Origin of the sequence: Helicobacter sp. 11S02596-1, assembly GCF_002272825.1 — a bacterium.
In the GTDB taxonomy this organism is placed as follows: domain Bacteria; phylum Campylobacterota; class Campylobacteria; order Campylobacterales; family Helicobacteraceae; genus Helicobacter_J.
On record NZ_MLAM01000005.1, the window covers coordinates 1 to 57,671 of the forward strand.

Annotated in this window: 51 protein-coding genes; 18 read left to right on the forward strand and 33 right to left on the reverse strand. The window is 42.4% G+C overall.

The genetic code is table 11. The features are described 5' to 3' along the window. On the reverse strand, window positions 1-1,441 hold a 1,441-nt coding region (locus tag BJI48_RS03900), incomplete at its 3' end, for a hypothetical protein (RefSeq protein WP_143428766.1). Between the two features lie 619 nt (window positions 1,442-2,060). Here BJI48_RS03900 and BJI48_RS03905 point away from each other — a divergent pair. Further along, a complete protein-coding gene (locus BJI48_RS03905) occupies window positions 2,061-3,110 on the forward strand; it encodes a glycosyltransferase family 9 protein (protein ID WP_095332130.1) in 1,050 nt (349 codons plus the stop codon). A gap of 1,376 nt (window positions 3,111-4,486) precedes the next feature. On the opposite strand, the gene BJI48_RS03915 is transcribed toward BJI48_RS03905, so the two are convergent. Further along, window positions 4,487-5,266, reverse strand: coding sequence for a glycosyltransferase family 2 protein (locus BJI48_RS03915; RefSeq protein WP_257874376.1), 780 nt, complete (start codon window positions 5,264-5,266; stop codon window positions 4,487-4,489). 134 nt (window positions 5,267-5,400) lie between these two features. Between BJI48_RS03915 and BJI48_RS03920 the strand changes: the two genes are divergently transcribed. Next, window positions 5,401-6,390 (forward strand): glycosyl transferase family 90, encoded by a 990-nt coding sequence (locus BJI48_RS03920; protein WP_095332134.1) that lies wholly within the window; start codon window positions 5,401-5,403, stop codon window positions 6,388-6,390. After that, on the forward strand, window positions 6,378-7,463 hold the full coding sequence (locus BJI48_RS03925; RefSeq protein ID WP_095332136.1) for a glycosyltransferase family 10: 1,086 nt from the start codon (window positions 6,378-6,380) through the stop codon (window positions 7,461-7,463). Before BJI48_RS03920 ends, BJI48_RS03925 begins: the two co-directional genes overlap by 13 nt. Here BJI48_RS03925 and BJI48_RS03930 read toward each other — a convergent pair. The 7 genes from BJI48_RS03930 to rpsO all read right to left on the reverse strand — a co-directional run bounded on the left by BJI48_RS03930 (window position 7,432) and on the right by rpsO (window position 12,301). Further along, on the reverse strand, window positions 7,432-8,160 hold the full coding sequence (locus BJI48_RS03930; protein WP_257874377.1) for a glycosyltransferase family 25 protein: 729 nt from the start codon (window positions 8,158-8,160) through the stop codon (window positions 7,432-7,434). The genes BJI48_RS03925 and BJI48_RS03930 overlap by 32 nt on opposite strands. A 127-nt stretch (window positions 8,161-8,287) precedes the next feature. Further along, window positions 8,288-8,920 (reverse strand): glycosyltransferase family 25 protein, encoded by a 633-nt coding sequence (locus BJI48_RS03940; protein WP_180763039.1) that lies wholly within the window; start codon window positions 8,918-8,920, stop codon window positions 8,288-8,290. Continuing rightward, window positions 8,863-9,111 carry a glycosyltransferase family 25 protein gene (locus BJI48_RS03945; RefSeq protein ID WP_095332144.1) on the reverse strand — a complete coding sequence of 83 codons (249 nt, stop codon included), beginning with the start codon at window positions 9,109-9,111 and terminating at the stop codon, window positions 8,863-8,865. Before BJI48_RS03945 ends, BJI48_RS03940 begins: the two co-directional genes overlap by 58 nt. A 17-nt stretch (window positions 9,112-9,128) precedes the next feature. Then, window positions 9,129-9,923 (reverse strand): glycosyltransferase family 25 protein, encoded by a 795-nt coding sequence (locus tag BJI48_RS03950; RefSeq protein WP_095332146.1) that lies wholly within the window; start codon window positions 9,921-9,923, stop codon window positions 9,129-9,131. Window positions 9,924-9,959: 36 nt separating this feature from the next. After that, on the reverse strand, window positions 9,960-10,757 hold the full coding sequence (locus BJI48_RS03955; protein WP_095332148.1) for a glycosyltransferase family 25 protein: 798 nt from the start codon (window positions 10,755-10,757) through the stop codon (window positions 9,960-9,962). Then, window positions 10,754-12,019: an O-antigen ligase family protein gene (locus BJI48_RS03960; RefSeq protein WP_095332150.1), complete on the reverse strand. Its 1,266-nt coding sequence runs from the start codon at window positions 12,017-12,019 to the stop codon at window positions 10,754-10,756. The genes BJI48_RS03955 and BJI48_RS03960 overlap by 4 nt, the downstream gene beginning before the upstream one ends. Before the next feature lie 9 nt (window positions 12,020-12,028). Next, window positions 12,029-12,301: a 30S ribosomal protein S15 gene (gene rpsO, locus BJI48_RS03965; protein ID WP_095332152.1), complete on the reverse strand. Its 273-nt coding sequence runs from the start codon at window positions 12,299-12,301 to the stop codon at window positions 12,029-12,031. Window positions 12,302-12,431: 130 nt separating this feature from the next. On the opposite strand from rpsO, the gene flhA reads away from it, so the two are divergent. The 6 genes from flhA to BJI48_RS03995 all read left to right on the forward strand — a co-directional run bounded on the left by flhA (window position 12,432) and on the right by BJI48_RS03995 (window position 18,469). After that, window positions 12,432-14,654 carry a flagellar biosynthesis protein FlhA gene (flhA, locus tag BJI48_RS03970; protein ID WP_095332154.1) on the forward strand — a complete coding sequence of 741 codons (2,223 nt, stop codon included), beginning with the start codon at window positions 12,432-12,434 and terminating at the stop codon, window positions 14,652-14,654. A gap of 1 nt (window position 14,655) precedes the next feature. Beyond that, entirely contained in the window at window positions 14,656-15,744 is a 1,089-nt protein-coding gene (locus BJI48_RS03975; RefSeq protein WP_095332156.1) for a 3',5'-cyclic-nucleotide phosphodiesterase, read from the forward strand. A 40-nt stretch (window positions 15,745-15,784) separates the two neighbouring features. Further along, window positions 15,785-16,015 carry a hypothetical protein gene (locus tag BJI48_RS03980; protein ID WP_095332158.1) on the forward strand — a complete coding sequence of 77 codons (231 nt, stop codon included), beginning with the start codon at window positions 15,785-15,787 and terminating at the stop codon, window positions 16,013-16,015. Between the two features lie 247 nt (window positions 16,016-16,262). Further along, entirely contained in the window at window positions 16,263-17,294 is a 1,032-nt protein-coding gene (locus BJI48_RS03985) for a glycosyltransferase family 2 protein (protein ID WP_180763040.1), read from the forward strand. A gap of 86 nt (window positions 17,295-17,380) precedes the next feature. After that, a complete protein-coding gene (locus BJI48_RS03990; protein WP_257874379.1) occupies window positions 17,381-17,758 on the forward strand; it encodes a GtrA family protein in 378 nt (125 codons plus the stop codon). Window positions 17,759-17,788: 30 nt separating this feature from the next. Beyond that, entirely contained in the window at window positions 17,789-18,469 is a 681-nt protein-coding gene (locus BJI48_RS03995) for a hypothetical protein (protein ID WP_095332164.1), read from the forward strand. A gap of 14 nt (window positions 18,470-18,483) precedes the next feature. On the opposite strand, the gene BJI48_RS04000 is transcribed toward BJI48_RS03995, so the two are convergent. The 4 genes from BJI48_RS04000 to BJI48_RS04015 form a co-directional block, all read right to left on the reverse strand. Continuing rightward, window positions 18,484-19,644, reverse strand: coding sequence for a cation:proton antiporter (locus tag BJI48_RS04000; RefSeq protein ID WP_095332166.1), 1,161 nt, complete (start codon window positions 19,642-19,644; stop codon window positions 18,484-18,486). Between the two features lies 1 nt (window position 19,645). After that, window positions 19,646-20,320, reverse strand: coding sequence for a phosphoribosylglycinamide formyltransferase (gene purN, locus BJI48_RS04005; protein ID WP_095332168.1), 675 nt, complete (start codon window positions 20,318-20,320; stop codon window positions 19,646-19,648). A gap of 113 nt (window positions 20,321-20,433) precedes the next feature. After that, window positions 20,434-20,922, reverse strand: a complete 489-nt coding sequence (moaC, locus tag BJI48_RS04010) for a cyclic pyranopterin monophosphate synthase MoaC (protein WP_095332170.1) — start codon at window positions 20,920-20,922, stop codon at window positions 20,434-20,436. Window positions 20,923-21,164: 242 nt separating this feature from the next. Further along, the gene (locus BJI48_RS04015; RefSeq protein WP_143428767.1) at window positions 21,165-21,410 is read right to left on the reverse strand and encodes a hypothetical protein; all 246 of its coding nucleotides are present in this window, start codon (window positions 21,408-21,410) and stop codon (window positions 21,165-21,167) included. Between the two features lie 63 nt (window positions 21,411-21,473). Here BJI48_RS04015 and BJI48_RS04020 point away from each other — a divergent pair, with 63 nt between their 5' ends. After that, window positions 21,474-22,406: a DUF6492 family protein gene (locus BJI48_RS04020; protein ID WP_143428768.1), complete on the forward strand. Its 933-nt coding sequence runs from the start codon at window positions 21,474-21,476 to the stop codon at window positions 22,404-22,406. On the opposite strand, the gene mog is transcribed toward BJI48_RS04020, so the two are convergent. The 7 genes from mog to BJI48_RS04055 form a co-directional block, all read right to left on the reverse strand. Next, window positions 22,381-22,911, reverse strand: a complete 531-nt coding sequence (gene mog, locus BJI48_RS04025) for a molybdopterin adenylyltransferase (protein ID WP_095332176.1) — start codon at window positions 22,909-22,911, stop codon at window positions 22,381-22,383. The genes BJI48_RS04020 and mog overlap by 26 nt on opposite strands. After that, window positions 22,912-23,400 carry a molybdopterin-guanine dinucleotide biosynthesis protein B gene (mobB, locus tag BJI48_RS04030; protein WP_095332178.1) on the reverse strand — a complete coding sequence of 163 codons (489 nt, stop codon included), beginning with the start codon at window positions 23,398-23,400 and terminating at the stop codon, window positions 22,912-22,914. Next, window positions 23,388-23,831, reverse strand: coding sequence for a molybdenum cofactor biosynthesis protein MoaE (locus tag BJI48_RS04035; RefSeq protein WP_095332180.1), 444 nt, complete (start codon window positions 23,829-23,831; stop codon window positions 23,388-23,390). Before BJI48_RS04035 ends, mobB begins: the two co-directional genes overlap by 13 nt. A 2-nt stretch (window positions 23,832-23,833) precedes the next feature. Beyond that, window positions 23,834-24,055 (reverse strand): MoaD/ThiS family protein, encoded by a 222-nt coding sequence (locus tag BJI48_RS04040; protein ID WP_095332182.1) that lies wholly within the window; start codon window positions 24,053-24,055, stop codon window positions 23,834-23,836. 9 nt (window positions 24,056-24,064) lie between these two features. Continuing rightward, window positions 24,065-25,312, reverse strand: a complete 1,248-nt coding sequence (locus BJI48_RS04045) for a molybdopterin molybdotransferase MoeA (RefSeq protein ID WP_095332184.1) — start codon at window positions 25,310-25,312, stop codon at window positions 24,065-24,067. Then, the gene (gene ribA, locus BJI48_RS04050) at window positions 25,309-25,914 is read right to left on the reverse strand and encodes a GTP cyclohydrolase II (protein WP_095332186.1); all 606 of its coding nucleotides are present in this window, start codon (window positions 25,912-25,914) and stop codon (window positions 25,309-25,311) included. Before ribA ends, BJI48_RS04045 begins: the two co-directional genes overlap by 4 nt. 61 nt (window positions 25,915-25,975) lie before the next feature. Further along, window positions 25,976-26,716: a DUF3943 domain-containing protein gene (locus BJI48_RS04055; RefSeq protein WP_257874380.1), complete on the reverse strand. Its 741-nt coding sequence runs from the start codon at window positions 26,714-26,716 to the stop codon at window positions 25,976-25,978. A gap of 171 nt (window positions 26,717-26,887) precedes the next feature. Between BJI48_RS04055 and BJI48_RS04060 the strand changes: the two genes are divergently transcribed. Together BJI48_RS04060 and BJI48_RS04065 are read left to right on the forward strand one after the other, a co-directional pair. Next, complete coding sequence (locus tag BJI48_RS04060) at window positions 26,888-27,442, forward strand: YhcH/YjgK/YiaL family protein (protein ID WP_095332188.1); 555 nt, start codon at window positions 26,888-26,890, stop codon at window positions 27,440-27,442. Window positions 27,443-27,453: 11 nt separating this feature from the next. Further along, a complete protein-coding gene (locus tag BJI48_RS04065; RefSeq protein WP_095332190.1) occupies window positions 27,454-28,020 on the forward strand; it encodes a DUF2147 domain-containing protein in 567 nt (188 codons plus the stop codon). A gap of 12 nt (window positions 28,021-28,032) precedes the next feature. On the opposite strand, the gene BJI48_RS04070 is transcribed toward BJI48_RS04065, so the two are convergent. The 9 genes from BJI48_RS04070 to BJI48_RS09650 are packed head-to-tail and all read right to left on the reverse strand — an operon-like array spanning window position 28,033 to window position 35,495. Further along, entirely contained in the window at window positions 28,033-29,058 is a 1,026-nt protein-coding gene (locus BJI48_RS04070; protein WP_095332192.1) for an aspartate-semialdehyde dehydrogenase, read from the reverse strand. Window positions 29,059-29,097: 39 nt separating this feature from the next. Continuing rightward, the gene (locus tag BJI48_RS04075) at window positions 29,098-29,697 is read right to left on the reverse strand and encodes an HAD-IB family hydrolase (protein WP_095332194.1); all 600 of its coding nucleotides are present in this window, start codon (window positions 29,695-29,697) and stop codon (window positions 29,098-29,100) included. Continuing rightward, window positions 29,694-29,846, reverse strand: a complete 153-nt coding sequence (locus tag BJI48_RS09330; RefSeq protein ID WP_180763041.1) for a hypothetical protein — start codon at window positions 29,844-29,846, stop codon at window positions 29,694-29,696. The genes BJI48_RS04075 and BJI48_RS09330 overlap by 4 nt, the downstream gene beginning before the upstream one ends. Further along, window positions 29,846-30,652: an NAD(P)-dependent oxidoreductase gene (locus BJI48_RS04080; RefSeq protein WP_095332196.1), complete on the reverse strand. Its 807-nt coding sequence runs from the start codon at window positions 30,650-30,652 to the stop codon at window positions 29,846-29,848. The genes BJI48_RS09330 and BJI48_RS04080 overlap by 1 nt, the downstream gene beginning before the upstream one ends. A 3-nt stretch (window positions 30,653-30,655) precedes the next feature. Further along, window positions 30,656-31,018 carry an SMR family transporter gene (locus BJI48_RS04085; RefSeq protein WP_095332198.1) on the reverse strand — a complete coding sequence of 121 codons (363 nt, stop codon included), beginning with the start codon at window positions 31,016-31,018 and terminating at the stop codon, window positions 30,656-30,658. After that, window positions 31,015-32,859, reverse strand: coding sequence for a hypothetical protein (locus BJI48_RS04090; protein ID WP_095332200.1), 1,845 nt, complete (start codon window positions 32,857-32,859; stop codon window positions 31,015-31,017). The genes BJI48_RS04085 and BJI48_RS04090 overlap by 4 nt, the downstream gene beginning before the upstream one ends. Before the next feature lie 45 nt (window positions 32,860-32,904). Continuing rightward, on the reverse strand, window positions 32,905-34,536 hold the full coding sequence (locus tag BJI48_RS04095; protein WP_095332202.1) for a glycosyltransferase family 39 protein: 1,632 nt from the start codon (window positions 34,534-34,536) through the stop codon (window positions 32,905-32,907). A 9-nt stretch (window positions 34,537-34,545) separates the two neighbouring features. Further along, a complete protein-coding gene (locus BJI48_RS09645) occupies window positions 34,546-35,088 on the reverse strand; it encodes a hypothetical protein (RefSeq protein ID WP_257874382.1) in 543 nt (180 codons plus the stop codon). Between the two features lie 14 nt (window positions 35,089-35,102). Continuing rightward, on the reverse strand, window positions 35,103-35,495 hold the full coding sequence (locus BJI48_RS09650) for a UbiA family prenyltransferase (RefSeq protein ID WP_257874383.1): 393 nt from the start codon (window positions 35,493-35,495) through the stop codon (window positions 35,103-35,105). A 177-nt stretch (window positions 35,496-35,672) separates the two neighbouring features. Here BJI48_RS09650 and BJI48_RS04105 point away from each other — a divergent pair, with 177 nt between their 5' ends. Further along, entirely contained in the window at window positions 35,673-36,977 is a 1,305-nt protein-coding gene (locus BJI48_RS04105; RefSeq protein ID WP_095332204.1) for an NCS2 family permease, read from the forward strand. Window positions 36,978-37,017: 40 nt separating this feature from the next. Here the strand turns inward: BJI48_RS04105 and BJI48_RS04110 are convergent, their stop codons facing one another. Both BJI48_RS04110 and topA read right to left on the reverse strand, forming a co-directional pair. Next, window positions 37,018-37,941, reverse strand: a complete 924-nt coding sequence (locus tag BJI48_RS04110) for a radical SAM protein (protein ID WP_095332206.1) — start codon at window positions 37,939-37,941, stop codon at window positions 37,018-37,020. 22 nt (window positions 37,942-37,963) lie between these two features. Then, window positions 37,964-40,165, reverse strand: a complete 2,202-nt coding sequence (topA, locus tag BJI48_RS04115; RefSeq protein WP_095332208.1) for a type I DNA topoisomerase — start codon at window positions 40,163-40,165, stop codon at window positions 37,964-37,966. Window positions 40,166-40,291: 126 nt separating this feature from the next. Between topA and BJI48_RS04120 the strand changes: the two genes are divergently transcribed. After that, window positions 40,292-41,836 carry a flagellin B gene (locus BJI48_RS04120; protein ID WP_095332210.1) on the forward strand — a complete coding sequence of 515 codons (1,545 nt, stop codon included), beginning with the start codon at window positions 40,292-40,294 and terminating at the stop codon, window positions 41,834-41,836. A 97-nt stretch (window positions 41,837-41,933) separates the two neighbouring features. Beyond that, window positions 41,934-43,832 carry a motility associated factor glycosyltransferase family protein gene (locus BJI48_RS04125; protein WP_095332212.1) on the forward strand — a complete coding sequence of 633 codons (1,899 nt, stop codon included), beginning with the start codon at window positions 41,934-41,936 and terminating at the stop codon, window positions 43,830-43,832. 450 nt (window positions 43,833-44,282) lie between these two features. On the opposite strand, the gene BJI48_RS04130 is transcribed toward BJI48_RS04125, so the two are convergent. Then, entirely contained in the window at window positions 44,283-44,765 is a 483-nt protein-coding gene (locus tag BJI48_RS04130; RefSeq protein ID WP_095332214.1) for a methylated-DNA--[protein]-cysteine S-methyltransferase, read from the reverse strand. A gap of 138 nt (window positions 44,766-44,903) precedes the next feature. Here BJI48_RS04130 and BJI48_RS04135 point away from each other — a divergent pair, with 138 nt between their 5' ends. Beyond that, window positions 44,904-46,955, forward strand: a complete 2,052-nt coding sequence (locus BJI48_RS04135; protein ID WP_180763042.1) for a TonB-dependent receptor — start codon at window positions 44,904-44,906, stop codon at window positions 46,953-46,955. Between the two features lie 321 nt (window positions 46,956-47,276). Continuing rightward, window positions 47,277-47,810: a hypothetical protein gene (locus BJI48_RS04140; protein ID WP_095332218.1), complete on the forward strand. Its 534-nt coding sequence runs from the start codon at window positions 47,277-47,279 to the stop codon at window positions 47,808-47,810. A 554-nt stretch (window positions 47,811-48,364) separates the two neighbouring features. On the opposite strand, the gene BJI48_RS04150 is transcribed toward BJI48_RS04140, so the two are convergent. Further along, window positions 48,365-57,331, reverse strand: coding sequence for a hypothetical protein (locus tag BJI48_RS04150; protein WP_095332222.1), 8,967 nt, complete (start codon window positions 57,329-57,331; stop codon window positions 48,365-48,367). A gap of 136 nt (window positions 57,332-57,467) precedes the next feature. On the opposite strand from BJI48_RS04150, the gene BJI48_RS09410 reads away from it, so the two are divergent. Next, window positions 57,468-57,623 (forward strand): hypothetical protein, encoded by a 156-nt coding sequence (locus BJI48_RS09410; protein ID WP_180763043.1) that lies wholly within the window; start codon window positions 57,468-57,470, stop codon window positions 57,621-57,623. The last annotated feature ends 48 nt before the right edge of the window (window positions 57,624-57,671 follow it).

Consider the following 57,671-nt stretch of genomic DNA (forward strand, 5'->3'; position numbering starts at 1 on the left):
CAAGATTTAAGGTGAGATTACTTGCTGAAGTGATAGAACCCTTGATAGTCGTGGCATTGGCTGTGATAGTCGTAGTGCCACCCGAATTGTTAATATCCCCATTGATGGTGGCGTTATGAGATGTGATAGTCATTGTGCCTTTTTGGTTGGTGATGTTGCCATCTTGCAGAGCGCCAGAATTGAGGGTGAGGGTGGTGGCAGTAGTGGTTTGTTCTGAATTTTGCGTGATACTACCCGAGTGGATAGCCCCATTGGATAGATTGAGGAAAACAGATGGCTTGCCTTTTAAATCACTATTGACCTTAATATCTTTAATATCAATATCCCCTTTCAAAAGGGAATTTCTCCCATCAAGATTCATCGTGAATTTCCCTGCTCGAATGAGGAGCTTGCCCTCAAACTCCGAGCCACTTTGTATATTGAGCGTGCTATCGATGCGATTGATTCCTACAACAGCTTGGTTGCTACCTGTGCCATTTTTGCCATAAAACCCTTGTGTCAAATCCGCATAAACCTTTGAGCCCGTTTGGAGCGTGATGGTCGTAGCACTCACGTTAACTGATTGCCCCACACCATCGGTCAGACCATTGCCAGCTAGGTTGATACCTTTATAATCACCACCAGTATTAGAAACACTACCTGAACCATCTTTATAAGTAACAGAATTTCGCATATCACCTATCGCCCCATTGCTAAATGTTACGTGCAACCCGCTAGAACCATCACTTTTGCCATTTCCCATCGCATTCATAATGCCCCCCTGCATTGCATAGCCTTTGGAGCTATTGCCACTAAAAGTAACATTGATTGCTTGATCTGGTCGGCTTCCTGCTCCATCTGTATTCATATCTACGATATCCCCATCTAGGGCGGAGTTGTTGAAATTCACATTGGCATTGGCGGTTGTTTTTTTGCTGGCGTCAGGATTTGATTTAAACCCAATATCCCCTTGCATATTTGCGCCATCATTGAAGTTAATCTCCGCACTGCCTTTGATAAATTGGAGTTTCCCTCTATAGGCATAGCCTACTCTATTCGGAGCAGCATCGCCGTTGTAGCCACCAGTGAAATTTAAAATGCTTGTATTGGTAGTATTATCAGCATTGAATTGGATACGGCAAAGTGTATTCGGACAAGCTGACTCATTCATATAAAGCAAAGAATTTTTAAAATCTATCCGAAATCCGCCCTCACCTACCAAGAGATTGTGCTTTTGATACACGACACTCCCCACTGCCTTTAAGACGATTTGTTCGCTACTTATATTTATCTGACCATTATCCAAAGCGCCTTCAGATGAGAGGAGATAGACATTTTTTTCCTGATGATATGTCAGCGTAACATCTTTTTTGTTACTATCAGCACCTACTTTACCACTCACGCTTGCACAAGAGACATTGCTGTTGATATCACAATCTGCCTCTTCCGCCCCATATGCCAATGTGCTCCCTAGCATAGAAGCGAGGATAATCGAAAATAATGGTTTGAAATGGGATTTTTTAGTTTTTAGAGATGATGAGATATTTTTTAAATCTTGTTGTAAGCCTTTAGATTTTATAAATAACGATGATTCTTTTGGTTTTTTAAAATCTTTAGTGGGTTGGAAACTTTGAGAGTTTTCAGACCCGTAGCGATGGGGGGATTTTTGAAGTTGTTGGGAAGTTTTTAAACCTCGAGTTTTTTGAGATTTTTGGGTAGGTGGCGAGTCAAGAGGGCTAGTTAAAGAGCTATTTAGGAGATCTTGCCCCCCCCCCCCGCAGTATTTCTGGGTGATGATTTTGGGTATTCATTACGTATTCCTTTTATAATCTGATTTTTGACTTAAAAAACGGGCATTCTATTGGAAAATTATCAAGATGGTATTAAGATTTTTTTAAGCCAGTCAAATGCTTTACTAAGATAATTTATTTTTGAATAAAATAAATATAAATACTAATTGAAATTTTTGGATTTAAAGGGTGAAAGAGGGAGTAAAAGCTCTCAAATCGTGCCTAAAATTGAAAAAAATATAAAAATAAGCTATGCTAGCACATCAAAATCCCTGAAAGTCAAGAACAAAAATGAAAAAAATCGCCTTTGAAAGCACTGCACCACTGAAAATTCTTCTTTTTCGCACCGATAGAATTGGCGATGTGGTCCTCACGCTCCCGTGCATACAAGCGCTCAAAACCACCTACCCCAACAGCTATATTTGTTTGGCACTCCAAAGCTACACCGCCCCGCTGGTGGAGAATAACCCATTTTTGGACGATATTATCTGCGTAGATAAATGTAGCCAAAAAGAATTCACCGCCCTTATCAAAGCAAAGCGATTTGATGTGAGTGTTTCGTTTTTTGCCTCAAAAATCGCTTGCTATGCGCCGTTTTTGGCAAAAATCCCCGTGCGTATCGGCCCACTTTCGAAGCTTCGGGCGTTGCTTTTTACCCACAAAATCCGCCAAAAACGCTCGCTTGGGGAGCAAAACGAAGCCCAATATAATCTCGATTTGCTCAAACTGCTCGGCTCTCAAACGACCTATTTTCCAAAAATCACCCTCACCGAAGAGGAAAAAAGCGCTGGCAAAGCGTATGTAAAAGCAAAATTTGGCACAAACACCAAGCCACTTTTTATCTTGCACCCCGGCAGTGGGGGGTCTTCAAAGGATTGGAGCGTGCCAAACTATTTCTTGCTCGCAGAAAAAATCCTCTCTAACCATCTCGGCAATGTCCTCATCACGGGTTCTGGGAGCGAACTAACCGGCTATGAAGCGATGTTGAGCGACTACCCATTGCTAAAGTCAAGCCATCTTTTGGATGGGCAAAAACCTTTGCGGGAGTTCCTTGGGATCATTGCTTGTGGCGATGTGTTTCTCTCTAATAGCACGGGACCCTTGCATTGTGCGAGCGCACTTGGGGTGAAGACTATTGGATTTTACCCACTGACTCAAGCGTGCAAACCGCAGAGATGGGGAGCATTTGCCCAAGATATGCACCGACACATCACGCTCACACCCCAAAAAGAAAGGCACGACCCCAAAACCTGCGGGGATGTGGCTTTTGAAGAATGTATGGCACTCATCAGTATAGAAGATGCCCTTGGGGCGATTGAAGCGTTGGCAGGATTGGAATAATTCGCTGTGAGAGCCTACGTTGATGGCAGTCAGGATCAAAATATCTTTATGTTTTTCATAAATCAAAGCAAATCGGGTTTGATGGCATTCTCGATATTGTCATTCAAGATTGCCTCTTCTATTTCTTCTGCACTATCATAAGCCTTAATCTTGCCTGCTTTATAGTCTGCTATCAATTGTTCATATTCTCTTTGCCTTTTGAATGGTCTTTTAGAACCGCTTGCAAATCGAGTAAAGCATAATGAAAACCTTAGAAACTTATTTCCAATACCCAAGCAACGCTTTGTGTATGAGAGGAGAGCCGTTAAAAAAAGATAACTGCTTATCTTTTTTAGGCTCGCACGGCGATGGTTCTATGCGACTTTTAGGAGCATACCATACGCCCAAACCTTTAAAAAAGCCAACTGCTTGGCTCTGGCTGGAAGCCTCGCACGCCGATGCGTATATGCAAAAGTATAGCGGACGGCTAGCCCCTTGTCCCCCTCAAGGGAAAAACAAAACTAGGGATTTTTTAATTCACCCTTTAGGTTTATCGTAGAAATAAAAAAACCTTAGAAACTTTGCCCGCCCATAGGCTTTGCCTTGCGTAGCGGTCTTCAGGTTTGTTTTTAACAAACCGAGTAAAAAATAATGTTTTTAGGCTTTCGCCTATTAGGAGGGGGCGGGTTCTACTTGCGAAGCGTCGCCCGCCCCCTTCCTAAGACCTTCCCCCACCCACTGCACGCCCCCTTAATGGGTCAGATGAAAGAGCGTAGCTGGATTTGGTTTGCTAGCGGATAGGATTTCTAAACTTTAGAAACTCTACCCGCCCGCCCCAAGTTGATAACATAGCACGGAACAACTTGGGTGGGTGGGTCAAAATCCTTTAGGAACGAAAACAGGCTTTGCCCGTTGGAGAGGTCTTCAGATTCAGTTTTGCAAACTGAATCGAGTAAAAAATAATGAAAACCGAGTAGAAAATAATTTTTTGAGGCTTTCGCCTATTAGGAGGGGGCGGGTTCTACTTGCAAAGCGTCTTAGCCGTATTGCCATACTTCTTACGAAGCATAAGGCAATCGGCGTGCGAGGCTAGCAAAGCCAAGCAGTTGGCTTTGCCTTTACGCCTCTCCCCCCTTCCTAAAACCTCTTTGGGTGGGCGGGTAAAAAACCCACTGCACGCCCCCTTAGCAGATAAGATGAAAAAGGGTAGCAGGCTGGGGTTGAAGATGGATAAGAATTGCAAACCTTAGAAACTGGGTTGATAACGAAACGAAGTGCCGTTATAACCCCATTCTTTAGGAATGGAAAGAGGCTTTGCCTCTTGGAATGGTCTTCAGGTTTGTTTTTTTAAAACAAACCGAGTAGAAAATAATAAAACATAACGCCAGCGGTCATTGTCAAGATTGAGACCCCTTATTCCTCTCATAAAGCTTCATATATTTGAAAAACGCCCCATCAGCATTGCAATAAGCGATGATAAAGCCCTTGTAGCCATACAAAAAGCCTTTCCTGAAAAAATAATCTTTCACAAACACCCACACAAATCGCCCCAACGCCCCAAAAACGCTCGCTTTCTTGCCGATACGGCTTTTTTCATCTGCCCACATACTGCTATAGCGGTGCAATTTCCCCAACAACATATCGATACTTTCAAAGGCATAATGCCTGATATGGGCGTTGAGCTTTTCTACACAGCAACCATCAGGGACGATCACGCTTTCGTGCACTTGGTTTTGATTGAATCTTGTTGCACCCCTATGAAACAGACGCTTTACATAGTCAGGATTCCACCCGCACGCCCTGATCCATTCGCCTTTGTAGAGATTCTTACGGCTAAATGCGTAGATACATTTGGGATCTAGCAGGAGCGTGGCTATGGCTTCACGGGCATTTTTTTCTAAAACTTCATCGGCATCGATACTTAAAATCCAATTATTTTTTGCATAATCTAATGCGAGATTTTTCAAAGGACCAAATCCAATAAACTCGTTTTCAAAAATTTTTACATTAGGGAAACTTCCAGCAATCGCTCGGGTGGAATCGGTGCTTTGATTATCAAGCAAAATGACTTCATCAAAATCACGCAATGCTTCCAAACATTCGCCCAAATGCGCCTGCGCGTTTTTCGCCAATATTGTTACAGAAATTTTGGAAAGATTTTCCATCTCTGCCATCATTTTTTTCCCTACTTTCGCATTCTTAACTTTTGAGAAATTATATATTAATAAATGCGATTAAATACGATTTTTTTGGTTAAAATTTTGAAATTCGCACCACCTAAGCAAACACAAAAAAGTAAAAAAGGCAACGATTGAAACAAAATCAGTTTTTATACAATCTCAAAGGCATTAGCTATCTGCTGTCCCCACGATGTTTAGGCAAATACGCATTAGATAAAAAGCTAAAAAAACTCCAAATTCTCGATGAGATCACCCGCCAAGCTATCGCAAAAAGGGTAAATTATTATTGTTCTTTTGCGCCTACTGCGACCCCTATCCCGCCAAATCCATCGCTTTTATCAATGCTCAAAAAAGGCTCGAGATATTTTTTTGATACCTATGAATACGCCCGATTTTTCCCCAAAGATTTGGCATATATTTTGGAGTATGGCGATGTGAATTATCAAGTCCCCATCCCCGCATTATGCAAATCTCGCCCTATTACCAACGCCCCAAGCAATAATGCCCTCTTGAAGCTCGATAAATTCAGGCATTTTCGATTTTTCAAACCTAGTGAGCTAAAAATCGCCTATGAGGACAAAAAAGATACGCTTATCTTTCGGGGGGCGTGTTACCAAGCCCATAGGCAAGATTTTATGCAAAAATATTTTAATCACCCGCTGTGCGACCTCGGGCACGTGGGGGCAAACAAACCAGAACTCCTCGCGTGGCAAAAGGAAAAAATCAGTATCGAAAAACATCTCCAACATAAATTTATCCTCTCCCTTGAGGGCAATGATGTCGCTAGCAACCTCAAATGGGTGATGAGTTCCAATTCAATCGCGGTGATGCCTAAGCCAAAATTTGAAACGTGGTTTATGGAGGGCAAGCTCATAGGCAATCATCACTATATCGAGATCAAGCCCGATTATAGCGATGTTCCCGAGAGACTAGAGTATTTTATCACCCACCCCAAAGAGGCAAAAGAGATTATTTTTCACGCCAATGCCTATGTCCAACCATTTTTGGATCAAAACACAGAGGAGCTCTTAAATATTCTTGTTTTGAGAAAATATTTTTATCTCACCGGGCAAATTGAAGTTAGCCTGATAGAAAAGGAAATATTTGAATGCAAGAAATAAACGTTTTGATGATCCAAAATACCGATAAGATTTTTGATGATATGTGGCTAGAAGATTGGCTAGAAAAGCAATCCCCCCACAAAGACAAAAGCTATATTTCAGGGGATTTTAAAGTCATTTTTAGCACACAATTTGAGCAAGCAGACTATTGCGTAATGCTCAATCGCCTCGATCAAAACAAAACCATTTGTGTTGGCAAGGACAATATTTTTGCCCTGCAACAAGAGCCCTATATCCCGAGTTCGCCCAAATACCATATCCCGTTTAAAAATGAATTTGCCATTCTGGAAAGGACTTATAAACATTGTCGCAAGGTCTTTGCCTTTGTGCCAGAATTGCTCCAAAAAGACCCGAAAAAAGAGCGTTATATCCCCCATCACCCGATGATGTATTGGATGCTTTATTCCAAAAACAAACCCCATTATGATGAGATTTTTCATCTTGCTTGCCCTACAAAAAATCGCATTATTTCTTGTATCGCCTCCCAGCACAAAGCGATGTTTCCCGGACATCGCGATCGCAGGGAATTTGTGCTGTGGCTGAAATCCCAGCCCATCGGTAAGGGGATTGATTTTTATGGGGCAGGCACGCCCAATGAACTAACCAACAAAGTCGATGGGCTTGCGCCGTATAAATATTCTATTGCGATCGAAAACTCTAGGACGTCCCATTATTTCACCGAAAAAATTATCGATTGTTTTTTGGCATACACAATGCCAATCTACTGCGGAGCGCCCAATATTGGGGAGTATTTCCCCGATGGTTCGTATGTATGTATCGATATTAATAAACCCTTGGAAGCGCTAAAAATCATTCAAGAAACCATCGCAAATAATCAATGGGAAAAAAATCTTGCTAATATCAAAAAAGCCCGTGAGCTTTGTTTGGTGAAATATAATTTTATCCATTCTATGGGTGAAATCATTATCAAGGATTTTCAAAAAAATGGCGCTCAACCGCTCCAAACGCTCACTATCAAGCGTTTTAGAAGGAGCTTCAAAGACAAAATCAAAAGAAATCTCTGGCGGATAAAAAATAAATTTAACGCATTTTTGAAGAGAAATGCCCCTTAAGAATAAAACAATCATAAAAATATTTAACCAGCCTTTCGCAACCTTTGGAGACACGACGGCTGATTTTGAAAATCAACGCACTTTCTATCGCCTCCCGATCGGCAATCATACTCTCTAAGGCGTGGGAATTTTCTCTGATAGGATGGGGGAAATAAACAACATTAGGGATATGATGTTTCCAGTAGCTATCCATATGACCATCGACTGGCTCGACCCAACTTTTGGCATAACGCAAAAATTTTTGCGCCCCCTTTGGGGTGAGATAATACCCCTGTGTCCCGCACGCCCAATGTTTGATGACCCCAAAATTTTCATCGATTTGACAAACATCGCCAGTATTGAGTTGCATTAATCGCACGTATTCAAAGCGATTTTTTGCGATGTTTTCGAGGGCGTCAAAAAAATTTGGCAAAATCTCAATATCATCTTCTAGCACGATGATAGGTTCATTGAGTTGCACGCATTTTTCCCACAGCAGAAAATGCGAAGCGAAACAACCCAGCTCGCCACCAGAAAGCGCTTTGCCGTGATAAATTTTTGTTCGCCATTTGCAATAATGCTTTTGAATGATGGATTTTTGAGGGGGGGGGGGGGCAGGATTGGCTATTTTGGTTTTTCTCAAACCCTCTGGCATTCTCTCTGCCACCCTCTCTGTCTTCCTCTCTCCCATCAACCGCATCGAAAATGCGGAATTCAAATGCTCGATTCTCCCCCAGCGAGGCGATCTGATTTAATATATTTTCACGCCTCACTAAGGCATTTTTGAGCGAAATGATAAATATTTTCATCGTTGTAAAACCTCCTTTTATCTAAAGCCTCTCATATCAAAAATGCCGATTCAAGATAAATTTATCATAAAAATATCTGGTTAATCTTTCATAGCGATAAATCATACCCGCACATTTGAAAAAAAGCCAATTTTTCATAGAGATTTTAATATACAAAGAAGAACCCCGATTGCCAATCGTGCTTTCTAAAGCGTGGGTATTTTGCCTGATGGGGCAAGGAGTGTAAATAACATTCAAAACGCCGTGTTTCCAATATCTGTCCATATAAAGATCCACCGGCTCGACCCATTTTTTGGCATAACGCAAAAACTTTTGCGCCCCCTTTGGGGTGAGATAATACCCCTGCGTGCCAAAGGCATAATGTTTTAGAAAACCAAAATGCTCATCAAGCTGGCACGATTTCGCCGTGCTTAATTGCATTAATCGCACATATTCAAAGCGATTTTTTGCGATGTGCGTGAGGGCGTCAAAAAAATTTGGCAAAATCTCTATATCATCTTCAAGCACGATAATGGATTCATTTATCTGCACGCATTTTTCCCATAGCAAATAGTGTGAGGCAAAGCAACCCAGCTCACCCGGAATCAATCCTCTAGTGCAATAAAGCTTTGCTAAAAATGCCCAATAATGCTTTTGAATGATGGATTTTTGCGAGGGGGGGGGGGGCAAGATTGGCTATTTTGGTTTTTGCCAAACCCCCTGGCATTCTCTCTGCTTTCCTCTCGCTCACCCTCTCTGCCATCGACCGCATCAAAAATATGAAATTCAAATGCTGGATTCTCCCCAAGCGAAGCGATTTGATTCAATATATTTTCACGCCTCGTTAAAGCATTTTTGAGCGAAATGATAAATATTTTCATCGTTACAAAACCTCCTTTTATTCAGAAACTCTGGTATGCCGATTGAGGACAAAGTTGTCATAAAAATATTTAACTAACTTTTGATAACGCTTGCGGATACCACGGGTGATCTTAAAAATCAAAGCACGCTTCATAGACCCCCGATCGGTAATGGTGCTCTGGGCTTCTTCGGTGGGGTTTTTGATAGGATAAGGCGTATAAATGACATTCAAAACGCCGTGTTTATAATACCTATCCATATAATCATCCACAGGCTCGACCCACTTTTTAGCATAAGCTAAAAACTTCTTTGCCCCCTTTGGAGCGAGATAATACCCCTGTGTTCCACACGCTGAATGCTTTAAAATCCCAAAATGCTCATCGATCTTCAAAACCTTACCGGCATTGAGTTGCATTAATCGCACGTATTCAAAGCGATTTTTTGCGATGGCAGTAAGGGCGTCAAAAAAATTTGGCAATATCTCTATATCATCTTCAAGCACCACGATGGATTCATTTATCTGCACGCATTTTTCCCATAGCAGAAAATGCGAAGCAAAGCAACCCAGCTCGCCATTAGAAAGACCTTTGCCACGATAAAATTTTGTTTGCAAACCGCAATAATGCTTTGAAATGATAGATTTTGAACGGGGGGGGGGGCAAGATTGGCTAGGCATTGGGTTTTTCTCAAACTCTCTGCCACCCTCTCTCCCATCGATCGCATCAAAAATATGAAATTCAAATGCTGGATTCTCCCCAAGCGAAGCGATTTGATTCAATATATTTTCACGCCTCACCAAAGCATTTTTGAGCGAAATAATAAATATTTTCATCGTTACAAAACCTCCTTTTGCTTAAAGCCTCTAGTATTAAAAACGCCAGCTGAGAACAAAGCTATCATAAAAATATTTAACTAGTTTTTGATAGCGCTTGCGAATCCCCCGAGAAGTTTTAAGAAGCAAATTTTTATTGAGCGTAGAATCCCGATCGCCAATTGTGCTTTCTAAAGCGTGGAAATTTTGTCTGATAGGATGAGGGAAATAAATAACATTATAGTTATGATGTTTCCAATATCTATCGACATAGTCATCTACAGGCTCGACCCATTTTTTGGCATAACGCAAAAACTTTTGCGCCCCCTTTGGGGTGAGATAATACCCCTGCGTGCCAAAGGCATAATGTTTTAGAAAACCAAAATGCTCATCAAGCTGGCACGATTTCGCCGTGCTTAATTGCATTAATCGCACATATTCAAAGCGATTTTTTGCGATGTGCGTGAGGGCGTCAAAAAAATTTGGCAAAATCTCTATATCATCTTCAAGCACGATAATGGATTCATTTATCTGCACGCATTTTTCCCATAGCAGAAAATGTGAGGCAAAGCAACCTAATTCGCAAGGAGACAATTCTCTTCCTCGATAAAGCTTTGCCAAAAATGCACAATAATACTTTGAAATGATGGTTTTTTGCGAGGGGGGGGGGCAATATTCGCTAGGCATTGGGTTTTTCTCAAACTCTCTGCCACCCTCTCTGTCTTCCTCTCTCCCATCGATCGCATCAAAAATATGAAATTCAAATGCTGGATTCTCCCCAAGCGAAGCGATTTGATTCAATATATTTTCACGCCTCGCTAAAGCATTTTTGAGCGAAATGATAAATATTCTCATACTCCAGAAGTCTCCTTTTTGCTAAAAACCAACGAAGCAAAAATAATCACTACCATCAAAAAATAATTCCCTTCTGAAAACGCACTCATCGGCTCACCCGTAGCCCCACCCACGATATAATAAAGCAAAATCCCCAGCATAGAAAGGCTCACAACCCCACACTGCAAAATCCCCCGCCAAAAGAAACTAGCAAGGCTCGCCCAAACCGCAAGCAAAGCCAATAAACCCAAGAAACCTTTTCTAGCGAGTGTATTGAGGATTTCACTATGATACCTACCATAGCAGTTGAGTTCATCGGGGTTGCGCAAAGATTTTGCTAAGGCATTGATTTCGTATTTTCTATCACAAATGCTTTTGGGGCTTAGCCCGATAATCGGTGAAAGCTTGATAATCACAATCGCTTCTTTCCACATCTCAAATCGCTGTCCCAAGCTTAGATCTTCAATTGCGTTATAATCCTTTTTTTCGTATTGATTGATGTCAGTGATGGCAAACTTGAAGCGATTGACAATAGAATCTTTGGCTTGAGGGATGGACATTATGGTAATACACAAAGCAAGCAAAAAATACATTGAATGCCTTAAAACACGCATTCGCCTTTGTTTCTCAAAATAAACAAAAAGCCCTACAATGAGCGCAAAACCTGCGCCAAATCCTATCATCACGCCTCTAGTCCCGCTAAAAATCATCACAAAACAAGCAAAAATAGTCGCCACTGCAAAAAAAATCTTTTCTTTCCACGATAGGGAAATGCAAAAATAGGCGAACGCACAAAGCGCCAAAACCGCCCCGACATTTCCAAATTCCGAAATGCCGATAAAACCATCAACCCTATCCATACCCAAAACAATGCCTTGATAAATCGCAATGACCCCATCGACAAAGCAAGCCACGCCGATAGCATAAAAAATCATTTTTTGGTTCAAATGCACCCGAAGCCCTACCATCAAAAGCAAAACAATCGCAGCAAGGACATAGCCTAATGGCTGATTAAAGATTTTTAATCCATAGCTTAGACTATCATTAAGCAACATATTCGGGATCGTGGTCAAGAAAAAAGCAAAAAACGCATAAATGATAAATTTGATTTGTTTGGGAATGCTACCCATCTGATGGGCAAAAGCCCAATAAGTGAGTAATAAAGCGAACATCAAAACCATAAAAATCTGATTAAATGATGTAACCGAAGAAAGTAAAAAAACCCCGCAGGCTAGAAATGTAATAATTTTTTCTAGCCTCTCCTTGTTGAACTCAAATCGCAATCAATTTCCTTATCTGTCTTTGATGCCGAGTTCGCCGATTAATTTGATATACCTTTGGTATTGGGTTTTTTTGAGGTATTTGAGGAGTTGTTTCCTTTGCCCTACGAGTTTCAAAAGCCCTAGCCTGCTGGAGTGATCTTTGGGATTTGCTTTCAGGTGCGCTGTAAGCTCGGCGATCCTTGTGCTTAAAATCGCAATCTGAACCTCTGAAGACCCCGTATCTTTTTCATTTCGTGCAAATTTTGCAATCAACTCTTGTTTTTTCGCCGTATCCAAAGCCATAGTGACCTCCTGAATGGTATTTAAAATTTAAAGCGGGTATCATACAGCAAAAAAACAAAATTTTACATTAAAGCAAGAGATTATATTGTAGAATCGCAAAAGAATTTTATCCAAAAAGGCATACGCACCCGTGGCTTCACAAAGACAAAAAAACGCCATCAAAAAAGTTATCCCGTTTTTTAGGCAACTTACTGAATCAAAAGATCTCACGGTTGTCGCTTTTGTCATTGCTATCCTTGCGATTATCATTGTCCCGCTCCCGCCGTTTTTGCTTGATTTTTTACTCACGATTTCGATCGCCTTATCGGTTTTGATTATCCTTATCGGGCTTTATATCACCAAACCGACGGATTTTTCGGCTTTCCCGACTTTGCTTCTCATCGTTACCCTCTACCGCCTCGCTCTCAATGTCGCCACCACTCGTATGATACTCACGGAGGGCTACAAAGGCCCGGAAGCTGTGAGCGACATCATTGCAGCATTTGGGGAATTTACCGTTGGGGGCAATTATGTCATCGGGAGTATTATTTTTACGATTTTGGTGCTGGTAAATCTCCTCGTCGTTACCAATGGCTCTACCCGTGTTACCGAAGTGCGCGCACGTTTTGCCCTTGATGCGATGCCGGGCAAACAAATGGCAATCGATGCCGATCTCAATTCCGGTCTCATCGACAATGAAGAAGCCAAAAATCGCCGTGCTGCCCTCACCCAAGAAGCCGATTTTTATGGTGCGATGGATGGGGCGAGCAAATTCGTCAAAGGCGATGCCATCGCTTCGATTATCATCACGCTTATCAATATCATCGGGGGATTTTTAGTAGGCGTATTCCAGAGGGATATGTCAATGGCTTATAGCGCTTCGACATTTACCATACTCACCATCGGTGATGGGCTTGTCGGGCAAATCCCCGCTCTCATCATCGCCACAGCCACAGGCATTGTCGCGACACGAACCACGCAAGGTGAAGAGGAAAATTTCGCTTCCAAGCTCATCACCCAGCTCACCAACAAAAGCAAAACGCTCATCATCGTGGGGGCAATCTTGCTGTTATTTGCCACAGTGCCGGGGTTGCCGACATTTTCGCTTGGCTTTGTGGGCTGTTTGTTTTTATTCATCGCTTGGCTCATATCCCGCCAAGATAAGGCAAATCTTTTTTCGATATTTGAAAAATGGCTCGGGCAAAAAATAGACATCGATCTATCCGCAAACGCCGAAAAATCCGCTCAAGAGGGTGCTTCAAGCTCGCATACCCCCGCAATCAAGCCACAAAAAAGCCCTGAAGAAATCAAAAAAGAAGAAGAAAAAGCCATCGATGAAGTCCTCAAAATCGAACTCCTCGAACTCGCACTTGGCTACCAGCTCATCGGGCTTGCAGACATCAAGCAAGGGGGCGATCTGCTTGAGAGGGTGCGGGGCATTCGCAAAAAGATCGCTAGCGATTATGGGTTTTTGATGCCTCAAATCCGCATAAGGGACAATCTCCAGCTTCCCCCCACGCATTATGAAATCAAGCTCAAAGGCATTGTCATCGGCGAGGGAAGCGTCCTGCCGGATAAATTCTTGGCGATGAATACCGGTTTTGTCGGCAAAGAAATCGAGGGTATCCCTACCAAAGAACCCGCATTTGGGATGGACGCCCTCTGGATTGAACCCAAAGACAAAGAAGAAGCCATCATTCAAGGCTACACGATCATTGATCCCTCGACCGTTATCGCTACGCATATGAGCGAGCTGGTAAAAAGCTATGCAGAAGAATTTATCACCAAAGATGAAGTAAAATCGCTGATGGATCGGCTCGCACAAGACTATCCTGCCATCATCGATGAAGCCAAAAAAGTCCCCACAGGTGTGATACGCTCCGTGCTTCAAGAGCTTCTACACGAGAAAATCCCCATCCGTGATATGCTGACTATCCTTGAGACTATCACTGATATTGCCCCGCTGGTGCAAAATGATGTCGCTATCATCACCGAACAAGTGCGTGCTAAGCTCTCACGGGTTATCACGAATATTTTTAAATCCGAAGATGGTAATCTCAAACTCCTAACCCTCGCAACGAGTGCCGAACAATATCTCCTTAGCAAGCTCAAAGAACAGCCCGGTGGCAGGACGCTCCTGCTTAATGCTAATGAAATGCAAAAACTCATTGAAACCATCAGCGAAGAATCGATGAAAGTCCTCCAAAAAGGCATTGCACCCGTGATTCTCATCGTAGATCCTGAGCTTAGACGCCCGCTAGCAAACAAAATGGAGCAATTCAAGCTTGATTTGGTCATCCTCAGCCACGCCGAACTTGACACTAACGCCAAATACGAAGTGCTAGGCAGTATCAATATTAATTTTAAGGAATAAAATGCAAGTCCATCATCTCTCCCATATCGATCTTGATGGCTATGGTTGCCAGCTGGTCTCCAAGCACTTTTTTAAAAATATCCGATTTTATAATGCCAACTACGGCAAAGAAGTGCTTGCACGGCTCAATGCTATCCTCAATGCCATCGAGCATTCCCCAGAGGCTCGGCTTGAGAGCAAATTTCATTGCAAAACGCCAGAAAAATATCTTATCCTCATCACCGATTTGAATCTCTCACCCGCAGAATCACGCTATCTCCAAGAAAGGGTCGATACAATGCGCCTAGGTGGCAAAGATATCCAAATCAGCCTACTAGACCACCATATCAGTGGGGAGGAATCTGCCAAACTCTTTCATTGGTATTATCTCGATATCCATCGTTGCGGGACAAAAATCACCTATGAAACCCTGCTCGAAATTTACCCGCTGATTTCTCAAGCCGACAAAGACTGGCTTTCCCCGATGGTGGAGATGATAAATTCTGTCGATATTTGGAAAGAAAATGGCTTTGGTTTTGAGTTTGGAAAAGTCGCAATGAGTATGATTGCAACTTCTAATGAACTCAATCGCTTTATGTTTGATGTCGAGCATAGGGACTATAAGCTCGATCTCCTCAAACGGGCAAAAGACTATCTTTCCAAAGAAAAAGGCGAGATTTTATTTGACAATGATGTCTTTAGGCTCAAAAAAATCGCCCTAGGGGGCGATCCCGACCTTGCTACGATGGATAATATCGCCTCAAATGCCCAAGTCAATCTCCTATCAAACAAAAAAGAACAATGTAGCCTAATTTGCGGGGATAAAAAAGGATTTTTGAGCTATTCGATGGGCGGGATTAGCGTGCTAGCGAATTTATTTTTGAGCAAAAATCCCGAATTTGATTTTTATATGGATGTCAATCCAAGGGGCAATGTAAGCCTACGGGCGAATGGCAAATGCGATGTGAGTGCGATGAGTAAGGAATTTTTTAACGGCGGGGGACACAAAAATGCCTCAGGAGGCAAAATCGAGGGCTTCAAAGAAAGCTTTTTGTATGAGGACATCAAGCACCAAGTCGAGCAGATTTTTCAAAACCCAACCCAAAAATAAAGCCCATTCCAAAGGCAAAACCATTCAAAAGGATAAACACGTGAAACAAAAAATTGACCCCATTGAACTTGAAGAACTCGCCTTAGAAATCATCGATATGCTCGGCGTTGCCTTGCATTTTGCCGGCGTGAAAGATGAAAATATCCCAACAGCCATCGATGCCTATCTTGAAGAAATCGATACGATTGATGATGAGCTACCTTATGGGCAAAAAGAAATGATCGCCCTCATCGAGCAACTCAAAATCAAAAAAAGCTTTTTGTTTCAGTAAGGCATTTTTCAGGCAGGCGTTAGTTCAAAAAGCGTTAGCTAAATGGCAGGCTACAATGCAGGAGAATGCGGGGCTGGTTTGAATAACGCAGGCTAGGGATTTATGCGATTTTTTTATAAAAAACACGTTATAATCAGGGCTTTGAACCTTAAATTTATCAAGGAATCTATAATGCAGGCAATGCAAAAAGCAACACAACAAATCCTAATGGGGGGGGGGGCATAAACGCCCGTTGTTGGCACTGATTGTGCCTTGTTATAACGAAGAAGATGGCATTATCCAAAGCCTCCAAACCCTCCAAGACAAGCTCGCCACCCTCAAAAACTCCCAAATCATCGCCCAAGAAAGCTTTATTATCTGCATTGATGATGGGAGTGAAGACAATAGTTTTTCTCTCCTGCAAGATTACACCAGCCAGACGCCCTATTGCACCATCATCAAGCTCACCAAAAACTATGGCGGGCAAAAAGCCCTGCTTGCAGGACTACAATACGCCAAAGGGCGGTGCGATTGTTGTATCAGCATTGATGCCGATCTCCAGCAAGATATTGAAAAATTTCCCGAATTTATCAAAAAATATAACGAAGGCGCACAAATTGTTCTTGGCATTCGCAATGATAGAAAAACCGATACGTTTTTCAAAAAAGCCTCCTCGCTAGGGTTTTACCGCCTAATGCAAATGCTTGGCACGCCTGCGATACCCAATCACTCCGAATACAGACTCTTGGGCTCAAAGGCTCTCGAAAAACTCGCAGCATTTCAAGAAAGCAATATCTTTTTGCGGGGTTTGATTTTTGAGCTTGGATTCAAAATCGATTATGTGTATTTTGATGTCAAACCCCGCACGATTGGGGCCTCAAAATACTCTCTTAGCAAGATGTTAAGCTTGGCAATCGATGGGATCACAAGCTTTAGCACCCGACCGCTGCATCTTATCAGCCTCATTGGGATGGTTGTTTTTTTGATGAGTTTTTTGCTCGGAATCTATAGCCTCTATACCACGCTTGTGTTGCAAAAAAGCATCCCCGGCTGGGCTTCGATTGCCTTGCCGTTGTATTTTTTGGGCGGGGTGCAACTCTTAGCACTAGGCGTGATTGGCGAATATATCGGCAAGATCTATGCTGAAACCAAGCACCGCCCCCGTTATCTCATCGAATCAATCACACAAAATGATTCGCCCCTAAAATCAAGCCCAACACATCAATCTAACAGGCATTTAGGGCGTGAAAACACAACAAAAAATCTCAAAAACACTTCAAAGGAATCCAATGCAATCTAAAACCAAATTTGCCTATCAAATCAACCCGCAAGATTCTTTACGAACCAACAAAAACAATTTTGGACTGCCACTTTATTTTTATGTCTATGAAGTGCACTAATTCCTTTGTCCTCTACCTTTTGGTCGGGGCGATCAACACGATTGTTGGCTTTGGGATTATTTTTATCTTGATGGCAATGGGTGTGAATATCGAGCTATCCAATCTACTCGGCTATGCGTGCGGTTTGGTATGTTCGTATCTCTTAAACAAAACCTTTACGTTCAAATCCAAAAACACCCACGCAAAAGACCTCACACGATTTCTTATCGCGATGGGGATCGCTTATAGCATTAATCTAGCGATTTTATCGCTGTCGTATCGATTTTTTGGTATCAATGCCTATGTCGCACAAGTGCTTGCTGGGATTTTTTATGTTATCGGGGGGTATTGTCTGAATCGATTCTGGGCATTTAAATCCTTATAATACAATTTGCAAAAAACATAGGAAAAATAAATGAAAAACACCCTCTTTTTTGCATTGTTAATTGCGTTTTTTCTCGCTGGCTGTGCGACGTATAATGTCGTCCCACAAAACATCGCCCGCTATGATAAGGGCATTGAAATCCTCGATTCCGCACAGCCAAACTCAAAAGTCCAACTAGAAATCTCCCAAAACAAGCTCGGCGGGCTTAGCAATCCCCCATTTGTGTTTTATCTGGGGGCGCAAATCCTAAAAGGTCCTGATATTTTGCTTGATACGAGCAACTTATCAGCTTCCCAAAATGGCAAAAATCTCGACATCCTCACCTACCCCCAAATCTTGGAATCTAATGAAGATTTCAGTGATGTTTTGCAAGATTTTGGTATCCCCACACCGCCAGCGCCCATCAGCAACACCAATATCATCACGCCATTGTTTTATTATGGGCGTGGGGGATTTTTGGCATACAATATGATGTTTTCACCCTTTATCATCAGTGATTTTAGCTCCCAACAAATGATGCAAGAACAAAGACAAGCCCGCAAGATAATGGCAGCGAATTATCTAAGAAAAACGACCCTTAGTGTCGATGGCAAAGCTAAAGGCGGATTTGTAGCCATCAGTCCCAAAAACATCAAAGCCGGCACAATGGTCTTGAAAGTGATTTTGGGCGATGAAGTCCATTATTTCCATATCAATATCGAAAAAAAATAAGCCATTAATTTGGCTTAGATTCGCACTTTCCAAAAATAATAAACGACTTTTATCAAGATAGTAAATATAACCCCCTCAAAAATCGCTGCGAGCAAAAACGCATAATAGGTATTTTGATCCATCGCACCGAGTTGCAAGCCTAAAGCTGCCGTTGCGACCAAAAATGTCAAAGGCATTGAATCACTCAAGGCAAACAAAACGGTGTTTTTCGCACTTTTGAAATAGCTCCTAAACGCAATCGTAGCCGAAAACAAACGCAATAAAATCATCCCAACTACGATCATCGCCCCGTGAAAAAACAAGCTTGGCGTATGAAAAACCAGCGATAAATCCAGCGTAGAACCCACGTGAATGAAAAACAATGGCACAAAAAAGCCAAACCCAATATCATTGAGTTTATGCACCAGCTCGTGCTTATATGGGAAAAATGTCGCTACAATCATCCCAGCCAAAAACGCCCCCAAAACAATCTCGAGGTGCAACCACATCACGATGACAATCAAGCCAAAAAACAACATCATACTGAAGCGAATATCTTGGTTGTTTTCGTCATTATAAGGCATAATAAAGAGCTTGAGATTAGGGAACCACCAAAACAAAATCTTGCCTATCTGGAACATCCCAATAATCACGAGCAAAAACGCCAGCAAAACCGCTAATGTCTTATAAAGCTCAAATGTCAGCCCATAGGAATAAGACCCATTGATAATAACCAAAACCGCAATACTCACCAGCTCCCCGATGATCCCGATTTTTAGCGCAAGATCTAGCCAAGGCATATTCTTGCCATAATCTTTGATCAACGCCATAATCATCCCAAGACTCATCACCGGAAACGCTGCAATATAGATAGGGGGAAGCTTCAAAATCAGCACCGCTGAGGTTGCCACCACATACAACACAACAAAATACACGCCGGCTTTTTTCAAAAAATCCTTGCCAAGCTGGCGGAATCCCCGCAAATCCACTTCCATACCGCACAAAAACATCAAGAACAAAAAGCCCACTTCAGCGACAACATCAAAACCCTCAGAATGTTTGAAAATCCCAAAATAATAGCCCAAAGCCCCAAGGATTATCTCGACAACAACGACAGGGATTTTGGTGATTTTGCTCACATATGGGGCGATCAAAATCAAAATCGCAATGATGGCAAAGGTAAATAAACTAGCCATTTTACACCGCCGAACTAAGGTTTAGAGCCTCTAAAATCGCTTGGGGATAGAGGGTATATTCGAGCTGGTGGATTCTGTTTTCAAAATCCTGCAAACTTTCTCCGGCGATTTTTGGGATAGCACGTTGGGTGATGATTTCCCCCCCATCAAGGATTTCATTGACCCAATGCACGCTCACGCCAGCTTCTTTGTCATCTGAAAGGTAAGTATCCTTGATAGCATTTGCCCCCTTGTGCTTGGGCAATAGCGAGGGGTGGATATTAATAGATGGGATGGTGTCTGTAAAAATAGGTGATAAAATCCGCATAAAGCCTGCTAATATCGTCAAATCAGGATGGTATTTTTGGATACACGCAACCAGGGCGCTTTCAAACGCTTCTTTGGTAGCAAATTCCTTATGGGACAAAATCTCACAAGCAATGCCTAAATCCTTGCAACGTTTGATACCATAGGCGTTGGGATTATTGGTGATACAAGCTGGAATGTTGATGATAATCTTTTCTTTTTGGAGCTCATTTTGAGGGTGGTTTTGGGATTGGTTTTGGGCAACCTCTTTTTGGGATTCGGTGTTGTTTTGCCCTGCCTCCCGCTCTTGCGTATGTTCCCGAGATTTTTGCCCCCATTCTTGAGACTGCAAAAATTCCTTATTATGCAGAGTTTGGATAATGTTTTGCATATTGCTTCCATTGCCACTAAAAAGAATCACTAAATTTATTTTTTTTAATTGTATTTTTTTCAATATTTGCCCCGATGATTTCTGCTTGCTAAGCGATTATGCAAGCTATTTTATCACAAAACACCTAAAGCTTTAAAACGATAATCCCCGCTTTTTCCCCCGCTTTTTTCCTCCAATCTCACCTCACTAATCACCATTGCTTTATCGATAGCCTTTAGCATATCATAAATCGTCAAAAGCCCGATACTCACGCTCATCAATGCCTCCATTTCTACGCCGGTTTTGCCTTGTGTCCTAACCTTTGATTTCAGCACAAAGGCATAGTTTTGGCTATCTTGCTCCACCTCAATATCCACACCGCTCAAAAATAACGGGTGGCACATCGGGATAAGTTCGCTTGTTTTTTTTGCTCCCATAATCGCAGCGATGATGGCGGTTTGAAGAACAGGACCTTTGTGCGCAGTGTTTGTGATGACAGCTTCATAGGCTTGGGCGCTCATCGTGATTTTGCCGGTGGCGATAGCGACCCTTTTTGTCTCATCTTTGGAGCTGACATCGACCATTGTAGGGTGGTTGTTTTCATTGATATGGGTGAGCTTCATTTGGTAAATCCTTTTTGCTTAGCATATCAAAAAATATTTTATCGGCTTCTTAGTTTAGGAAGAATAGATGCCTTTAAAAGGCATCTATAAAGAAAGTTCTACAAAAATTCTTAGGAGTGGCAGGAACAAAATTATCTTTTGTTCCATCTGATACATTTGGTCATATCAGATAATTTATTCTATCTAATAATATTTATTTAAGAATATTAATTTATAAATATTCTCACAAAAAAGCTTTTTGGTTACAATAGGTAACATTTTTTATACCAAAATTCCAAATCCCGCTTGGCATAGCATTTGAGTATATTTCCCAATATCTTTGAAATCCCCGCTACCTGTGTTAAAATGCCAGCACAATTCACAAAAAGGAGCTTCCAATATGTCAGATTTCTGCCTAGCCATTCCCGTAGCCAAAAAAGATATAGCAATACTTGGGCGTTGTATCGAATCTTTGATGGCTCATCTTTATATTGATAAAGATTTATCATTGAATAATTGCCCCCCCCCCCCAATATTCCTTTACATTTGACCCCGCACGCAATCAATATGTGATGGACCCAAAAGTCCTCAAAAATCTCCGTAAAATGGCTCGCTACCCCCAAAAGGCTGATACTTCAAACTCCAGAAAACTCCAATATAGCGATATTTATATCATCGCCCATCACGATTGCAAAAGCGAAATCGAAGCTATCAGCAAAGAAATCCATTTCATCGATGAAAACAAGGATTTTCCTGATTTAAACTATGATGTGATTTACAACCTAATGCAAAAATTCCATTTAAACCCCAAATCAACCGGCTGGTTTTTCCAGCAATTTCTCAAGCTCAGTTTTTGCGAGATTTGTCCCAAGGGGATTTATATGACTTTTGATGTCGATTCCTTGCTGATACGAGATCTTGTCATTGATCGTGTGTTTTTTAATGTCCTTCGTGGCAAGGTATCTAGGCACAATGCTTATATCGCCACAAATCAGGCTATTTTGGGGATGAGTAATTTCTATCGTATGGAATTTGTCAGTGAATTTATGATTTTCCAAACAGAGATCGTCAAAGAGCTGATTGCCCTGATGGCACAAAACCATCAAAGCTATTTTGAAAATATATTAGCTGTAATGGGGAGAGACCCTAAAACTTTTAGTTTTTCAGAGTTTGAAACTTACGCCAATTATTGCCTCATCAACAAAAAAGGTGGGTATTTTCTCAAGAGTATGGATATCAATAAATATGGCAAAAGATTTTTTGACTCTATCCCCGCGCTTGATTCGAACGAAATATCTGATTTTGCGAAATATTGCTATATTCTCGAATTTAATCACTGGTGTAAAATCTCTAAATATTCCAAGATAATGCAAAATAAATTCTTGAGAAAAGTTTTTGGCGTAAAAAATCTGGTTCGGGTTTATTACAAAACAGGAATGTGCGATAGAGATAGGCAAAGAGAGCTAAAACAAGCCCGACTTAAGCCTTCGGGCGAAAGATCTTGATATGGTTTTCATTGCCCTCAATATAACCCCCACCGATGAGATCAATACAATAAGGGATCGCAGGGAAAACCGCCTCTAGGCATTCTCGAATACTTTTTGGCTTGCCGGGGAGATTTACTATCAGGCTTTTTCCCCTAATACCTGCCGTCTGCCTGGAAAGTATCGCTGTAGGGACATATTTGAGGCTCACTTGGCGCATTAGCTCCCCAAAACCGGGTAATATCTTTTCACATACCGCACAAGTCGCCTCCGGGGTAACATCCCGCAAAGCCGGACCTGTCCCCCCGGTTGTAACCACAAGATCGCAGTTTTGCATATCGCAAAGCTCTCTGAGCGTGTCTTCGATCTGTTTTTGCTCGTCTTGGATCAAACGATAGACATATTCACACGGATTGTTAATATACTCGCTGATAACTTCTTTGATAGCCTCCCCGCTCAAATCCTCATAAATCCCCTCAAACGCTCTATCACTCGCCACTACAATGCCTATTTTGATTTTATCCACTCAAATTTCCTTTCCAAATTTATCAATCCACGCAAGCACATTTTGCGGGTCATTGAGATCCAATACAGCGATATGACTAGAGAGCACGCTCGCATTCCAAACGCTTTTATCCAAAGCAAACGCATCGCTAAAAGGGATATATGCCTCATCAATCGCCCCCCTAGCCACACAGATTCTAGGAAAAGGCAACTCTTTTAGCCCCTCAATGAAAATATAATCTTTATCACAAAATACCTCGCATAGCCACGCCATACTCTTGGTTTGATGGAACATCATTGTCGTTTTTGATGGCGAAAAGACACTGACATCGGCACCACTTTGAAAAAACCGGTGGCTATCCTTGCCCTCGCTATCAAATACGGCTTTATCTTTGGGATCGTGCTTAAAAACAGCGACTTCATAGGCGGGAACAAGAAGCCTGACAAGCTTTTCTATCAGCGTTGTTTTCCCGCTATTGCTCACTCCTGTGAATGCGACTATTTTTGGCATAAAATCCCGCTCCCAGGTAGTGCGTGGCTTCTCTCTTTAGCATAAAATCTTTGAGAACCTTTGATGTCATATTTCCAAATCGGGGCTTTGTGCTTAAAATCCTCGATAAATGTATCATACAACGCCAAAGCAGGCTTTCGCTGCGAAGACATCACCGCTGCCATATACGAACTCTCGCCATTGCTTACATCGCCCCGTGAATGCGCCATTTTCAAAAACACCCCTTGTGTGTTTGCACGCTTTTGCCAAGCCTGAAACCAGTTTTGAAAAAGTGGTTCATAAATATCAAAACTCAAGCCATCCATATTATTTTCATCCCGCACAACACCGACAAACAAGCAGAATGCACCAAAATTTTTTTCTCTAGCTTCCTTTTCCCAAGCAAGATAAATTGTTGCAGTAGGCAATGCCCCCGTATAAATCTCAAGCATATTCACCCGCCACAAACAGGAGGTAGCACAACAATTTTATCCCCATCATTTAGCGGTGTATCCACATCTTCGATCAGCACATCATTGATGGCTATCGCACTCATCGGTAGCCACTTGGCAACACTCGGGATTTCTTGGAGCTTGATTTTGAGTTCAGAAAGATTGCTCACATCAAATACCATCTCTTGCTCGCCAATAGGTCCGAGAAACTCCACACTTACCATATCCACTCCTTATAAAAAATATTTAAAAAGCAAAATATCCACTTCACTGCCTTTTTTCAAATCCATCCCATTCTCCTGCAAAATAACCAATGCACTCTCCCCGCACAGATTATTCACAACCGAGCTTTGCAAAACCCGCTTGGAAGAAAAAGAAACCTCATAATGCCCATCGCTCACTGCCAAATCACACACACGAAATTCCATTCGGGAATCTGTGCGTGCAATGTCTTCTTTCAAGATGGCTTTCAAAAATCTATGCTCGAAGCGTTTGCCAAACATTTTGGCAAAAATCAACCTACCAAAAAGATAAAACGTCAAAGCGGCTGAATTGGGAAATCCCGGCAAGGCAAGCAAATGTTTTTTTTGATTCCCACCATCATAACTCCCATAGGCAACGGGCTTTCCGGGCTTCATTCTCACGCCTTTGAATGCGACATCACAGATTTCAAAAATCGCTTCTTGAGTAAAATCATAATCCCCCATACTCATCCCGCCAGTGGTAAGCAATATATCGCAATCCAAAAATGCTTCACGCATCATCTCTATAATTTTTTGCTTATCATCAGGCATTATGGGATAGAGTATTGCCTCCCCGCCGAGTGAGGTTACCATCGCTTTTAAGAGGTGATTATTCACACTCCGCACGCAATTTTTAGCGCTTGTTTCCTCGCCCACTTCGATTATCTCAGCACCCCCGCTCAAAATACCCACTCGTGGCTTTCTAAAAACCTTTACAAAAACCTGATTCAAATCTGCTAAAAGCCCGATTTCATAAGGACCGATATTAGTGCCTTTTTGCAAAAGAATATCGCCTTTAGCGTAGTTTTCACCCGCCTGCCTGACCCAATCACCCTTTTTGGGTAAGGGGGCTTTGGGGTTCAAAACCACCCTGCCATCTTGGCAAATCACAGATTCAACAAGCACGAGCGTATCGCTATTTTGTGGCATTTTCGAGCCGGTAAATGTCTTGATGGCTGCTTGAGATTCCAAAGCAATTTCACCCTCTTGCCCGGCGGGATTATCTCCCTGCAAAATCAAGCCCTCTTTTGCCAGCACGCCGATATCTTCGTGCCTAAAAGCATAGCCATCCATCCCAGAGGTAGCAAATCGTGGCATATCATCTTTTGCGATAATATCCTCGGCTAACACCCTCCCTAATGCGTCGCTAAAAATAATCTTTTCTTTGCCAATGGGCGCGATGGCACTCTCTTGAAGGATCCTAATAGCGTCCTTAAAACTGATGTTTTTTTGTATCAAAGCAAATGCCCGAGTTTGGATTTTTTGGTCGCCAAATATTTTTCATTATAACAATTGCTTGGCACGATGATACTATCCCTGATGACTTCTGCGTATTGCCCCATTGCAGTTATCTTGCGGGGATTATTGGTGAGTAGGCGAATTTTTTTGATACCATAATATTCCAAAATATCTCCCACAATCGCATAATCCCGATTATCACTTTTAAAACCCAGTGCTTCATTGGCTTCGACGGTGTCATAGCCCTTATCCTGCAGGGCATAGGCATTGACTTTGTTAAACAATCCTATCCCTCTGCCCTCCTGACGCAAATAGATCAACATCCCGCCTTGCCCCTCTTTGGCACTTTGGGCGATTTTTTCCATCGCCAAAGCGAGTTCCCCGCCACAATCGCATTTTTGTGAGCCAAAAACATCGCCTGTGAGGCATTCTGAATGCACCCGCACGAGCGGGATTTCTGCTAAAGGATCGCTCCAAACGACCAAATGTTCCACAGGGCATTGGCAACCATTTTCAGGACGCAATTCCCGAAAACACTGGATAAAAAAATCCCCAAAACGTGTGGGGAGTTTCGCCCGATTTGATACTTCAAAATTTTTCAAAAATATCCTTTTAAATTTTATTTCAAATTATAACAACAAAAAATACCTAGTCGAGAAAATTTTAAAATCTATAACTAAAACTTACCCCCAAAGGCGAGGCGGACGCTTGGAAATCGTTTTTATTTTTCACCCCAAATAATTTCCCCAATCCCAAATCCCTAATAACAAAGCCAATGGGATCCATCAAAGCAATAAGCGTATATCCCAAAAACCTTGAGCCAAACAACTGCCCGTGATTGGACTGGATATATCGGGTGAGCTGGTAAAAAATTTCTCCAAATATCGATCCCATCGCAGGGGTATAGATCAAATCCTGCCAGCTAGGGATCTCAACAAACGCCTCGATCCCGTATTCCCAAAAGAATGCTGAGGTTACAAACGAAAAAAGCACCGATTCTGCCCAGCTATACCCTGCCATTCGGGGTTGCATATAATACACCGCACCAAAATACGGGTGAGCCACACCATTGAGCCAAAAATTATCATCATCGACTGCTGGGGCGATCTTGACATCTTGAAGCCAACTGCGAAAGCCAAATCTTTCTCTATCCCAATTCGTTACACTCTCTGGCATTAGATAAAGCCCCGTGATACCTACCAAAAGACCCATCCCCAAAAGCCCCGCACTTGTCCCTAAATATTTGCCCTTGCTATCGGGGACATAGTAGTAAGGATTGCCTAATTGGTCTTTTTGAGAGGGAAAATGCCAGCCACTAAAATCACGATGCTTGAGCGCGTCTTCTAGCTGTGTGGAAAATAAACTTGTAGCCACACAAATAATAAGCAAAAATCTAAATAACACAATGGCTCCTCATTAATACTTCCTATATCTTTCCTGGTTATTTAACTGGTTGTTTAAAAAGTTTGTATTTTATATCAAAAGCATAAATAATTGCATATACAATCATTTAACATAGCCTGCTAGAATCCCAAGCACGGAACAATCAAATCCAAACACAATAGGAAAATATTTATGGCAATTATAGGCAAACTCCATTCGCTCGGCTCACTCTTTGGAAAAACCCAAGATTTGCAAGCCCTATACACCTATCTTGATAATGCCATCACGCCAGCGCACGCCATCTATGAGCGGATCTGTAGCACCCCGCTTGGTGCGGAAAACAAATTCGATCTTGGCGGGGGGATGTTTTGTATCGAGCAAACCTACGCACTCAAAGATCCCAATGACGCCTTTTATGAAAGCCATCAAGAATATATTGATTTTCAATTGATGGTCTCTGGCGTGGAGTTTTTTGCTATCGGTGATCCTGCTGATTTTGCCATCAAGTCCCCCTATGACCCCAAAAAAGATTTGATTGTCTATGAAAAAAGCCTACAAACCTCCATAATCAGGCTTGATAGTGGCACGTTAGCGATATTTTTTGAAACTGACATCCACGCTGGCGGGCTAGATATGCCAGATTTCGAATATCCCCAGCCCCGCCAGCCCCCTCATCAAGCCACCCCCAAAATCGTCTCCAAAAGTGTCGTAAAAGTCCCCAAAAGCCTCATTAAGCACAAACTATAAGAGAAAAATTTATGAAATCCATTGCTTCGACTTTCTTTACCTCCATCATTGTTTCCCTCGTTGCCCCCATTTTTGCAATATTAAACGCCCAAAGCTTAGAGGGTATCTATGAAACCGAGTCTTTTTTGTATATGAAAAGTGCTTTTGTGGAGTTTTTCAAACACGATGGCAAATACTATGCCTACGCAATCGCGAACACCGATGGCTCATCGGCGCAAAAAGACAAACACAATCCCAACCCTGCCCTTAGAGATAGAAGCGATAAAGGCGTGGTATTTCTCTATGATCTCACCCAAACTTCTCCGGATAATTACAGAGATGGTAAAGCTTACAATTTCTATGATGGTAGGACATATTATGTCAAGATCTCTCAAAAGCCAAATGGCGATTTGGAATTTTATTCCAGTCTTTACAAAGATGGGATTATCGGAAAAAGTTTTTTGTGGAAACGTATTGATAAAGACACATTGGATAAATACCTAGAAGCAAAAAAGCTCAAAGAACCTAATTTCCATCAAGTCCTAGAGAGTATTTCTCAAATTAACCCCCCCCCCCGCAAAAAAATAAAGTTAAATTAGAGCTAACCAAAGTTAATCCTTAAGTGCGATCCATTTTTGGGCAATCCTTACGGCATTGGTTGCTGCACCCACACGGATTTGGTCAGCCACACACCACAAATGCAAGATTTTTTTGTCATACAAATCATTGCGAATCCTACCCACATAGGTTTCATCGGTATCGCTAGCTAAAATCGGCATTGGGTAGAGATTTTCTTCGGGCTTATCTACCACGATGACATTGGGGGCTTGTGCGAGGATAGCGGCTGCCTCGCTTGCCATAACTTCTTTGGCAAAATGAATCGTGATAGCCTCACTATGGCTTCGCAAAACAGGCACACGCACGCAAGTCGCGCTCAATGCAAAATCGCTATGGAGGATTTTATTGCTCTCTTGTATCATCTTGATTTCTTCTTTGGTGTAATCATTAGGCATAAAAACATCGATATGCGGGATGAGATTAAGCGCGATACGATGGGCAAACGCTTCAGGCTCGCATTCTTCAAGCTCAAATGCAAAGAATTTTTGCATTTGCACCACTAATTCTTCCATACCCTTTTTGCCCGCCCCGCTCACAGCTTGATAGGTGCTGACATCGACCCTTTGAATCTCAAAAGCGCGGTGCAAAGGGGCAAGGACTTGGACCATCTGGATAGTAGAGCAATTGGGATTGGCAATTATGCCTTTTTGCTTCCAAAGGGCGATGTCGCTAGCATTGACTTCAGGGACGACCAAAGGGACATCATTATCCATACGAAAATGGCTTGTATTATCGATGACCACCGCCCCAGCTTTTGCCGCACTGGGGGCAAATTCCGCACTCACACGCCCCCCAGCTGAAAAAAACGCTATCTCAACACCCTCTTGTGCGAATACCTCGTGCGTGGTCTCTAAAATCTTGTGCGTTTTGCCAAATGCTTCGATCTCATTGCCCGCACTCCGTGAGCTTGCCAGGGGGACGATTTTTTTGATGGGGAAATCCTGCTCTTCTAAAACCTTGAAAATCTCCTCGCCCACCGCACCGCTAGCACCCACAACTGCCACAACATATTTTTTCATTTTTGCCCTTTTTGCAAATTTTAATGCCGTGATTATACATTATTTGAAATACCGATAAAATCTATTTTTTTTCAAAGCCAATGCGAGCATTTCTCTATCCCCGCGACTATCGCCATAGGCAGTGATGTCCTCATAAGCACGCAAATCAAATCGCTCCGTGATCCTTTTGACTTTTTGCTCCCCATAGCAGTTTGCCCCCAGAAATCTCCCGGTCAGCCTGCCATCAATGACCTCCAAAACACTCCCGATACAGATAATCCCCAGCTCATCGCATAGCGGTTTGAGGTAAGATTCAAAGCTCGCACTCACCAGCACGACCTCATCGCCACGCTCTTTGTGCCAGCATAATCGCTTTAAGGCGGAATCTTTCAACATAGCTTTTAATAAGGGCAAAAACATAGCGCATTTTTTCTGGAATGCTTCTTCAGGATAACCAGCAAAAAAATACCTACTCAACGCCTCTTTGGCAAAGGAATTGCTAAAAATCCCGATTTTAAAGCCGACTAAGATATGCCAATGTTTTAAAATCCCTATATAAAACGCCTTTTTGCCGACCAAAAATTTGACAAACGCTATCAAGCTGTCTTGGTTGGTAATTGTCCCATCAAAGTCAAAAAATGCGATATTTTTGTGGTTCATTGGGGTATCTTTGCCTCTCTGTAAGCCTTGTAAGCTTCAATCAACATATCTTTATCTTTATAAAGTGGCGACCAGTCAAGGATTTTTTGGGTATGGGAAATATCAAGGACGTATTCCTCATCAGCAATTTTGTATTGTTCATCATACATTATTTCAATGCCAATCTTCCCCAGCATTGCCAAAGTCGTTTTGATGGCAAAAGCATTTGTCGGGATAAGCCTAGATTTTGAACCCACTTCAGTGATAATTTCAGCAAGTAAGGTGCGAATGGGGGGGGGGCATCACTGCCGAGATTAAACGCACCATTGGGTAGCCCTTTTTGGATACAAAGCAAAATCGCACGCGCACAATCTTGCACGCTCACCATTTGGTAGCAATTTTCCCCCTTGCCAATCAAAGGCACGGGCAGATTTTTCTCCATCAGAGCAAAAAGTTTGTTCAAAATCCCAAATCTCCCACGCCCTACAATCATTCGAGGTCTAAAGATACTGATAGAAAATCCACGCTCCCGGTAAGCTTCACAGATTTTTTCACTCTCAAGCTTGCTTTTCCCATAATACCCAAAAGGATTTTTGGGATGGGATAAGTCAATCGGCAAATATTGGGGCTTGCCATAAACCATATCGGTGCTAAAATAAATCAACTGGTAGCAATCATATTTTTCCATCGCTTGCAATAATCTATGCGTCCCGAGCGTGTTGAGTTCATAAAAATATTTTTCTCTGTCTTTTCTTGGGGGCTTGAGGTGGTATTGGCGTGCTGCTAGATGGATAACTACATCGCTAGGAAAGAATGCAAAATCAATAGCTTGGGTCAAATCGATTCGAAAAAACGTCGCCTTGGACTCATTAGGTGGGGTAATATCGAGATTGATGACCTCATAGCCACAGCCCAAAAGCAAGTCAATCACATAACCACCCAAAAATCCACTCCCGCCAATCACCACGCAACGCATTCCCTACCCCTTTGCCACACTCAAAAACACAAGCCCGATACAAATCAGCACAATCCCAATCATCTTATTCGTATCCAGAGGCTCACCAAACATAAAATAAGCCAAAAACGCCGTCAAAATAAACCCCACGCTCAAAAACGGGTAGGCGATACTGACATTGACCTTTGATAACACCACCATCCACGTTAATATACTCAGGGCATAGCAAACAAACCCACCCCACAAATACGGGTTTAGCACTCCCCTATAGATAAATGCCAAACTCAAATGCAACTCCCCAAGCGTAACCATTCCTTTTTTGATAAATAGCTGGGCAAAGGCATTGAGCGCTACTGAAAATAATATCAGCGGGATAAATTTAATCATTGTTTTTCCTTTTTTTGAGATTCTTTGAGCCAAAGAGGCAAAGGCTGATTTTGTTTCAAGCCCGTGCTACATTTTGCATAAATTCCATCACCAAGCCTACCGGGAATCCTTGCAAACCCGCCTGTGTCGTATTGGTTTTTATCGACCCTGACATACGGGATGGCGTATTTTTGGAGCTTTTTCAAAAATGAAAGTTCCCAATCAGGCTCAAAATAAATTTCCCATTTTCCATCACAAGTTTTTTTCATATCTTTTAAGACAGCTTTTGTGTCTTTGGTGTAGTGGCGTTGTGTTATTTTTAGCCCATCTTTAAAGGCGGGATACATATTTAACACCAAAAACAAAATCATCGCCCAGCGCAAATAAATCAACGACTTTTCTAAGCGTAAAAAATAACTAAACCCAATGATAACCACAGGCAAAAGCCAGATCTGTGGGGCATAGCGCGCCCACCAGGATTCAGGATTGATAGCAATAGTCGCACCGATAAGCAAGAATAACAGACCAAATTTTTTGCCCGCAGGTGTGGCAAACTCCCTGCGAATGCGGTATAAAAAAATCACGCTCAAAATCACCACACCACCAAAATAATACCCAAAGCCCCCAATCCTCACATCCGGATCGCCAAAACCCGATTCGTTTTTGGTGCGAAAAAATGGCATTTTCCACATAGGCCCATTAGGGCTAGTGTAGGAAATATTTTGCGTTTTTGAAAAAAGTGACACAAACAGCTTTTCTGGGGTGTTGAGCTGTTCAAAAATCTTGGGGGCATTGCCGGTGATAATATCGATTTTATTCTTGCCAAGCAGGGGATAAAAGGGACTGCGTTTTTCAGAGATATTGGTAAAGTAGGGATTAGCACCACTAAGCACGATCAGCACCACGCCTATACAACCAGAGATAAAGATTTCTTTGGGAAACCATTTTTTAAACCCCCCCCCCCCGCCATTATTACAAGATAGCCCATTTGATGAGCCAAATGCAAGTTTGTTTGCAAAACAACGATAGAGAAAATACAAAATCCCCACCACGCCGACATAAGCCAGCCCTGTGAGTTTGATATTACTCGCCACCACAAGCACAAAAACAAAAATCGCGTATTTGGCTTTGTTTGGCTTATTCTCTAAATCAATGATATTCAAAAACAAAATCACCAATGCACAGCCGAGCAACCCATCGACATAATAGGTATGGATTTGAGAAAATAACACGGGGCTAAAAACTGCCAAAATCATCAAAAATACGGCTTTATAGACACCAAACTTCAAAGACCCAAGCACGCCTACGCCATAAAAAAAACTTGCTGCACAAAAGAGATAATTTAACGCCTTGCCCGCTTCTATATCGCCAAAACTAAGCACAAAATTACTCGCAACAATCTCGCTAAATTTCACATAGTTTTCAACCCAAATCTGGTGGCTCAAAAACGGCTTTAAAGCCTCTAAATCTTGCATTTTTTGATAGAGAGGATTCCAGCCATTGCTTAAATACTCAATCCCAATCTGATGATACGCCCGCCCATCCCAAGAGCTATCCCACAGATACAATGCCAACAAAACCGATAACCCCAAAATGCAAACAAACAAAATCACACAAACTAGATAAAAAGGATTGCGATAAACCAAACAAGCTAATGCGATAAAAAACGCCACATAAAAATACGCTACGTGAATACTTGCCCCAAACAAAAATCCCAGCGAGCTAAGTAAAAACAACGCCCCAATAAATGCCATCAATCCATAAGAAAGTCGCCGAGATATGCAGAAAACCGCCTCGCTGTTGGCTTTATACACAAACTTTTCTATCCAAAATGACTTCGAAAATAAATTTTGTAAAAACATTTTTTCTCCTACTTTGCTCCTAAAAAATAATAAAACCCAATGCCATCACTCCGATGGCATTTCAGAATCCTTGCTATAGATAATAAAATCCTTTGATTCTGCAGTCTTTTTGAAGCCGTATGCCCCTTTATTGAGCGCTTCGATGGTATCAAGAGAATCTTTTGTTTCCTCTCGTTTCTCTTCAGGGATTTCTTGGCTAAAAAAAACATTATCTTTTGAAAATACGATCACATCAATCGGCACAAAAAATGCCAGATTTTTGGAATTAGATTGCTTCAAAAATGCCTCTTGTGAAATCCTATCAGGCGTGATACTCCCAAACATCTGATGGATATTCACACTTTTGAGACCTAGCTTTTGGTATTCAAAAGAAGCAAAATCTGTGAGGATCTCGATAGTTTGATTGTCTGAACGCAAATATTGCACGATGGGTTCTAGCATTTCGACCAATCCCGTGCTTTTGGCATATACATCCGATAAATCTTTATCATATTTTTTAAATACCTGCTCATAGCCGTGATTTGACCCCCCCCCGCCTATAATTTGAAGCACCAACAACACAGGCAAAACAAATCGAGGGATTTTTGGATATTGCACCATTGGGATAAACAGCAACACCCCCAAATAAATCGTGCTTACATAATAATTTCCCCAAACCTTATTCACTCCAAAGAGCAAATACACCAAACTCACCAAAAAGCCAATACCCACCACCACAAACAAATCAGATTGGCAAAATTTCGCCTCTTTTTGGCGAGAGATTTTTGAGATAAACCCCCACAACAGCGCCAAACAAACACAAAGCAAAACAATAAAAACAATGATTTCAAAATAATAAAAATCAATCACACCAAAGATTTTTTCAGCCAAACTCACGTGGGTATAAGCCCCGTGATTGGTTGCGTTGCTCTCCATATTGAAAACAAACATACCCCACCAAGCGCCCATTCCCCTAGGGTGCAATAAATACGGGTTAGTAATCACCCACAATGCCATCACGCTCGCTGTGATCCCCACGCAGTGAATGAAAAATTTTTTAAAATCAAAAATACCCCGCAAATAAGGAACAAGCACATAGGCATAAAGCAGTGGAAAAAACATCACCGCTTGAAATTTCGCCACCCCAACAGCAAGACCAAATACAAAAACACTGCCAAGATACGCCTTGCCAAAACCAAAATTGTCCCTAGCGAGCAAATAAACACCCCACAAAATAAAAAACGCTTGAAACACATCGGGCTTGACAAGATAGCCATTACTCCAAAATCCCGGCATCAAAACCACCAAAAACACAATCCCATAGGCTTGCAAGGCAGGCAAATAAAGCCTACAAATCTTATAAATCATCCACAAGCACGCCACACTAAAGACACCATTAAGCACTCGGGGTGCATAGATTGCCATTTCTGTGTTGTGCAATAGATGAAACGGCGCTGTTACAAGAAGATTGAGCAGATACCAGCCAAAGCCATAATTGTAAAATCCAAAGCGAAAAATCTTTTCGATATTTAATTCCCTAAAGCCCTCATACATAGTGAGCCACTGATGAAACTCCGGCAACTCATCCCCACCCGTAACGCCTAAAAACTGAATATCTAAATACCGATAATCCATATAAGCAAACACACACAGGGCAAAAAACATCACCAAATAAATCGCCTTATCTTTCCAAATCATTCTTTCTCCTTATCCATACATCAAAATCACCAAAAAACCCAGCCACGAGACAATCACCGCCTGCAAAAACCGATCTTTCAAAACAATCTTGCTCGGACTCCCGCTTTTGTTTTCCACAAAAGTAATCTGCATATAACGGAATATCCCCGCAAGCACAAACACCGCACTCAAATACAAATAATCACTATGCAATCTTTCTTTTACCTCTGGTGAGATACTCCACAAAATATAAGCAATCATCACGATCGAGGCACTCACAGACATCGCAATATCCAAAAATACGCGATTATAGCCATCCATCACTTCACGCATTTTTTGACCACCAGCCTCCGATAAGATCACATCATCACGCCGTTTTGCCAAAGCCAAAAAGAGTGCTAGCAAAAATGTCATCACGATAATCCACTCTGATAAGCCCGTGTCTGTCGCACTCGCACCCACAAACAAGCGGATCACAAAGCCACTCGCAATAATAAAAATGTCTAATATCGGGATATGTTTGAGTTTTAGGCTATAAAGGAGATTTAAAATAACGTAGATAAGAATACACAAAAATACATCAAAACCTAGAAATATTGACCCCCCCCCCCCCCGCAAATCAAGAGGACAGAAGCGATAAAACCGGCAAATGTTGGGGTGATTTTTCCAGAAGCGATGGGGCGATGGCGTTTTACCGGATGGATTTTGTCTTTTTTGACATCCATTATGTCATTAAAGATATACACCGCACTCGCACACAGACAAAAGCAAACAAACGCTAGCAAACTATCGAAAAAAATAGGCAACTCAAAAAGCTTGAAACTAAAAAATGCTGGCAGAAAAATAAAAAAATTCTTGATGTATTGATAAAATCGCATCAAATGAAAAATACTTTTTATCTCCAAAACCAGCTCCATTTTGATTTGTTTGCATTCTCGCATAAAAACCCAGCATTCTACCCAATCAAAACTTAAATTCAATACCCTTATTTAGCCACATTATCACAACCATAAATGCCAGCAAATCTGAATCAAAAGAAGCAAAAACTAATCAAAACTTAGCAAAATAAAAGTGTTTTTTTGATACGTTACGCAAAAAAGACAAGAAAATTGCAAAATACGAGAAAACAGCAAAATGCAAAAAATGGAGGGTAAAAAATGGGGCTTCTTGATCGCTTCTTCAAACTCAAAGAAAATCACACCAACTTCAAAACCGAAGCATTAGCGGGCTTTACGATATTTTTGACAATGCTCTATATCATCCCTGTAGGCTCACAAATCCTCTCAGCAGCCGGTATGCCAAAAAACGAACTCATCACAGCGATTTCTTTGGTAACCGCATTAGCCACCTTGCTTACGGGCATTTGGGCAAATACCCCTGTGGCAATGAGCGTGGGAATGGGACTCAATGCGTATTTTACCTATGGACTAGTCGGCGGGATGGGACTATCTTGGCAACAGGCTTTGGGAGCAGTCTTTTTATCGGGTGTGATTTTTTTGATTATCTCTTTGACAAGACTTCGGGTTTGGATTATGCAAAGTATCCCCAAAGATTTGAGATTTGCCTTATGTGCGGGATTGGGGGCATTTATCGCCACGATTGGCTTCAAATCCTTGGGCTTTATCACCATCACCCCATCAGGACTAATGACCTTAGGCAATCTCACCTCCCCGCAAGTCCTCATCGGCATATTTGGCGTGCTTTTAATGCTTTTGCTCCATACATTTGGCGTGCAGGGGGCTTTTATCATCGGGATTTTGGCTTGCAGTGCTATCTCGTGGATCATCGGGCTTGCTGTAATGCCTACACAAATCATCTCCCTACCCGCCTCCATATCAGGGATCGCATTCCAATTTGACCTTATAGGTATTTTTAACATCGCCATTATCCCCGCTATTGTTGCCCTTTTGATAACCGATTTGTTTGATTCTTTGGGCACGCTCGCAGGCGTAGGTGCAAAAGCCAAGATGTTTCAAGACACCAGCGGGCGAGACAAAAAACTTGAAAAAACCCTCCAAATCGACGCCCTTGCCACCACAGGTGGGGCGATGTTTGGGCTTTCAACCACAACGGCATTTTTAGAAAGCTCTGCCGGCGTGGCTTCTGGGGGACGGACCGGACTCACGGCTGTTTTTTGTGCGCTTTTCTTCGCTCTGACATTGTTTTTTCTCCCCATTTTTAATGCCATCCCTGAATATGCGATTTATCCGACGCTCATCGTGGTGGGTGCATTGATGTTTGCAGAAGTCAGGCATATCGATTTCACAGATATCCCCACTGCTACGGCGAGCTTTTTTACCATTATCTTAATGCCCCTAAGCTCATCGATTACCACCGGACTTGCAAGCGGATTTATCGTGTATGTTTTGATGTGTGCATTCAAAAGAGAGTGGCAACGCCTCAATTTGGGCGTGATGATTTTATTTGCTATCAGCTTGATACCCTTTGTATTCCAGCATTGAGGGGCATTTTGGTTTTGAAATTCAATCGCTGTGGTTTTTATCACTCGCTTTTGGTTGTATAAAATGCCAAATTAGCGACATTTTTGATAAAAAGCTTTTTTTCACCGACAAGTTTTTCTGCCAATTGGAGCGTTTTGGTATCGAGCAAAATCGGGGCTTCGCTCACGCTCATCGGGCGGCGGGCAATGAGATCTAAAAGCTCGGGCATTTCATAGCTTTTTGCTGTGATATTTGGGTCATTTTTGCGAAATGGCAAACTCACATACAAGCCATCAAAACGCTTTGCTATCTCGTGAAGCTCGCTATTTGAAAGTGCGCTGGCTTTGTAAGCTGGGGGTCTGTCTATCGTGCCTAAATCCACTCTTGCAACATTGATTTGGCGCAAAAATGTAGCGATGGCATTGATATTTTCTAGCGAATCATTCACGCCTTTAACAAGCAAAATTTCTGCGACAAGCTTGCCACTATAAACACTCCCAAAGCTTTTAATACCCTCTAAAAGGGCTTCTAAAGAGATATTTTTATGCGGTCGATCCACACGCAAAAAACTCTTGCTAATCGCCCCATCAAGCGAAAATTTCACAATATCAAAAAGGTGTAATGCCTTTTGAACACTCATCTCACCAAAGCGTGAGCCATTACTCAAAATCAGCGTAGAAACGCCTTTGGGGATATGGGGTTTGATAGCAGATATGAGTTCATAAAGATATGGGTAAAGCGTGGGTTCGCCATTAGCTGTGATGGTCAATACATCGATCTTGGGGTGTTTAAGCAGAGCTTCTAAAACGCTTTGGATAAGCACATCAATATCCAAAACCTCTGCCATCTGCCCTTGAGCCTTTTTGCCCTCTAGCTCACAATAAAGGCAATCAAAATTGCATTGCTTGAGAGTTGGTGAGAGATCCACGCCCAAAGATATGCCAAATCGCCGAGAGATAACCGGTCCAAATACGATGTTTTTCATCACGTTTTTAACTTCTGTGTTTTTAAACTTCCACCCGATGCTTGCATTTGATACATTCGTGGATATGCTTGCCCCGATAGGTCCGATCGCTCATCATATAGCCACATTCCGGGCATTTTTCATTGATGGGTTCGTGATTGGAAATAAAGTTGCATTTCGGATAATTCCCGCAACCATAAAAGCTCCCGCGCCTGCTTCTTCTAAGCAATATTTCCCCACCACATTCTGGGCATTTGACTTCGCTTAAGGCTTGAGATTTATTCGCAGGATTGTTTTTTAATGACTTAGTGTTTTTACATTCTGGATACCCGCTACAAGCGATAAATTCGCCATTTCTCCCGCGTTTTTTTACCATCGGTTTGCCACATTTTTCACAAGCCTCAAGACTTTCTTCATCACTAGCTTGGGCCTCTTGGGGCTTGACATATTTGCATTTGGGATAGCCACTACAAGCAACAAACTCGCCGTATCGCCCATTTCTAATCACAAGCTCTTTGCCACATTGCGGGCAGGCTTCCCCTGTGGGAATGATGACTTTTTGGGAGGCGATATGGAGCTTACCATCAGAGATTTTTTCCATAAATGGCTCATAAAAATCCCGCAAAACCTTTTGCCAATCCTCTTTATTCTGTGCGATACCATCAAGCTTATCTTCCATACTCGCACTAAAAGCTGAATCAACGATTTCATTAAAATGCGCCTCAAGCATTTCGATCACTTTAAACGCACTCTCTTGGGGCAAAATCTGCTTTTTTTCTACCACGATGTATTCACGATTTTGCAACAAAGAAATCGTTGGGGCATAGGTGCTAGGTCTGCCGATCCCCAAACTTTCAAGCATTTTAATCAACGAGGCTTCAGAATACCTCGCAGGGGGTTCTGTGGTGTGCTTATTATTCTGGATATTCTCTAACTTGATAGGCGTATTAGGCGAAAGATCAGGCAAAAGCTTGTCTTTATCATTATCGCCTAAAATCTTGTAATACCCATCAAATACGAGCCTACGCCCATTGGCTTTAAATTCGCCTTTATCGCAAACAAACATAATGCTCTGGCTTTCAAAAACCGCATCTTCCATCTGGGAAGCCAAAAACCGATGATAAATCAGCGTATAAAGCTTATGCTCATCAGGCTTAAGATAGGATTTAGCCATTTGGGGGGTAAAGGCGATGTTTGTAGGGCGGATTGCCTCGTGTGCCTCTTGAGCGCCCTTGTTTTTGGTGGCGTAATTTTTTGGCTTAGCGGGCAGGTATTTTTCACCAAAATCATTGCGGATTTTTTCTCTCGCACTCTCTTGGGCTTCTTTGGCGATATGGAGGCTATCGGTTCGCATATAGGTGATGATACCCATTGTGCCGTTGTTTGTCTCGACACCCTCATAAAGCCTTTGGGCAATACCCATCGTCCGTGAGGGCGAATACCCCAAAACGCTTGAAGCACTTTGTTGCAATGTCGAGGTCATAAACGGCGGCGGGGTGGGAGATTTTTTGGGTTTTTTGAGTATCTCACCGACCATATAGGGGCGATTTTGCAGGGCTTTTAGCATAGCATTGGCGAGGTTTTCATCGGTAATGCCTTGTTTTTTGATCTTTTTGCCCTCATAGCTACTCAATTCCGCTTGAATACCGCCTGCAAACACCGCATCAATCGTATAATAATCCACCGGCACAAATGCCTTGATCTCACGCTCTCTATCCACGATGATTTTAAGTGCTGCACTTTGCACCCTACCCGCACTTAGTCCCCGATTGATCTTGCTTGAAATGAGTTCGCTAAGCTTAAAACCCACGATACGATCGAGCAAACGTCGGGCTTGCTGGGCATTGACTTTATCCATATCGATGTTTCGAGGCGATTTGAGAGCGTTTTCAATAGCGGTCTTTGTGATCTCGTGAAATACGATTCTAGGGAAACTCTGAGCGTCTTTGCCAATGGCTTGGGTGATATGAAACCCGATGGCTTCCCCCTCCCTGTCCTCATCGGTGGCGATATAGGTTGTTTTGGCTTTTTTTGCTAAGGATGTGATTTTTTCAACAATCTCTTTATGGTCTTTATCCACCTTATAATCAGGAATAAACACCCCCCCATCAATTTTGATACCAAATCGGGATTTGGGTAAATCCCGGATATGCCCTTTCGAAGCGATGACTTCAAACTTGCTACCCAGAAAGTTTTTGATGGTTTTGGCTTTCGCTGGAGACTCGACAATAATCAGATCTTTCATTAATTTCTCTTTAAATTTTGAATGTTTTGGGAATTCTAACACATTTTTATTTTTTTGAAAAAAAGTTTTTTGGAACAGCTGTTGCTTATGCCTTTGAAACCAAAATTTTTAGCAAAGGATGCGATTATGAGTTTTAGGATTAACACAAACATAGCGGCGCTCACCGCACACGCTGTAGGGATACAAAATAACAGAAACTTAGCGGGTTCTCTTGAAAAGCTAAGCTCGGGACTTCGTATCAACAAAGCCGCAGACGACGCCTCCGGAATGGCAATCGCTGATAGTCTTAGAAGCCAAAGTGAGAGCTTGGGGCAAGCGGTCAAAAATGCCAATGATGCCATCGGTATGATCCAAGTAGCCGATAAGGCGATGGATGAGCAAATCAAGATTTTAGATACCATCAAAACCAAAGCCATCCAAGCCGCCCAAGATGGGCAAACCCTCGAATCAAGAAAAGCCCTCCAAAGCGACATCCAGCGATTACTTGAAGAACTCGATAATATCGCTAATACCACCAGTTTCAACGGCCAACAAATGCTTTCAGGGAGCTTTTCAAACAAAGAATTTCAAATCGGGGCTTACTCCAACACCACGGTCAAAGCCTCTATCGGTCCGACAAGCTCGGACAAAATCGGGCATATCCGAATGGAAACCGCCTCGTTTGAGGGCGAAGGAATGCTCGCTTCTGCAGCGGGTTCAAACCTCACAGAAGTATCGTTAAATTTCAAACAAGTCGATGGGGTCAATGACTACGAACTCGAAACAGCCAAAATATCAACTTCTGCAGGAACGGGGATTGGTGCGCTTAGCGAAATCATCAATCGATTTTCCAATACGCTAGGCGTGCGGGCTTCTTATAATGTTATGGCAACCGGTGGCACGCCTGTGCAATCAGGAACGATCCGTGGGCTTGTCATCAATGGTGTGAGTATCGGGACCATCAATGACGTGCGCAAAAATGACTCCGATGGGCGTCTCCTCAATGCGATAAACTCTGTCAAAGATCAAACCGGCGTGGAGGGGTTTTTAGACATTACCGGTAGGATCAATCTCAAATCTAACGATGGGAGAGCGATTTCTATCCACGCTAATAGCGCCTCTGGGCAAGTCTTTGGGGGCGGGAATTTTGCCGGGATTTCAGGCTTTAATCACGCTATTGTCGGCAGATTGACCTTGATACGCACCGATGCGAGAGATATTATTGTCAGTGGGGCGAATTTCAGCCATATCGGCTTGCACTCCGCCCAAGGCGTGTCTGAATACACCGTTAATCTCCGAGCAATCCGAGGCATTTTTGATGCCAATATCGCTTCAGCCTCCGGTGCGAATGCCAATGTCGCCCAAGCCGATCTGAACTGGCAAGGCATTGGTGCGGGGGTTACCAGCCTCAAAGGCGCAATGGTCGTAATGGATATGGCAGATTCTGCCCGAACCCAGCTAGACAAAATCCGTGCCGATATTGGTTCAGTCCAACTCCAGCTAGTAACAACGATCAACAACGTTTCGGTAACCCAAGTCAATGTCAAAGCTGCAGAATCTCAAATCAGAGACGTGGATTTTGCTGCGGAATCTGCGAGCTTCTCAAAATACAATATCCTTGCACAAAGCGGGAGTTTTGCGATGGCACAAGCGAATGCCGTGCAACAAAACGTCCTCAGACTACTCCAATAATCACCTCGCCTTACAAATCGCCCAAGCAAATCGCTTAAGAATAGAAAACTCCCCTCGGAGTTTCTATCCCTAAGCCTGCCAATATCGAAGGATTTTTATGCAAACTATCTATGAGAAAAACCTCGCTGTCTTAAAAACCAAAGATCCACTTTTAGCACTCGCATTGCTCAACTGCAAGCCAAATCAGAAATTTGATGTTTTTATGGATAACGATGTTGCAAATTTTAATATCATCGACAAAGAGAGCAATACGCCGTTATTTATGGGCAAACCACTAGAAGAAAGTATGCAAAAAATCAATGATTTTAGCCCGTATGCTTACTACCCTTATCTTTATTTTTATGGGGCGGGTAATGGGGTGTTTTATCGCTTGCTTTTAGGCAACTCGCAACATCAAAGGATTGTCGTTATCGAACCTGAACTTGAAATTTTGTTTATCGTTTTGAATCTTTTGGATTTTTCTAGCGAAATCCTTTCTGATAAAATCATTTTTTTATATGCCAAATTTTGCACCTACCATATGATACACTCGCTTTTTGAGATGGATAAAACATCGAGAATCTACTCAAAAGTCTATGATCTACATATTTTTAATCCCTATTATGAACGCTACCATAGCGAAATCCTCAAACTCAATCAATATTTTATCAAAGCCATCGAACATAGCGTCATCAGCGTGGGTAATGACACACGAGATGCCATCATCGGTATCAGACAACATATTCAAAACCTCCCAGACGCCCTATCTTCGCCCACATTGCTAAATTTGCTTGAAAATCTCAAAAACAAAGACACCGCTATCATCGTCTCCACAGGCCCTAGCCTCACCAAACAGCTCGATCTCCTCAAATCTATCGCCCCATATGCGACGTTATTTTGTATCGATGCGTCTTTCCCGATCCTGCATAAACACGGCATAAAGCCTGATATTGTCTTTTCACTTGAGCGTGTGGAGGCAACGGCGAGATTTTATTATGACACCCCAGAAGAAGCCCAAGATGGCGTGGTATTTGCCATCACCTCAATCGTGCATAAACGCCTCAAAGACTCCATCAAGCGGGGGATCAAACAATTTAGCTTCCGCCCCTTTGGCTATACCAATCTCTTTGGATTCCATCAATACGGCTATCTTGGGATCGGGATGAGTGCGGCAAATATGGCATATGAGCTTGTCGTGCATTCACGTTTCAAGCGCTGTATCCTCATCGGTCAAGATCTCGCCTTTGGCGATGATGGCACAAGCCACGCCAAAGAGGCACTTTATGGGTCTGATGAGATCAAACCAAAAAACAGCGAAGAAAAGCTTTTTGTCTCAAAATACGGCGGTGGGGGCGAGGTAGAAACGACAAGGGTTTGGAAATTGTTCTTAGAATTTTTTGAAAAAGACATTGCCCAAACCCCCTACAAACTCGAAGTTATCAACGCCACAGAAGGCGGGGCGAGGATAGGAGGCACCAAAGAAATGAGCTTCCAAGAAGCCATCAAACTCATCGATACGAGCAAACCAAAAACCCCCATCAAACTGACCTACCCCAAAAAATCAGAAAGCAAAAAAAACATCCGGATCGCCAAAGAAAAATGCCTCGACATCATCGCTTATGGCACAGAAAAAAAATTGCTTGTGGAAGAATTGTTTTTAAAAATCGCTGCCTATACCGAAAAGCTCGAAAAACTCAATAATGAAAACAAGCTCGATGAAATTGATTTTGAGGAATTAAGCTCCTTGAGCGATGCAATCGATACGATAAAAAAACTCTTTGAAGATAAAAAATTCAATAACTATTTTGTCGATGCGATCCAGTCGTATATCTTCCATCAAGAGCTTGACATCGCCAAACTCGTTGTAAAATACACAAAAAATGAGATTGACAAACAAGCCAAACAACTCGAATGGATCTATGCCCATAAATACTGGCTTTTTAGCCTTGCAGGCGGGATGGATTGTGTCATCGAAACGGTCAAAGAAGCCCTAGAGAGCTGGGAAGAAAACAACTAAGCCCCTTTTGGCAAACGCTCTATGATTTTTGGTTTCACTTTTTTGCAATAGCGTGTCTGATTTTTTTAAATGTATTTTTATTTCTATGATAAATCTAAAGGGTGAATTAAAAAATCCCTAGTTTTGTTTTCCCTTGAGGGGGACAAGGGGCTAGCTGTCCGCTATGCCATTGCGAGCATAGCAGATGGCTAGCCCCTCCCTTACTAGCTAGTATGAGAAACATTTATTAGAAAACATCGCTATGGAAAAACATTATTCCCTAATCGATTCGGCTTGCCAAATCTGAAGACCATTCACACGGGCAAAATCCGTTTGTTCGTAAAAGATTCTAACCCACCCACCCGAGTTATACCCTACTAACACGGGAATATCAACTCGTTTTTAATGGGCGAATTTCAATGGGTGCAAGCCTCAAACAAACATTAAAGATTCATCACGGCTTCACCCGCTTCATCTTCTCAAGCCCAAAATCTTTTTTTCGTGTTCCAAAAGCCATTTTTTAACCTCAATACCCCCGCCATACCCTACCAATCTCCCATCACTGCCAATCACCCGATGGCAAGGCGTGATAATCAAAATCGGATTCTTATTGTTCGCACCCCCAACAGCTCGGGAATGCTTTGGTAAGCCCATCGCCCTTGCTGTGTCTTGATAACTCCAGGTCTCCCCAAAACCTATTTTGCGAAGTGTTCCCCAAACCTGCTTTTGAAACGGCGTGCCCTCGTCCTCTAAGGGCAAATCAAAAGAAAACACCTGCCCCGCAAAATATCCTCCCAATGCCTCTGCGCAAGCCATTGTTAAATCATTAGGATTTTCTTCAAGGTGCTTTTGATGAGCCAATAACACGCTTTTTATCCCCGTTTCACTGGCGATAATATGGATATATGGGATCACAAAACCCGCAGGCGTTGGCATAAAATAATGGTGCAACATTGAAAAACCTTTTTTTGAAAAATCCCATCATTTTGCCAATTTTTCAATAAAAATCAAAATTTTAAGGTGAAAAATAAAAAATTTTAGTATAGTAGGAATGGTTTTTATTTTTAAAAAATGAGTGTAAAAAGGAACATTATGAAAAAAAAATTTTTATCTGGCGGGCTTATTTTTTCCCTATTTTTTGGCATAAATGCCTATAGCAAGCAAGCCAATGGGGGGGGGGCAGGAGAAACCCAAAGCCCTATTAAAAGCTACAAACTCCAAACCCAAATGGTTTCAGCCAATAAGTTCGACCAAAATTTGCGCGAAGTCGATGGTTCGGTCGCAGTGGTGAGCGGGAAGAAACTCCAAGAACTCCAGATACATAGCATTGCCGAACTCACCAAAGCCATCCCGGGGCTGATTTTGGAAAATTACTCCTCCGCAGGGGCGTTATACACGAGCGTGCGAGGCATTTCAAATACGGATTATTTCAACCCTGCCCTTGTAGTCTATATCGATGGGATTCCTCAAGACCCTGAATTTCTCTCTCAAGAGCTCCTTAATGTCAAGCGTGTCGAGCTATTGCGTGGTCCGCAAGGGACTATTTGGGGGCAAAACGCCCAATCTGGCGTGCTCAATATCATCACCAATCCGATCACAAGCAACACCCCACGTGCCAATGCTAGCACAAGCATTGGCACACTCTCTACAAATACGATGCTCTCTACCGCCACCCCGCTACTCAAAGACTGGCTGTATATCGGAGCGGATTTGGGTTATTATCACCAAAGCGGGCAAATCACGCAAAAAAGCACGGGTGAAAAGCTCGATACATCCGATTCTTTGCTCGGCAATGTCAGCCTTGCCTTTGCTCCGAAAAATTCAGGCTTTGAAGCGTTGTTTAAATACTCGCTAAGCGATTTGAACGACCATCATAATGGCTTTTATCTCACCGATGAAGAAATCAAAACATTAGGGCGAAGTAAGGGGTTTTATAATCCCAACTTTTTTCGCCCCTATTTTAAACGCAACGCCCAAACCTACGCCCTCAAGCTAGGCTATAATTTTGGGATTTCTAATCTTAGCAATGTCTTTTCTTATCAAGACAGAAGTAACCGACTCGATCAATTAATCGGCAGTGTCAAAGAAGCTAGAGAGACTACCACCGATGAATTGCGATTGGTAAGTCGCTATCAAAACGGGGCTTATAGCATTTTTGGGGCGTATTTCCAGCATATCGCCCACGATTTCCCCGACAAAACCTCTTTGGTCAAAACTATCGATAAAGATACTTTTGCCATCTATGGTGAGGGCAAAAGCCCGGAATTTTGGGGCTTTGATATGACTTTGGGAGCGAGATATAGCTTGGATATTTCCAAAGCCCATTCCTTAGGGATGGAAAAAAACAATATGATTTTAAAACCCGCATTCAAAGACAATAACTCTTCACATATCTTCACCCCCAAAATCGCCATTGGCTACAATCTAGGCGAAGATGTTAGGCTCTATGCCCTCTATCAAAACGGCTATCGTGCGGGCGGTTTTGACTTCATCACTGCTGATAAAATCAAACCCGAATACACCCAAAACGCCGAACTAGGCGTCCATAGTGAGCTTTTTAGTAGCAAACTTAGTCTCAATGCTGCACTTTATTATATTTATATCACCGATAAACAAGTCTCACTCCCAAGCCCTGCGGGATTTTCTATACAAAATGCCGGCACGATTGATTCGCTAGGCTTGGAGCTTGCTTTGCATTCTCGCCCGATCGAAAGCTTGGTGGTTTCTTTTGGTGGGAATTTTGGGCATTCTAGGTATGTCAAAGGGGCGATAAAAGGCAAAGATACCCGCAAAAACAAAACGCTTCTCTTAGCCCCAGATGTAAGCTTGAATGCCAATATCGACTGGAATTTTGCCACAATTAATGGGGCGAAATTTTTTGCCAATCTCAATGGCAGATTTTATTCTAAGACTTATTTTGATGATGAAAATAAACTTTTTCAAGACCCTTATGGCATTTTTGATTTGTCCTTGCGCCTGCAGGCAAAAAATGGCTTGAGTATCAATGTCTATGCCCAAAATCTTTTTAACCAAAAATACAAAACGTGGATTCAAAATTTTCCTATTCCTCCTACTGCTAGCATACAAGGGAGTTTTATCGGGCAACTCCGCAATATAGGGGCTTCTTTGAATTATAATTTTTGAGGAGTAGAGGCGTAAAGCCAGATCCAACTGCTTGGCTTCACTAGCCTCGCACGGCGATGCGTTTATGCGACCTTTAGGAGCATAGCAGACGCCCAAACCTTAGGAGCGAAAACGGGCTTTGCCCGTTGGAGTGGTCTTCAGGTTTGGGTGAAGCCCAAACCAACACCTTAGAAATTTATCTCGAACGCACAAGCCTTAGGCTTGGCTGACGAGATGGTAGCTTTAGGAATGGAAAGAGGCTTTGCCTCTTGAAATGGTCTTCAGGTTTAATTTTTTCTCTGAAAAAATTAAACCGAGTAAAACATAGTGTAAAGGAAAGAAATGAAAAAATTTTATCGGTATTTTCATATGTATGTGAGCGTTTTCTTTTTGCCATTGGCGATTTTATACACCCTTAGCGGGGTGCTAGCCCTCTTTGAGATTCACGGCGATCGTGAAGTCAAACCCCTAGCCATCGATGCAATGGCAACCAACATCGATGAACTCCGGGAGCAAGCCATCATTTATCTGCGAAAAAATGGCGTGCAAGATGAGGTCATCAAATTTCGGGTTCTCGATGAAAATAAGGGGCTCGCTTATGGGAATATCGCCCACACAATAGGGTTTTTCTTTGGTCCAGGACATATCAATGTTTTTGATATTCGCCAAAAGGGATTTTTGGCGTATCTGATGGCACTCCACACCGGCGATGGGTCTGATATTTTTAATTATTTCGCGATACTTTTTAGTGCGTGTTTGCTATTGTTTTATGTGAGCGGGTTGTTGATGATAAAATTTTCCAAACACGCGAAAACCCTGAGTCTTGCGTTCATTTTGGGATTGTTGGTGAGTTTTGTTTTGGGGATTTTGAGCTAGGGGGGGGGGTAGAGGATTATTTTTTCTATTTCTATTATCCTTACTCGATTCAGTTTTAAAAAACTGAATCTGAAGACCACTCATCTGTGTTTTACTCAGGTTTAATTTTTCAGAGAAAAAATTAAACCTGAAGACCATTCCGCAAGATGTGAAATCTTGCTTCATTCCTAAAGCTACCATCTCACACCCAGCCAGAGGCTGTGCGTTCGAGATAAATTTTAAAGGTGTTGGTTTGGGCTTCACCCAAATCTGAAGACCGCTTTTTGGAGGCAAAGCCCCCAAACGCTCCTAAAGTTATCATTTCACGCCCAAGCGGAGCTTGTGCGTTGGAAATAAGTTTTATCGGTATCGATTCGATAAATTGAATCGCAAGACCACTTTGGCGAGCAAAGCCCCGCTTTAGGCGTATTGTTATGCTCCTTTTGTCGCATAAAACAATCGCCGTGCGGAGCTTGTTCAAGCCAAGCAGTTGGCTTTGACTTAACGCTTCTCGTCCTAATATGGGTGTCCGGTTATGTTCCTAAAAATCACATATTACCATAGCCACGCAACACCTATGAAATATACCCACTCTCTAGCAATGGCTCATCTTTGACAAATCGCTTCATCAACGCCAAAGTCGCCACATAAAATATTACCCCGCTTCCCCACAGGCTAATCAACCCATCATCATTTTTTACTTCATACATTATCGCAGGCATTTTAGGGTCGTGATGGATTTTAAATACCAATTTTCGGGCTTCTTTTTTATGAGCGTGGGCTTCTTTGGCAGTCTTAAACGGACCAATCAAATAACGATGTGCCAGCTTGGATTTGCCGTTTTGATAAAGAGCAAAATCCTCCACCCGATAAGAATATTGCCCAATCAATGCCAAAGCTTCCTTATCTTCTTGGGTGAGCACTGCTACCTGTAGATAATACCCCACCTCAGGCGCACAGCCTTGACAATGCGTTTGGCTACCATTCTTTGCAAATAAAACCATCGTTTTATCATCAATTGTCTTTTCTTGCTTGGGCGCTTCTGGTGTGGTTTTTTTGTCCTCACGATGGGGCTTAGCCTCTTTATCTGGTGCGACACGCAAGAACAAATCCTTGACCTTAGGATTGCTTTTAGCTTCTGGTGGGGTGGTTTGCTTGGGTGTCTTTTTGATCTCTTTTTGCATTACTCGCACCACCGGCACACCCTCGCCTTTCTTGGTATGGCGAGATAGTGAGAATCCATTAGGATTATTTTCAAATTTCTTAACAATCTCATCGGCTTTTTGCTTGTATTCACGGGCTTCTTTGGCAGTCTTAAACGGGCCAATCAAATAGCGATGGGCTGTGATGGTCTCTGTCTTGCCTTTTTTGTTTTTTCGGATAAGCTTGATTTCTTGGGTGCGGTAGCTCTGAGTTTTGAGCAAAGGCAACAAATCCTTAGGTTCTTTGGCAAGAGCAGCCACTTGTAAATAATACCCATCTTCAGCCGGGCAACCCTGACAATTTTGCTTGGGTGGGAGCGGGATAACTTTGCTTTCGATGTGATTGTGTTCTATTTTGTGCTGTTTTTGTTGTTGCCATCGGCGAGTTCTCTCCAATGCACTTACCTTTTTGCCAAAGCTAAAGCGCGCTCCAAGAGAGAGATTATAATCAGTCTGATACACGCCCAAAAACGTTCGGCTGACTTCTGCATATGCCCGCCAACTATCATCGATAATAAAATTCGCTCCCAAAGAAAGATTGAGTTTGTTATTCATTGGGGTTTGATAGACAATATCAGGCAAAATAGCTGCCCCAAACTGCCTGATATTGGTATTTCCACCGGTGTTGAGTTCATTGATATAGGACAATCCCAAACGCACATCAGTAACCATTCCCTTTTTGGTCTTGAAATGCTTGCCAAAAACCGCCCCAACACGTGAGATCAAAGCATTATTAGCCTGCAAGCTCGCTTGCACCCGCTCGCCTGCTACCATCGCTTCTAGCCGAGTCCCTGTGTTATAACCATAAATCACCTGTGCTTGTGGCTCAAGAAAATAACCCTGTATAAAAGCATTCTTTTCCTTGCCTTTGCCAAATAATCTATCAAGTTCATAGCGATAGCCCAATTCCACGCCTGCAATGATATTTTGACTACCCAATGAACTCTTGGAGTCCTCGATAACAATGTCTGAATCCCCATCAAAAGAAAAGCGATTGTTGGTATAGAGGTATTTGAGCGTGCTATCGATATAAAATCCATTCTCAAGAAACAACGCATCATAAAGCCCCAAGCCAATATTCTTCCCAGTTGTATGGTAGAGCGCCCCTTTGGAAGCAATAAAACTCCCCTCAGCACTCACGCCTAGATAATGCGTCCCATTCAAAAAGCTAAATTGATGGTCATAGCCAGCTTGTAAGGTCGTTTGAAAATCTCGATTGCGCGCGTTATCTGATCCCAAACCATTGCTAAACTTCGCCCAAGCCCCTTGCGTGAGATTTTGCCCGCGTAGTTCGCCCATTCGGAGATTGAGATTATCAGTAGCGATACGAAAATCCCGATAAAACACGCCCAAAGCATTTTGAAAGGCGTTAGTTGTCGCAAGATTGGCAGCAACGGCAAACCCATCAAGATAAAAAATAGTGAGCGGACCAGAAGCCCCACTATTTTGCACCCTGATATTGGGCGTTAGGGTATAAACCCCTTGCGTGTAATCAACACCTGAAAAATAATCATCAACATCATTTTGATGGATGATTGCCAATACGGCTTTGGCATCTTGGGGTTTGCCCGCTTCAAGGGCGATTTGCAAAAGATTGTCTCCCCCACTAACCTTTTGAGCTTCCAAAAGGTCGCTATTGCCTGTATTGGCATTCACACCCAAACGCACAACCCCATAATTCATAGTCAAATCCCCCACGCCCAACAAATGAAACGCTGGATTTTGCTGGATTTTTGTCTTAGCCGTTTTAGGGGAAATCGTTACCGCACCCGCCAGGCTATTTTCTGAGGGCAAAGAATTATCTCGCAAGCCACGCAAATCAATGATAGAGCCCACATTACCGATACTGCGGTTATCATTGAGGGCGAGTTTTTGCTGCGCCTCATCAGCATTGCCTGCTTGGAGGGTTTGCACGTTAGAATCTGCCGTTACCACCCAGCTAGCATTTTTGACACCCGCACCCGATGTGCCTGGAGTGCCCGAAGCCACTGGTGTGGCTGAACCAAACACATAGGTATTAGCCTTTCTATTATCTGTTGTGCCTCCTGCTTCAGTGATGGTTTGGTCGGTATCTTGGATACTGCCTATGAGCGAAACATTCCCATCAAATCCTGTAATGGTGGCTTTTTTAATCCCATCATCGGTTTGTGTGGTGTCGGTTTTGTCTGTTTTTTGGGTATTGAGATTGATCGTAGCTATCACGGGCGCTCTACCTGCAAAATTGCTAAAATCATAGCTAGAACCCGCATTTTGATTTTGAATATCCACCCGAGAACCATCACCAAAAAATGCGTGAATTTGCACGATGGTCGAAATTTCAGAGAGTTTTTGCAAGCCTTGTTGTTCAGCATTACCCCTCACAGAGATAGGATGGTCTTTGTCGCCAAGCGTAAGCGAGTGGGTTTTTACCAAACTCGGATTCACATCGGTGAAGATATTGGCATTGATTTTGGTTTCTCCCTGAAAGCTAAAGTTCCCTTGCGTTTGGAGCTTGTTTAAAATATTATCAATAGAATTTTGATCCAAAACGCCCACATCATTGAAATTATAGATAGAATCATCGCTCCCATCGTGAATTTTCATCGTGGCTTTTTGGAAACTCTGCGCCCCTTGAAAATTCACAACCTTATTGCCATCACCCCGAATATTTTCCCCATAATACGGGTGGTTATTATCAAAGCTTAGTGCTAGGGTAAGTCCTGTTGGTGGGGGCGTGAGTCCTGTTGTTGCCCAGTTTGGATTTTTGCTAAAAGCAATATCCCCATTCACACTGGTATCTTTTAGCCCAATTGTCCCGCTGATGATCTGGATAGGATTATTGGTTTGCAAGATGGATTGGGTCGTGTTGGGGCTTGTGGTATTGGCAGGATTGATGGTGCGATTAAGCACATCGATAAAATCATCATTGTTAGCCGTGTCAATCGTGCCAAGATTGCTAAACGTATAAGAAGATTTTTCCGTTGCACTCCCTTGTGTGATATAGCCTTGAAATTTATAATCTTGCGGATTGGTAGCATCTGGGTTGGCACTAAATGCGGCATTACCCCCAAAGTCAAACTCAAGATGTTGCCCGCCTCCTGTGCTAGCACCCCCTGTAGTTGGGTCATTGCCCCCTGCTTGGTAGATATTCCAAAAGACATAGGCAGGCATTGGGTCGCTCCAGTCAGTCCCAGAAGTAGCACTGGAAGCAGGGGGAGTGGTTGGGATTACAAAATCACTAAAACGCAGTATCGCTGGGCTATCTTCGGTATTGATGGCATTGGTGATTTTGCCTTCTTGGTAGCTCCTACCTACCCAATTGATCACCCCTTTGCCACTAAAAGGTCTTTGATTTTTAAAGCTCTGCAAGATTGCATTAGGGTCGGTAGTGTCAAGACTAGCGGTATTATCAGAGGCGTCGGTAAATTCTCTGAGATTGATAACACCCGCATCGACAAATGTATAGGTATTATTGGCGCTGGCAACACCATTATTGATAAAAAACCCATCTTTGATACTGCCAGTTTTATTTTTGTAGCTACCATCTGGTTGTTTGATAGTTCCGGGGATAAACGCCCCCTGACCGATAAAAACTAAATCAATATGATTTCCCGTGCCTTGAACTTCTTTACCCAAAACGTGGGCGTGGCTGAAATCAACGCTATGTGTTACACCTAAAGAATCGGTTTGATTGACATTTTTCTCAATCCATTCTTTTGCCTGTGCGCTCAACGTTTTTTCATCCATCTTTGCATTAAATGTCATCTGGAACTTAGAAAATTTCCCATTATTACCAGTAAATCCATCGCTTAGCTCGGTATTCATCACATTGATTTTGCCACCAAATTGGCTCAATGCGCTGAATTTAACACTACTATTTGTCTCTTTTGTTCTCTCCGCCCCATCAATAAGCATACTCGATGTGTTTTTCCCGCCAGTAACACTACCGCTCCCACCCAATGCATCGCCAAAAAATTCAAGATGGGCTTCCACATTGTTTGCCAAAGTGAGTGTCCCGCTCAACGAAGATTTGACAATTACAAGCTCTGTGTTCCCCATTGTATTTTCATTAGTCCAGTATCTATCAGCTTCATCACGATTGAGAAAATCCCGATTATCAAAGCTCGCATTAAATACAATACTCTTGGCTTTAGAAGCATTTGCACCATTACCCACGCTAATAGTGCCGATATTTGAACCTCTGACATTATAAACCCAGCTCGCTCCGGTTGCATTAGCAGCGCTAAGTGCTGAGCCAAAAAAAGTCGCCGCATTACTCGATTTCAAGGCATCGCCCATATTGATAGCATTGACATAAGCAGTGATAGCATTATTGCCGTGTCCGATCGAAAGGACATTGTTAGATCTTAACGGGAGAATGGATTCATCGCCAATAAATGTCGCATTAAATTCACCTAATCGGATCAAAATCCCACCATTAAGCGTAAGGCTAGATGGCAGGATATAATCACGGATATCTTTTTGGTTGCCATTACTATCTGTGTCGCTTGTAAGCAAGCTCCCATCTTTAGTGGTTAGCAAATCATCATTAGAAGCTTTGGCAAAGGCTAGGCGGACACTGGTTTTTTTATCAGCAGTGCTTGCCCCTGTGGTCTGAAAATTATCTTTGACGACTAGATTTGTGCCTTTGATATGGTAATTCCCTGTAGGGGTTTGGATGTTGCCCTTAAAATGCTCGAAACTCAGTGTGCCTCCGGTGTTATAAGCAAGCAGATTGAGGACTTGGTCTTGTTGGCCAAACTCAATCGTCGTGCCGGTGGGGATTGTCCCTAAGAGACCCGATGTCCCTAAAGTCTGGTTAGTCAAAGGGCGTAATGAACCTTTCCCAATAAAACTCAAGCTCGAGCCATCTTTGATCCCGCTAATCACATCGCCTTGATAATACGTTGGGATAGGGTTTGGCGTCGTTATCGCACTGGGTTTGGAAAAATCAAATAAATTACCACTCGTATTAAACGCCACACCCGTGTTGTTAAAACTCAAATTTACAGGGATGTTTGAGACTTTTGAAGCGCCAGAAGTTGTTATTGCCCCATAAATATTCCCAACAATTGTCGTGTTATTTGCCATCAAAGAAGAATCACCGCTCAATAAATGCGTGCTATCAAGCCCATCGATATGGAGTTCGCCACCGGGATTATTGATGATAAGGGTATTATTAGCAGAGCTGGCATTCCCTAGTCGAATCGTTACAGCACCAAAATGGAATCCATCGGGGTCTTTATCATAGTCTGTTGTGTTTGTTTTGAGACTGCCGTTGTAATATTTTTTTAGCAATTCCCTATCGCTAGCGTTGTGATTGGGATCATATAGCGAGTTTTGACCCAATGTGATTTTCATTTTTTGATTGCCATCGGTAGAAAGCACCCCATAAAATTTCGTGTGATTGACCACAGGTGTGCTACCATCTAGCTTTGGCGTGCCATCTGTGTTCATAACGGCGACATCTTCGCCAAAACTTAGCTCCAAAGCCTTGCCCTGACTCCAATCGCCTATCAAAGAAGATTGGCTGATATTGAGCGTGGTTTTAGATACATCAAATGATTTTTGATTTCCTGCGCTATCAACTTGCACGAACACAGATTTATTCCCATCAAGCTTTCCGGTTGCAGAAGCGGTGTGGCTTGTTTCTTTGGTTTGTAGGGCGACTACCCCATCAACAGCTTGGATATTTAAGATATTATTTCCACTACCCAAAGCCACCTTGATAGCCTTATCAGCGGGGTTAGTAACACCGGGCTTGATACTCCCAGAGCCGATGAAGTTGATAGTAGCGTCATTGCTGTTGCCAGATAAATCGAGCGTATCCCCATCAAAAGAGGCGGTTTTTAGGGTATGTTTGAGACCGGGCAATGGCTGTGTAGGCATAGGCGTGCCGTTTTTCTTGGCGTCTTCGACTTCTTTGTCATACTCGTCATTGAGGGCTTTGATAAACGCATTGATGGCATTTTGATTACCATAAAAGTTTAGATTAAATGCGTAGTTGTTTTCTACCAAATCCCCTTTGAATGTCGAGCCATAGAAATTCATCTGGGTGTTGGTGGGGATATCTTTAAGATCGCTCTTATCGATTGTCCCACCCTTGCTTTCAAAATCCTTAAAAATATTTTCGGTAGCTGTGCCTGGCGTGCTTTCATTAATCGCTGGGGTTTGATTATTGATAGCTGTGAAGCCCGCATTATTGAGGGCATTGAGAATGCCGTGAGGCTGGGTGCTTGCACCTGCTTGGGGATTTTTACTTTGGGTGGCGTTATTCAAACCATCAAGATTATAAAACGTAATCGTATTTGTCCCTGCCGCGCTCCCACCTAGCAGTGAGCCAGCAAATTTGATAGAAGCGTCATTATCAGTAAAGTCAAATTCAAAATGATGTTCGCCCTGCCCGATAACTGCCAAACCATAGGCATTAGGTGCAACACTCCCATTTTTGGAATAATCAAAATAAGTCGTTACATTGGGGTGCTGTTCTGGGATCGTAGCCCCCGTGGCGCTTGTGTGTGCTGCGATGGTTTGCCCTAAAATGCCCGTAATGGTGGTGTTAAAAAGATTTACCACGCCTTTGGCATTAGCAACGCTCCCCGCATTCATCTGCCCGGCGTTGTAAAATTCATACAACGAATCATCGGTGCCACCATCAATCGTGCCTGTGAAGCCTTTTTCTGTGGTGTTATTGAATGTATTTTCGGTAAATACAAAAGAAATATGTTTTTTGAGTTCATCGCCCTCCACACCAATGCTACCATTAGATGATTTGCCACTGACAAAGCCATCATCTGTAGGTGCGCCCTTTTGCGTGATGGTATAAAATGGCGTGCCACCGCTAGGCGTTTCTGGCACATTTGGCATTATCTTGGGCGTGCCATCGGCGTTATATACCTGCTTGCCATTTTCATCATACACCAACATCGCATTCCCAAATACCGCATTACTAAAACCTTTGGCGTGGTGAGTGCTTTTATCGATGATTCCCAAATCCTTGCCTAATGTTTGTCCAAATATCGAATGGGTTTGTCCTTTCTGATTCAAGACAATATTTGTCCGCACCAAGCCCAATGTCCCCTCAAAGCGATTGAGATTGAGATTGGTTTTATTAGATAAAATGGTTTCAAAAGTATTGCTAATAGTATTATCAAAATCAAACGTCCCTAATCCATCAAGATTGATATGCCCAGTGGTTTGGGTAACATTTGTTGCAGTTGTTTTTAATATACCCACGCTATTTTTATTTTTGTTTGAAAGTGCCTTATTTACTGAATCTCCCGGTCCGCCAAAGACAAAATTCAAATCAACCTCATTGGCAATGATATTGCTACCAATATTAAGCGTTTTGCTATCTTTGGGTGTGAAATCCAATGTGCCAGTAACCTTGCCATTAACAAGATTGATACTCCCGATGGTTTTGCCCTGCATTTGATCGAATGAAACAATCGAATCTGCGTTTGTGCTAGTGAGATTGCCGACATTTGATGATGAAAAATCGCCTGTGAGGACCAAAGCATTACTATTGATATTCCCAATGGTAGCGTCTTTGATATTGGTAAGCTTGACAAAACCGCTATTGCTAGCGACATCAATATTGCCCGAAGAGGCGATGTTATTAAGGGTGATGTTGGAGTAAGTTTTAGGATTATTTTGACCTGTGATATTCCCGATTATGGAACGATTAGTGGCAACAAAATCCAATTGATTTTTGTTTGTAATTGTCCCAGAATAAGTAGAATTATTAAGGTTGAAATTAAGTTTAGTTGCTTTTTTTCCTGAACCCTGATTTCTATTAGTAGCATTCCCAGTCAAGCTAGAATCAGTAAGTAAAAAAGTTATATCTTCCAGCTCTTCATTATCTCCCCAATCGCCTACTTTAATACTATTGGCTGTTACTTTAGAGCCTCCTGCAATATTAATAGTGATATGTCTGCCAGCACCACCGGAATACCCGCTGTAGCCAATTTCCATTTTTCCAACATTTGCGATTGCGCCCTGATTGAAAGTAACATTTATATTTAATCCATAAGCAGGACTAGCAATATCTCCTTTGAATGCATATTTTTTGCCAGTCGAATTGCCATTAAAAATATAAACTCCGTTATTTGTTATATTTCCGGTAAATGAAGAATTGGTAAATGTATTGTTTCCACTGAGACCGCCCGTAACATCTTGATTGTTATAATCCTTTCCCCACGCTGTCGTAATATCCAAAAAAACAAGCGCTAGCACACCCAAGCCAAGCTTGCCAAGATAAGGCGTGCGAATGCGTGAGGTGCGTGCGTGGGTGCGAGGCTTGTGATGTGTGCCTTTGGTGAAAAATAATTTAACCAAGAGAAAGCTTTTTAACCAAAGCATAAAATGCCTTTTGATTTGCCCCCCCCCCCCCGCAAACGCGTGCAGAGACAAACCAAAAGCACAAAAAAGAAAGATATTTGGTGAAAAAATATGCTAAAGGCTGGATTTTTGTATCTTTGTCGGAGAAATAGGGTTTGTGGGTTTGTATCACCCATCGGTGTGGGTAGTGGCAGGGGTTATCGTTTGGGGTGCGATGAAAAAATACAAACTGCAACAAACCAGCCTCCTTTTGCCCTTTGGGTGTGTTTATCAGCTTTTGATTACTTGTGTGCCTCTAGCTAGAATCATTTGAAATCTTAAATAGTTAAATTCCATCAAGATATTTAAGTAGATATTGTAT

Coding starts and splice junctions, on each gene's coding strand:
- BJI48_RS04085 (WP_095332198.1), bottom strand. CDS start 31,018: ATGATTAAATTTATCCCGCTGATATTATTTTCAGTAGCGCTCAATGCC.
- BJI48_RS04120 (WP_095332210.1), top strand. CDS start 40,292: ATGAGTTTTAGGATTAACACAAACATAGCGGCGCTCACCGCACACGCT.
- BJI48_RS03945 (WP_095332144.1), bottom strand. CDS start 9,111: ATGAAAATATTTATCATTTCGCTCAAAAATGCTTTAACGAGGCGTGAA.
- rpsO (WP_095332152.1), bottom strand. CDS start 12,301: ATGGCTTTGGATACGGCGAAAAAACAAGAGTTGATTGCAAAATTTGCA.
- BJI48_RS04110 (WP_095332206.1), bottom strand. CDS start 37,941: ATGAAAAACATCGTATTTGGACCGGTTATCTCTCGGCGATTTGGCATA.
- BJI48_RS03995 (WP_095332164.1), top strand. CDS start 17,789: ATGAAAAACACCCTCTTTTTTGCATTGTTAATTGCGTTTTTTCTCGCT.
- BJI48_RS04070 (WP_095332192.1), bottom strand. CDS start 29,058: ATGAAAAAATATGTTGTGGCAGTTGTGGGTGCTAGCGGTGCGGTGGGC.
- BJI48_RS03990 (WP_257874379.1), top strand. CDS start 17,381: ATGAAGTGCACTAATTCCTTTGTCCTCTACCTTTTGGTCGGGGCGATC.
- topA (WP_095332208.1), bottom strand. CDS start 40,165: ATGAAAGATCTGATTATTGTCGAGTCTCCAGCGAAAGCCAAAACCATC.
- BJI48_RS09330 (WP_180763041.1), bottom strand. CDS start 29,846: ATGTATGATGAACAATACAAAATTGCTGATGAGGAATACGTCCTTGAT.
- BJI48_RS04040 (WP_095332182.1), bottom strand. CDS start 24,055: ATGGTAAGTGTGGAGTTTCTCGGACCTATTGGCGAGCAAGAGATGGTA.
- BJI48_RS04135 (WP_180763042.1), top strand. CDS start 44,904: ATGAAAAAAAAATTTTTATCTGGCGGGCTTATTTTTTCCCTATTTTTT.
- BJI48_RS04140 (WP_095332218.1), top strand. CDS start 47,277: ATGAAAAAATTTTATCGGTATTTTCATATGTATGTGAGCGTTTTCTTT.
- BJI48_RS03925 (WP_095332136.1), top strand. CDS start 6,378: ATGCAAGAAATAAACGTTTTGATGATCCAAAATACCGATAAGATTTTT.
- purN (WP_095332168.1), bottom strand. CDS start 20,320: ATGCAAAACATTATCCAAACTCTGCATAATAAGGAATTTTTGCAGTCT.
- BJI48_RS04000 (WP_095332166.1), bottom strand. CDS start 19,644: ATGGCTAGTTTATTTACCTTTGCCATCATTGCGATTTTGATTTTGATC.
- BJI48_RS04090 (WP_095332200.1), bottom strand. CDS start 32,859: ATGTTTTTACAAAATTTATTTTCGAAGTCATTTTGGATAGAAAAGTTT.
- BJI48_RS04130 (WP_095332214.1), bottom strand. CDS start 44,765: ATGTTGCACCATTATTTTATGCCAACGCCTGCGGGTTTTGTGATCCCA.
- BJI48_RS04125 (WP_095332212.1), top strand. CDS start 41,934: ATGCAAACTATCTATGAGAAAAACCTCGCTGTCTTAAAAACCAAAGAT.
- BJI48_RS04060 (WP_095332188.1), top strand. CDS start 26,888: ATGGCAATTATAGGCAAACTCCATTCGCTCGGCTCACTCTTTGGAAAA.
- BJI48_RS03955 (WP_095332148.1), bottom strand. CDS start 10,757: ATGAGAATATTTATCATTTCGCTCAAAAATGCTTTAGCGAGGCGTGAA.
- BJI48_RS04150 (WP_095332222.1), bottom strand. CDS start 57,331: ATGCTTTGGTTAAAAAGCTTTCTCTTGGTTAAATTATTTTTCACCAAA.
- BJI48_RS03915 (WP_257874376.1), bottom strand. CDS start 5,266: ATGATGGCAGAGATGGAAAATCTTTCCAAAATTTCTGTAACAATATTG.
- BJI48_RS04080 (WP_095332196.1), bottom strand. CDS start 30,652: ATGCGTTGCGTGGTGATTGGCGGGAGTGGATTTTTGGGTGGTTATGTG.
- mobB (WP_095332178.1), bottom strand. CDS start 23,400: ATGCCAAAAATAGTCGCATTCACAGGAGTGAGCAATAGCGGGAAAACA.
- moaC (WP_095332170.1), bottom strand. CDS start 20,922: ATGAAGCTCACCCATATCAATGAAAACAACCACCCTACAATGGTCGAT.
- BJI48_RS03975 (WP_095332156.1), top strand. CDS start 14,656: ATGCAAGTCCATCATCTCTCCCATATCGATCTTGATGGCTATGGTTGC.
- BJI48_RS04065 (WP_095332190.1), top strand. CDS start 27,454: ATGAAATCCATTGCTTCGACTTTCTTTACCTCCATCATTGTTTCCCTC.
- BJI48_RS04105 (WP_095332204.1), top strand. CDS start 35,673: ATGGGGCTTCTTGATCGCTTCTTCAAACTCAAAGAAAATCACACCAAC.
- BJI48_RS03950 (WP_095332146.1), bottom strand. CDS start 9,923: ATGAAAATATTTATTATTTCGCTCAAAAATGCTTTGGTGAGGCGTGAA.
- BJI48_RS03905 (WP_095332130.1), top strand. CDS start 2,061: ATGAAAAAAATCGCCTTTGAAAGCACTGCACCACTGAAAATTCTTCTT.
- BJI48_RS04015 (WP_143428767.1), bottom strand. CDS start 21,410: ATGATAAATCTTTATCAATATAAAGATGAGCCATCAAAGATTCGATAC.
- BJI48_RS04075 (WP_095332194.1), bottom strand. CDS start 29,697: ATGAACCACAAAAATATCGCATTTTTTGACTTTGATGGGACAATTACC.
- BJI48_RS04035 (WP_095332180.1), bottom strand. CDS start 23,831: ATGCTTGAGATTTATACGGGGGCATTGCCTACTGCAACAATTTATCTT.
- BJI48_RS04020 (WP_143428768.1), top strand. CDS start 21,474: ATGGACCCAAAAGTCCTCAAAAATCTCCGTAAAATGGCTCGCTACCCC.
- BJI48_RS04095 (WP_095332202.1), bottom strand. CDS start 34,536: ATGATTTGGAAAGATAAGGCGATTTATTTGGTGATGTTTTTTGCCCTG.